The organism is Candidatus Methylacidiphilales bacterium, from assembly GCA_033875315.1.
Classification (GTDB): domain Bacteria; phylum Verrucomicrobiota; class Verrucomicrobiia; order Methylacidiphilales; family CAZTYG01; genus JANRJG01.
This window is the reverse complement of record JANRJG010000007.1, coordinates 1-52,270: the sequence shown is the minus strand read 5'-3', so window position 1 is coordinate 52,270 and position 52,270 is coordinate 1. Positions and strand designations below refer to the sequence as shown.

The following is a 52,270-nucleotide window of genomic DNA, read 5'->3' as shown; positions in this document are numbered from 1 at the left end:
TGTTTCAGTTGCCGTGCAGCCGTGGGAATGAGCCCATAATTGTCCAAGTCCAGCTTTCCATTGCCCACCTCCACGGAAATCCAACAGGAATAGCCCGTCTTGGGATCATAGATCCAACCCGAGGCGGGCAACTTATCCAGGCCCGGTATGGTGCAGAGGACGGGAAAATCTCCGAAGTAACTGCCGTTTTCCTCCACGGAAAACTTGATGAAGTTGATGTAGGCGTATCCTGCTTCTGGGAAGCAGATGATATTGATGAAGTCCGGCCAAGGGCACCAATCCACTGCTTCCTCGTAGAACTCATCCCCAGGAGGGACTTCGGAAGGTTTGGCGGCATCCGACGATTGTGCACACACCAAACCGACAGTCATAGAAAACCCGGCCAACACAATCAGAAGAGTGCCGGACAGTTTTCCCGAATTTCTCATCATGTTCCCGTGACTAAAGCGGATTCCGTTTATTGTCTATACCTAACAGGGGTCTTTGTGAATAACCTGATGTTATTACATCCATTGGTGGACTCCGTGACATTCTTATGACACGGCCATGCGGGTGGCCACCCGTAATACGGGCACCATCCGTTGGCGCGCGCCTCGACCCCTTGAGGGAGGCGGAATGGTCGCAGAGACCGCAGAACGGCCTGCAACTAGCCGGACTGTGGCAAAAAAACGGCGGATTACAAACCCTGTTGTGAAATGAGGGGACGATTTTCTTCAAGCTCTGGGCTGTGGGTGACCGATTCGTCAACGCCGCCGGGCCCAAGATCAGGGCTCTACGAGTCAAGAAGGGCTATGCCAGCCAACAGGCCTTTGTGCTCAAACTGCAACTGGTCGGCCTGGACCTTGACCAGCAAACCCTGGCCGCCATCGAGCTACGGCAACGGTCGCTGAAGGATTACGAACTAAAGGTAATCGCCCAAGTGCTTGGGGTCACCATGGAACAGCTATTTCCCGAACCCCGGGAAATGAAGGCGCACCTGCCGATTTTGCAGAGAGGGGACAAGCGGGGCAATTAACCCCCTCGCTTTACCGCTCCCAAAGGGGCAATGGCCGGGATATACAATTTGTGTGGCAAAGGTCTTGGGACCCTGATAGCAAGGCTCTCAAGCATAACTAGGAGCCGTCACGCAAATGCAACACTCGCCCCTCCTCCAGTTGGCCTCTACCACCCCGGAGCCAGGCCCGGTATCGGCTTGACCTACAATGCTGATCTTGCAACATCCCTCGTCCAAGCTACACTGTTTTGTGCAGGTTGGATAATTTAGCCCAAACCTCAAATGTCTGCCACACACACAGCACCTGCAACACCTTCTCATCCAATCAACATTGGCTCTGTCAAAGTGTGGTACGAACATCACGAGAGCATTGTATCGAATTCGGCGCTGCGCAAGGTCATCAACCAGATGATCGACGAGAAAATCCGGACGGAGTTCGACAATGACTCGTATATGGACGCCTTGATACTCAACGAGATCATGCTGGATCGCTCTAGCAAAACAGTGCGCATGCTCTCAGGGGGATGTACTTACTTCCTTGAAACACTGCAAGATGCCTTCACCAAGGCATTCGAGCGTCTCCATGCTGCAAATGGAAAAATTCGGATCTTGGTTGTCGGAACGGAGATCCCGGCTTTCTTGGCCGCAGCCCAAAAGAAATACGCTGGCACTCTGCAAGTTTCGTCTGCGCAAGCCCGGAACGAAGACCAAGTGGAGCACTTTATTGTCTGTGATTCGATTATGGCCCGGGTCGAAAAACCACACGTGAGGCTACAGCAAAACACACCCATCGACGCAATCAAAGCCAAAGTGTCTTTCAACAATGCGAGCACGGCAAAGTTTTACGAAGATCGCTTTGATGCAGTTTGGAAAGTCCTGCACGAAACAACAGCCACACCTGATAACACAGCCCAGGCGTAAGGGAGAGGGAAGCGGGGATGCCGATTTATTCTTTGGTGGCACTATTGTTAAGCCTCTTTGGCGCAACCTACACCGTTCTCAATGTGCTCCGAACCGCCTCGGAGAAGCGTCTGAAAGATGAGTATGAAAGCGCGGACGTCAAGCTGGCCTCAATCAAAAAGAACTCTGGGACCGGACAAACATCGGCATTAGCGGAAAAATACACGCACAGCATCAAACGAAACTACGCCGCATGGAAATATATACACCTGTTACCGCTAGGCTACTTTTGCCTAGCAATAACGTGTATATCTGTAGTCTCATTTTTCCATTGGCAAGATGTGGTTACGCCAAGCACAGCAAGGGCCGTTGATACAGCCGCTAACTCGGGAACTCCAGCCCCCGCAACGAACAATATGGATATGGGTATTATTTGCGAGCGCGCTCGATGGATGCTCTTGGCCGCGCTGTTGATCAATTTCTTTTCCGCAGGTGCAACCGGTTGGTGTTGGTATCGTGTGCTTTCATGTGGGGGAGCGTTGAAGAATTTAAATAATTCCACAGAAGAAACCATGCAGGCCCAGCAATATGTCGCAGGTTCTTCCGCTCCAAGCAGCCCGGCGTAAGACTTTCCTTGTAAAAGCCGCGCCCAACGTCCCAAAGTCGATTATACCTTGTGGAAGACCGTCCAAGCCCGTCATGGGGAACATTCCTCTGACCCATTCACCAAGGAACCGTCATGAACCAGATATATCTGGGCTAAAAACCAAGTCCTCTCGGAAATACCAATCGGAGAACTCGCACCGCGCTAAAGTCAGCTTGTATCCAGAAAATCAACGGCCCTGATCATCACCTAAATATCTACCTCCACGGCCACTGTTTGGGTGCTTCTTAAGGGCATATCCAGGGACATTTGCCGACAGGGAGGCATTATTTGTCTTATGTGCGGACAATAGGGCCTTAACCCAGTGACATTCAGGCTGACTATTTTGCATCAAAGTAAGCGCATGAGCGGACACTGAACTCCCGACGCTAGAGGCCACACTACTCATGACATCAGGGGCAAGAATTTGACCAAGCCTCAGAGCCACTTCACACTCAACTTCCGGACCTTCTTTGCGAAATGATAGCAAACATGACGCCAGAATGCCCTTGGATGTATAGGGGTGACGAGCGAGGACCTTAAATAGGTATTCCCAATCCGGCGACTCGGCTATCAAGCTACCTAATAAATCTCGAACAACCTTCTCCTCACACATCGTATTGTCTTCTAAAGCTTGGTTGATGAAGGATTCCAAGTTCCCGGAAATGACCGCGCCAGCAACTTTTCCGCCGCTAGGGCAGCCGATCTTTCCCAGCCCCTCTACGACTGCTTTTTTGAATTGAAAAGGGGTGGTAAATAGAAGCCCCACCCTAAAGGTCTTGCCATTATGAGAGACGACGAAACAGCTAGACATATGAAACGAAGCCAAGACATGGGCCACCCTTCTGCCAAGCTTTTTAATGAGGGCTGACCAACGAGCCATTAAACGTCCCCAAGCTGACTGCATGTGTTTCATGACGCTCCATATGTCCTTTCGTTCAAAAGGCGCAAGGAGAGCTTTACAAAACTGCCATCAAAACAGAGGCACCCCTTAACGTAAGCTCCCCCAAAAGTCCCGAAGCGTCGGCCATAGGCGGCGAGAGCAAGCAGTCGAAAATCACGATATCCATGGCCAGACGGGTGAGTACTCATGGCCGAATATCCCCGCCACTTGCTTACTTTGGGTTAGAGCAAGTGGAATCCAAATCGCTGCCTACAAAATTTGACTTGGCAAACCAGACTCTAGTAATACCTTGTTGGTCGTCTCCATGAACTGCCTGCGCACCATTGTCTCCCGGGTCACCATACCCGCTGCTCTCCCGTAAGGGAGAGCTTCCCCGCGCTTGCACCTCCCACCATTACCGGTGGGTTCCACAAAAATGTTCCTAGGAGACTTATGTCCGTCCCCCAGAAAGAGGTTGGCATTTCCACTGCCAGCCAAGCAGCCGCCCTCAATTCGCTTCAGCGAAACTTCGCCGTCAAATGCCTCATGCCCCAGATTGGGAGCGTGAAAGTCCGAACCCACAGCCTAATCGTCGGCCCCACTGGCGTCGGCAAAACTGAAGTTGTCCGCCGCTTTGCCGAAGAGATGGGCCTTGGGATGATCACCATCGCTTGCAATAGCTGGGTTCCCTGGGGGGCAGCCACCCAACCCTCCTCTCTCACCACCATCGCGGCCTTCCTCGGTTCCGAGGCGCGAACGCACAAAATGCTCTACTTGGACGAGATCGACAAAACGGTGCCGATCTCATCGGCCTATGGCTCGTCCTGGGCACTGGGCGTTTTTGGGGAGGTGCTGGCCCTCCTGGATGGTGACGGACGTCTCAAGGGATGCGGCTGGACGGATGAACATATCGCCCGCTTGGCGAATACATTCATTGTCGGAGCGGGTGCCTTCCAACAACTGGCCACCCAGCAAAAGGACGAGGTTGCTGCAGCGAGTCGGCCGCAGGTCGGCTTTGCCATCGGGGATCCAGTCGAGCTGGAGGTCCCCCACTATTCGCGCAAGGTCAACGGTCAGGGGTTGCCCCCGGAGATTGCTTCCAGGTTTGCTGCTGACGTGGTCATGATCGAGCCCCCGACTGAGGAGGAGTATGCGAGAGGGATCATCCAAATCCACTCTGCCTTCAAGGGTAAAGGAAAGAAAATCACCGGTTCGGAGATTCAGCGACTGGCAAAAGCGGCAGGCGCTTCGGACCAAGGCATGCGGTGGTTTGAAAGCTACTGTCTGGGCCTGGCCGCAAGCGCCGTGGAGAAAGACATTCCGCTTTTGAAGCCCTTCAGGCTCACCCGAAGCCCTTCCCCCGCAACCCCCGGTGCGGTGGATGCCCCGGCAGCCACACCCGACAAGAACGGCGCGCCGTGGATCAAAGGTGCGTCCGGATCGAAGTCGCCCTCCCAAAAGCCTGACAGTCTATCTGCGCAATTACTGGCCGCCGCCAACGCTCCGACCCCTTCGCCTGTTCCGCACCCACAAGAAGCTCAACCGCCGAAACCCGCCACACCACCCGTGCACGGTGCGGGCCCAAACACGCCTGCCAAGCCTGCTGGGTGGGCGCCTGCGATTGTGGCCACGCAAAACCCAACCCTGGTGCGTCGTGCCGCCCTGAAAGCATGCAGCAGCCTACGCAGCCTGCTTTGGCATGCGAGGGTGAAAGAAATTCTCCTGGAGAACGGTGAGAATGCGCTTTACGGCAAGCCGACCCAGGCAGCTCCCGATGGGGGGCTGGTTTGCCTGCTCCGCTGCATCGCGTGGTCTCTGGAGGAGTATTGGAATCCAAAGGTCAGCCAGGACGATCTTTTCGGACACGAGAGCAACTTTGGGCTGATTGCCGGCCTCTTGATCCAACTCGAGGTAGAGATCGCCCTATGCCAGAGCGAATATGCCGAAGCAGGGCTGGGTGAACGCATGTTGCACGCAATCGCGTCCCTGCGCGACTTTGCCGTGGAGTGGGCGCTTTGGAATCCGAAGTCTGAAGCACCAGAGGAGTTCGAATGGTGAGGTTGTGTCTGAACCGCTGGAACTGCGCGTTCCAGTCCCCCAAGGTCATCCGCACAATCCGCGCGAAAATTCGGCGCAACTTGGATATGGGGCAGAGCGTGCTGGTGGACCTAGAGAACGTGCGGGGGATGGAGAGGTCAAGCTTCGATGAGATTGTCGCTGATTGGCCATGGGAGAAGGTGCGTATTCTGGCCCCAGGCATGCAGGCGTGGCTGCCCGTGGCTCACGAGGTGCCCGAGCCGAAGGAGATGGAGGGCTTGCGTGAAGATTGAATTCATCGGGTATGAAAGTTTCAACGACGCGGTTGTGGCTTTGTTCAACGAATACCCATACACATTTTTTGTGGTGTACTTCGCGGCACTCACCTTTCTCATTCTTTCGGGACGCCGAAGTAAACAGGACAAGAGTAATGGGGAAAAGAAGCGATGAACAACGAAACGGTAGTCTCTGACTTTTGCCTGGCCGTTGCCAACCGCGAGTTCGATGAAGCCCAGAGGCTGCTGGCCCAGGGACACCCGATTGAGGAGAAGAATGAATATGGGAACACTCCACTGATGTGGGTGACGTACCTTGGTTACGTGGAGTCGGTTCGTTGGCTGCTGGAACAGGGTGCGGATGTGAACGGACGCAACCAACAGCGCCAGACAGCACTTCATGAGGCCGCCTCGTGCCACAAGACCGAATGCCTCAAAGTGCTGGTGGCAGCAGGCGCAAACCTCAATGCAAAAGACATGGCAGGCGACACACCGGCCCACTGGGCCGCACGCCTTGGGGCTGTGGGATGCCTGGCGGCTCTGGCCGAGAGTGGAGCCAACCTGGGACTTCGCAACTACACGGGTGCCGCACCCCTGCATGAGGTCTTTCATTTTGGGGTGCAACTTACGGCCATGGTAGAGGTCTTTGCTAGATGCGGCGCCGACTTGAACCTGCCGGATTCGTATGGGAGAACAGCGCTGCACATTGCCGCACATCGCGCGAACACCGAGGGGGTGACCTGCCTCCTGGATTCGGGTGCCAGTCCATTTGCCGTTGACCGCGAGGGCAATACACCGCTGCACCTGGCTGGGCCACCACACTTGAAGGAATTGCTGCTGTCAGTGCCTGGGGCCCGACAGGGTTACTGCGCCCTGCTTCTGGCCGGAGGCAAGCCCTACGACTTCGAGACGCATGGACTAATCAATAGGACCTGACGATGGCACTTACTTGACCGGGGTCTTCTTAGGGGGCCACCGTAGGTGGCCGAGGTATAACATCCCCTAAATCCTGGGGAAGGAAGTGTTCGCCTGCATCGTTGACGAAAGATTTGAGGACAATAAACAGGGACGCAGACCCAAGCGTTTTTCGCGCTCTTGCGCCTGTTTCAGCGCATTCATGAGAGGTGCAATCGATGGATGTACTGCCCCCAGTAAGCAATCGGTCTCAACAGCAGTTACTGCCTTGAGGGCCGAGGCGAAAGAGGTTTTGAAGCCTCCCTGAGCAGAGAGCGCCTGAACAGTCACGGCAGTTCGCGTGAGATAATCCTGTATGGAGTGTTTTCCATCTTCCATTACCTGAGTATAGTGTTCTCCGTATGGGAAAGCAAGAGTCCACGGGCACGCCATGGAACAAACTTCAGGGGTTGGGCCTGAAGCCGGATATTAAGGATATTGAGGCCTACGAACAGGCTTACCAAGAGGGGATGACCAGAGCGCTTAAGACGCTTGTGACGTCCCAATCCCTGGCCGTCATTCCGGCACTGATCAAATCCATTCATTATGCAATCTTTTACAAAATTCATACGTGGGCCGGGGAATTCAGAAGCAGGGATGAAACTGTTACTTTCGACAAGGGTAGGGTCGGCGCTGATGCATCCAAAATCGAAGGGGCCTTGGAAGAGTGTTGCCAAAAATACGAAGTAGACATCAGTCAGTGTGACCCGCCTGGATACGCGCTTGCACTCGCCACACTGCATGGGTCTATTCGAAGCATTCACCCTTTCCGGGATGGGAATACAAGAACATCAGCGGTGCTTCTGGAAGCACAAATCCAGGCCATTTATGGACCACAGGAGAGATCCCCTCTGATGAGCGAGAGCCTGAAGCCGTTTCTTCAGGCAGCATATGAAGGAAACCCCTACCCCTTGGCAAGTATGATCCTGCGAAGGGGAGGGTTGGAAGTTCCGAACTGGCCCGAGAAGGAATTGAGCCGGAAAGTGACCCCAAAGCTTGACGAGAATTTCGAAACAGAATGGCAAAAGAAGCGTGCAGAAATCCTGCGCCAACAGGAGCAGAAATAAGACTGACGAGGACAAAAAAGACGACAAATTGTTACGCACTAGGTCCTGTCGTCTACTCATCGATCATGACCCCAGCACCACGCTGACCGGCCGTGAACATCTCCACACAGACCTGGCTTTCCACATAGAAGCTGGCCCGGCACAGTCCAAGCGCCCGGCAGGCCGGGGCCTTCCGTCCCCAGCCTTCTTCCACCACCATGCGCACGGCCCTTCGCTTGGTCGAAGGGCTCACCATTTTTTTGCGTTCACCACCTTCAAGATGTCGTTCTGCACGACCAAGTCCGCGATGATTCGTTTGAGCCGGGCGTTCTCTTCGGCCATGGCACGCATCGTCCGCACGTCGGACACTTCCAGGCCCCCATACTGCTTCTTCCACTTGTAGTAGGTCGGCTCGCTGATGTTGTGTTTGGCGCAGACCGCCTTGACGCTCATTCCGGCTCCCTCCCGTAGGATGCCCACCACCTGTTCTTCGCTGAATTTGCTTCTCTTCATTTCGTTCTGTTCCTTCTACAGGACCAGAACTCTCTTTTCAAAATGTCTGTTTTTTAGGGGTCAGGTCAATATAGAGGAATACACTAGAAAGTTTTGTGAAATCGCGTGCCGTCCATTGGAATGTCATCGATCTTCCGAAAATATTATAACCTATATAGCATTGTTTTTGGCAGTTTGCGCAAGTTTGACTACGGTTCTGCCAACATACAGGACTTCGACTTCAGGTCCTTGGATTGCTGTAGCAACCCCTACTGAAATCTCAGGCAAAAAACTTGACCGTCAATGGAGTCTGCGCGTCACTGATGAAAAGGCAGCCCAAACAAAAACCTTTCCAACATTGGACACTGTTGTTTTTGTTATCCTGGCAGTTACAGTAGCCGTTTACGTTGTCTGCGGTTTGGTCATGGCCCGATTGAGAAGCGAGCGGCGGACAGGTGCCTACAGAATAGCCTTGGCATCGGCACTTCTGGAGAGATTCGATAGCAGCGATCAAAACCTCGAAACGCGAATCCAGGGGCTACTGGAAGCTTCAGATCTATGGCCTGCACTGAAAGCCGCCGAATCAGACAAGAATGCGGGCATATCAACCCAAAAGACCTGTTTAGCGCTGACAGCCCTGACCAAGCAATATCTGCTCAGCCAGGGCGACGCAAGCTTGACTACTAGGACAGCACACCAATGTGCGCCAACAGAACCGCAATAATAAGGCAGATGATCGACACGATCAAAATATAGGCAAAGACGTCATCGTTCATGGGGTATCCTTTCTATGCCTAAGATAGAGGGGGGGGCTATGTATCGGCTTGGGCTATCAATACGAATACCTAGAGATGGCAACTGCGGCACCGAGAGCCAACCCGCCATCGTCGCCGTGGCCCCATTTGGTTTTGGCCACGCAAGCGATTTGACTCCGGGAATAACGAAGCCCTTTCCGCATAAACAATTCCGACTGGGGCCATTGCCAAGCCGTGAGGATTTTCTGATATTTGATTTGGGAGGCTTCATCCGGGCCCAGGCAACGAGTGGCAGCCTCCTTTAGCAAAGCCAGGGCCTCTTTCCGCGTGATCCAATCCGAGGGCTCCCGGGCCACAAACGGCCCCACCACCCACTTCCTGGCTTCCTCTACCTGCCCTGCTAGGCGTTCATCGAGGGTGGAGAGGGGACCAAATTCCTGCACAAACCCGGCTGCCGCATTGCGGGCCTGGGCCTCATAGGGGGTTCCAATCAGGTTGGTGATGGCTTCAGCCAGCCGCCAGGAGGCCCCTACTTTGGCCCGGAGGGTGTCCTTGTGCCTCCCCAGGGCCAAACGCAGCTCCTGGGTGTCCTCCAGGGCGTAATAGGCCCTGTTTCCGATCTTTCCCAGACACCGGAGGTAGGGGAAGGGCTCCGGTCTTGGCCGGGCAGCCTTGAGTAGGACCTGCCCCCAACATTGGGCAAAGAAGGGAACCCGCTCTTGGTCCTCCATGGTGTTCAAGTGGCTCCGCAGGTCGTCTGAGCACACCGGCCGCCCCATCTTGGCCACCAGGTCACCCACGGCAGCCAGAAGCTTGGCCTTTTCGCTCGTACGAACCGTGCGGGGTGCAAATTTGCTACGGGGTTTCACGCGGCGCTGAGGTGGGGCAGGACCTTTTCCAGGGTTTCCGGGGAAACGGGAGCCTCCCCGGCGTGGGCGGCGTAGAGCAGGGCAAAGTAGGACAACCGGCGCATGTTCCCCTTGGTGTGGGAATGGATCGTGCGGGCGCACTTTTCGGCCTTTTTTTCGCCTTCGGCCACGGCCTGGGCGAATACCTCAAAGACCGGGTTCCAGGAGCGAAGGACTCCCAGCATCTCACCGGGATCAAGGTCATGAAAGACCTCGACTTTGAGGGTACGGCTGCGAGCCGAGGCCACACGCCCAAGCCAGTTATCCGGATTGGATGCGCCGGCAAGGATGATGACCAGAGGCCAGCCCTTCTCGTGGGCCTTGTCGCGCAAAGCGACCACATTTTCCAGGACTTCGTGGGACCAGAGGTCTGCATCGTCCAGAAAGAGGGCGGTGATGTCTTGGCGTTCCATTTCATGGATGCAGGTGCGGATGGCGAACTGGACTGATCCCGTCGAATTGGATCCGGAGAAGAGCTTGCGCCCCATGGCCTCTGCCAAATCCTTGAGTCCACGGGTGTGGCTCTTGAGCAGGCAGCACCGGAAATACAGGGCCGTTCCCTTGGTCCCAATTTTAGGGTAGCGACCGACCAAGGCCTTGAGGGCCTCGGTTTTTCCGGAACCGTTGGGTCCGGTGAGGACACCGAGGGACCCGGTGGTAACGCAGTCCGAGAGCAGTTGGGTAGCGCGTTCGATGGATTCGGTGGCAATGGAGGGCAGCTTCAAATTCGGGTTCATGATTCCTCCTGGGGAAGGGGTTCACTGGGTTGGATGCGACCCTCAGATACCGAGGGACCATTGTCGTCAGCGGGTGCGGTGGGAATTCGGGATGCCGGGCGCAGGCCCGGGGATTGTTCGCGGAGAACACGCGCCAGATCGTGGATCGCATGGGTGCGGGACAGGCGTTCGGAATTAATGCGGGCGGCGAGGTCACTATCGCCCTCGACCGGGGTGAGCAGGCCGATGAGTGTGCCAGAAAGGGTGTAGCACTCGATGTTCTCGGCGGTGCCTTCCACGGGCAGACGAACAATGACTTTTTCACCCACCAGACCCACCAAGGCTTCCGAGGAGAAGTGACGGCCCCACAGGGCGATGCCGTCCCGCTCGACGGTCATTTCCTTGCGGACCCGGATGGCCAGGGAAATTTCCGAGGCGTCGATGTTCAACCCTTTGGCGTCGCCAAGGTGATTGACCCAGCGTTCGAAGGGGGTGCATCCGATGCTGGAATGGCGTGTGTGGTTGTAGCGGCGGATGTAATCCCAAACCAACTTCTCAAAGTGGGTCGAAGGCAGGGCCGATTCTTTGGCCCGGGACAGGCCCCGGAACTGGTTGGCGTGGCCCTGGAGTGTGGTGATCAGACCATTGGTGAAAGTCTGGAACCAACGCTCAATTTTACCATTGGCCGAGGGGCAGGATTTGGGAGCGGGATCCCAGATGACATCCAGGCGAAGGAGGGTGTCAAGGAAGTCGGTTGATTCATAAACCGAGCCATGGTCAGAGCGCAGGCGTTTGGGAACACCGAAGAAGGGCAACCTTTCGTCACCTTTGGCAGACATGCAGGTATGTAGGCAAATGAGACTCTCGTTCGTATCGGGCGCTTGACGATGGATACGGACCCCCACGCAGGCCCGGGAGAAGGAGTCGATAGCGGCCGTCATAAAGGGCTTGTACAATTCGCCCGTGGCCATATCACGAATCCAGAAAGGGATTTCAGTGAAGTCCATTTGCCACAACTCGTTCGGGTAACCCTGTTCAATGCGTGCGACGAGACTGGCCTGTTCGAAGGCCCTTCTCTCCCCTTCCCGCAGCATGACGCGCATGTCCTGGGGCAGGTTGGACAAGGCACGACAAAGCTGCCTGTAGCCCGGAGAACCCCAGTTTTCCTGGACGCACTTTTCGCAAACCCGAGCATGAATAGCGGTGAGCTTGGCTTCGGGATGGGCCTCGAGGAGGCAGAGAGCCCAGGCAAGAGCGCGTCGATCCATCCGGGACTTTGAGCCCTCACGCCCCTTCTTGCGTTTATCAACAAAAAACTCTGGGTCATTCAAACTGCCGGCCCGGCGATTCCAACGCCATAAGGTAGCAGCGGAAACACCCCGACTTTTTGCAAACGGGACCAATTTCAAGCCCGATTGGCGATACGCTGAAACCAGCGATCGACGGCGGGCGACATGTTCGACTTCATCGGCAGGAATCAGGCAGTTTTTCATTTTGTTGACCCAAAGATAGGTGCCACTAGATCGGTTACGTTCCCACCTCGGTAGGCCACACAACTCCATCCCGCATCCACCGACCCACGAGAGGTGAGATCATTGCCAGGCGAGCCTGCAGTCGCTTGCCCCTCCATCCCATGATCTGGGCGGATGCAAGGGCCGCACGGATAGTGCGGTCCGCCTGTTTTGGGTTGAGTCGCGCACCCCTTACATGCCGCACCCCATCGCCTTCGGTGATCTTCAATCCATTCCCGCATGCGGCCAGGAAGAGAGTTGCCACGGCAGGAGACTTGAGGTCGAAGGACAGAAGGGCCTCGGGACAATCGCTGAACAGGCGGCGGGCCTCTGCGGCCACCCCGGCCCGGGAGAAGAAATGCAGCGGATGGACAGTCCGCAGGATACTGCCGATCCAATAGGGCACAATCTCCGGCAGGGTGGGACAGACCATTCGGTTTTGGGCAAAAGTTCTGAGCAGGCGCTCCAATCCCTCATTAAACTGACAACCCTGTTTGTTTCTGTTGATGCAGGCGTAAACAATCCGATCCGCGCAGGCATCCCCTCCAAAAACGGACAGCCTTTCGATTGTCACCAGTTTCCCCAGATCACCATCTTGGTCGAAAAAGGAAACCCCAGTGGGGAACCCTCTCCACACACGCTCCGGTTTACCCAGCCAGTCTCGGGTCAGCGGCTTCCTATCAAAAAGCCCCGCCCGGGGGCGTCCGAAAGCCAGTGCGTGGGCCATAGCCTCGGCCTGGTCCTCACGTTCGCGCAGAACTGGCAACGCCAAAGAAGGGGTGACCGGCTTAAAGAACCAACTTTTGTCAGACAAGTTCCGATGAGCAATCACAGCACCCGGCAAGGAAGCCCAAACCAGCAACATGGTCTGCTTGTCATCCGGCCTCAGCCCCAGCAGGGCATGGGGACACAGTTCGAATAACCGCTTGGCGTATTGCACCGCCTGTGCGCTGGCTGCGACATGCGCCCGTCCGGGCGCAGAAGTCGGCAACACCACATCGAGGAAGCGGCATAACGAGAGGCCATAGGTCCCAAACATGGCGGCATTGAGGGTGTCCACCAATGGGGTTGGATTAGAGGAATTCCAATCTTTCTGGTTAATGGGGAACGTGAGGTAGGGAATCATGCTTGGGGAGATAACTCCCGCAAGCAGGCCTCAAAACGGTTCGGCGCCCTTAGTAACCAGAGCCAACACCTCCCGATTGGAGAGTGCTACTTTTCCTTCTGCGGCAGGCCCGGCGAGTCGAATGACCCGACCCATGGCACCCTCGGTTGCTTCAATGAGCTTCTGGAGTACCTGCAGGGCATCTGCCTCCTGATGGTCCACACGGGCACAGAAACCCGAAAAATTCCCACTAACGGCACGAAGCACGCTGGCAATTTCGCGCCGTGTTGAGTATTGAGACGAAAACAATGGCGCTCGCAGGAGCGTGTTCCCCGCGTAGCTGTTCGCAAAGGGCATCATACCCTGGCGAATTTGCATGGATGCTACGAGCATTCCCACGGGAACCTGGGCTTGACGAAAACAATCCATCACCTCAAGCAACTCGAATACGGTTGGCTCCATGACCAGACTGTGAAAATCGACTATGATCAACTTGCACCCGCACTTTTGACCGGCAGAAACAATTCTCCTCAACATATCCGACGGATTCATGGACATTCTGTCGGAATCCCGCCCTGAAATGGCTCGGAACAGCTCGTGGAGCATATATATACGTGGAGTATCCGAGCAACCCCGCACCCAGATGACGGGATCCTTGTGTTGGGTCTCCAGCTTTTTCTGCGCATAGAGCATGGCCGTGGTCTTGCCCGCATCGATAGCACCCACCACCTGACCCATACACCCTGAGCCATAGATGCTCCGGGCATACCTTAGGGTGTCCTCGACTAAACTGGTGATTATGATGTCCATGGCGTTAAACCTTTGCCTTTTTGAGTTTGCGTGTTTTGGGTGCCCGCTTCTTGGTCTTGGAGACTTCCGCTGGTTTAGCCGCCGGCTCACTCCTGCCAGGCCTTGTGAAGCCACCCTCGTGGGTTACGGGCAGGTCCCGGCGATGGGCAAAAACGACAAGCCCCTGCCGCTTGCGCCAGTATTTCCAGTCTTCCAAATAGTCAGGCGTGACTTTTTTCAGTTCGGGATCGTCCTGAGATCTGATGTTAACGATTAGAAAGACATGCTGTCCAACAGAAGCCTCAAGGATGGGGCCGAAATGCTGAACGGACTGCCACCATGCGGGTTGGTTTATCGTCACATCGCCGGCAATATGCTTAGGGACCACATATTGCACGGCATTTCCAAGCAAGCCGATTCGGTGGGCCTTGACGGGCACTTGCATCGAGATTAAAGAATTCTGGAGCACACCCAAGAAATTGGCGGAATTTTTCATGATTTGATTTGATTCAAAAGAACCCGTGCCGGAGACACCCCCCCGAATTTGCTTGTTGGTCTCAAATTTAGTTGAAGAATTGTCGCCTCCAATGATTCGAGGATAAGCTGGGTGTGCATCGGTTTATCGCCAAGGACTTCATTGAGGCTGGACTGACGTTGGTCGCGGCTTTCCTTTAATGGGTCATGCGCAAAGTGCAACTGTCCCAGAGTCCTTTTATGGCTTTTCTCTGAGGCAGAGTTGGCACGGGGACAATGGGCCGGCGTCAGGAATGCATAATACCCATCGCGGCTAGTCGAGCCTGGAATTCCCTTGAAGTAAAAACGGAACCCCTATCAGTTCGGAGGGATTTGGGAATCAAGCGGTATTCAAACAAGGGTAAAGGCTCCATGGCCATAAGTAGGGCAAGCACAACAGCCTGCACATTGGGTTCGCCGACAGTGACGACCGCCGAAAGTACACAGAGGCTGCCTATGTCTACTATTTCCGTGACCTTCAGCTCGCCCTGGCCTCCTCGATAATCCAACGCTTTGATGTTTAAAGCGTAGGTGTCCGTGGCCCAGTGTTCCCCCGGGATCATGTTATTACCGGGCAATTTGGGTAATTCCTTTTCGATCTTGTTCTGCAGCAATTGTGCGTATTTAGGGTCCATGAGTATTTTCCGTATTCTTCGTCTTACCGACCTCGCAGACACCATACGTTGACCAGGCTTCAACAGGCCCCTGAGGATCTTTTCTGCAACCGTTCTCATGGTTCCGTTTTTTCGCCGACGCATGGTTTCCGCAATAAGCCATGCTTTCAAAAAAGTCTCGTCCGGGATTCTTTTACCGCCACGGTCATAGGTGCCCCTTTTTTCGATAAAATCCGTGATCAGCGGGGTGCGCCCAGATTTGGCAATAACCTCGATGCGTTTCTGCACGCGATAGACTTTGCTAAAGGAGACTCTGTCAGAAAGGATTGCCAGGCAGTTTCGAAACAACGCTTCCGTTGTAATAGGCTCGCCAGGGCAAAGCTGCTGCAATTGCTCGTGAATCTGGGCAATGCCGTAGTGCAGCCGCGCCTTGGCGCTGGCGCAGGCGGCCTTGAATTTCTGGGCGAGGTCTTCGGGTTGAGATGTATCTCGTTTCACGCAGGGTAAAAGGCTCTCGGGACCTGTCCTGTAAAATTCTTCCAAAATGGCTTACGTTGGCTTATTTATGCCCTCAGATGACTACATACAGGCTTCATAAGACAGCTTTGCCCCTTGCGCGAAAGGCCCTGGGGGAAAACTTAACAAATAGCCGTTTGATCAAGACCTGCGTGGAAAAGACAAACCTATTCCTCGCATCAATCCCTGCCACGCCTCAGGGCAGGTTGGGTGTTATAGCAGCTCATATTCCCAAGCAGGGGGGCGCCCAAGCCATCAACATGCGCACGGATCCGGACTTCTGTTCGCAGTTGGATACACTTGTAAAAACGCTCGGGGTGCCTGGCGCCAAGTGTATCAGTGCTGCGTTGAGTTTTTGTGCTACTCGTCCAGCACGAATAGGGTACGCCGAATGGTTTGGAATTGGATCAGAACTGAATTTGGAAGGAAAGGATCATGCTCCCATAACGGCGCAGACGCAGTATATACCCAGAAAAAGTCAAAGTTATGTGTTTCTGGTAGAATCCAAAATATTGTTGTATGCCCTGCTGACAAAGCCGGTTTCCACTTCAGATGGATGCCGCACCCTTTTGCGAAGGGCTATCGCGTGTGGAGAAATTAAGCTTCTAACACCGGATTACGATCAGTTATTCAGGTCAATCGCAGATCTTAAACAATGTCAGTCGCGGCGATTGGACGATTTGAATTCGGCACTGCAAGCAATGGTGGATATCGTGCCTCCGCCGTTCTCAGCTTATAAGCTGGCTGCCTTTAACAGTTCCCGAAACAGGAAGGGTGCAGACGCCTATGTGTTGTGCGCTTACGCCACGAAACTACCCAAAGGCATCAAACCCATTGTTCTGACTATGGACCAACAATATCTGGACTGTGCGGCCCAAAAGGGGATATCGGCATGGAACCCGTGGGGTTGTGAGCCCGTAATTTCAGCGAATACAAAAGTGCTAAGACACCCGGATACTGGTGCGGTTTATGCCAGACTTACCATCAATAAATCCAACCCCGACGCAGTAAAAATGGAAACTGACTAGGGGTACAGTGAACCCGGCCTTCAGAGGTAAATTATCACTAATCTGACCAAGTTTAGTTCATTTATGCGTCCGACTTGAGTTCACTTATCAGGTCCGCATACAGACGTAGTCCCGCAGGATGCGGGACGAAGTCGGGCTTCTTGGATCCGTCTGTAAGCTTCCGCCTTCACCCGTTACGGCGAGACAAGACGGCTCGGCAAGCCAGTTCTAATATGGGCTATGGCAATTTTTTAAATCGCTGAAGCTTTTGCGAAACCGAAAGCTGCCGCGGCTACTTGGCCGTGCGGCATTCCTCGATGAACGACTGGACCGATTTCTTCACCTCGATGAGGGTGATGTTTTCCGCGGCAATGCGCTCGATGCCCTTGAGGAAATTGATCGAGGGGGTGATGACGAAATCCCCCCGCCAGACCACGCTGTGCGGCACACCGTTGAAGACCGCCGGGCGGACCTCATAGAGGATGAGCGAGGTGTAATACTTCGAACTGACGTAGTACGTCGGCTCCACCACTTGGAAGGAACCATCCTCCAAGCGACGGTTGAAGACGGCGGCCAGGGTGAAGGTCCGGTCGCCTTGGATTCGGGACGTTTCCCAATAATAAGACGGGGTTTCCATGCCGGGGGCCAGTTTGGCGGTCATGGCCGCGCCGATGCTGTCTTTGAAACGCTCCAGGAGGGCGGGCTGGGCCTTGAGCAGACGGACCATTTCCTGGTGCATGTTGAACCCGCGTCCACCGTTGTCGTAGGCCGGGCTGCCGACCCATCCCCGTGATTGGAAGGTCCGCGCCCGTTCGGCGAGCATTTTTCTCCAAGCCCCGGAAAGGGAGGCGGGGTCCGGCGCATCGGCCAGCAGCTTGGCCTCAACCGCATTCAAATTCAGCCCACTCCCACTGGCACTGGCCTTGATCAGGGCCCGGCCGAGACCGTCTTCTGGGGAGATGACCAAGCGGGCAAAATCGGCTTCCTGGGCCGGAACCCGGACGGGGAAATGCCCCTCCAGATCGAGGGTTTCACTGGCCTGGGCCTGGGTGGCGGAATCGCTGTCAACCATGCGACGCACCGCCTGCTCCGGAGTCAGGGGCAGGGCATAAAGGGTTTCGACGGATATGGTCAGATCCGAACCCTCGGCGGGGATACGGGTTCCCACGATTTGGCCCGCCGCCAATTTGGCCGGATCCACATTGCGGATGCCGGAGTAACGCTGGATTTCGTCCAGGGCATCCGCAGCCGCCAGACGACTGGCCCCGGTCGCGGCCAGGATTGCCGACAGCACCAGAAAAATGGGAATGAAACGCATGTCCGATTCTCTTAGGGCAAATGTCCCGAAGGTCAATGTTGCGGTTGTGCTCGCCGGCAAATTCTGGCAGACCGTTCCGCTCCCATTCATGAACGCCACCTTTCTTTCCCGCTCCATCTCATCCTTCTGGCCTGATCCGTCCGACTTCCGCCGCTTCCTTCTTCTGGCCGCGGTGTTGCTGTTCATTCTGGTGGTCGGTTGCTTCCACCCGGTCATCTACGACGAAACCGAGGGCCAGTACGCCGGGGCGGCCCGCGAGATGCTCCAGCGCCAGGACTGGTTGATCCCGACCAACAACGGGGTCCCCCGGTTCCAGAAACCCCCGCTGGTCTACTGGACCATGATGGTTTCCGTGAAGCTCTTCGGGGTCAACGAATTCGCCGCCCGCCTGCCCCAGGCCCTGGCCACCGCGGCCTGGCTCCTGGCTGTCTACCTCCTCGGCAAACGTGTCGGAGGCCCGGACTTCGGCCTTTACTCCAGCATGATGTTGGGAAGCGCCATCGGCTTCATGGTCTTCTCCCACGTCATCATGCCGGAACCGTTCATGGCCTTCTTCGTCACCCTGACGGTCTGGGCCTTCCTCCGGGCCAAATGGCGGCCGGACCAGGCAAGGCATTGGTTTTTGGCCGCCTGGATCTTCATGGGGTTGGGCTGCCTGACCAAGGGCCTGCACGCCGCCCTCTGGCCCCTGGGTGCCGCCGCCGTCATGGCCCTGGTGTCCAAGCCCTCCCGCCCCTTCTGGCGCGGCCTGCTCCATCCCTGGGGCATCACGGTCTTTTTCCTCCTGCTGCTTCCCTGGTATCTGGCCGTCGAAGTCCGCTACCCCGGGTTCCTCCTCGACCATCTGGTCAACGAACAGATCGGCCACGCCATCGACAAACGCTGGCCCCCCAGTTCCAACCAGGTCGACCTCCTGGTCTACATCCTCCAACACTTCTTCATGCTCATGCCCGGCATGATGTTCCTGCCCGCCGCCCTGGCCCTCTGGCAGAAGCACCGCCGGGAATCCAACGAGGCCTTCACCTTCTCTCACCACTACCTTCTCCTCTGGTTTGCCTTCACCTTCGTCACCACCTGCTTTTCCGCCCGGCAGGACTACTACACCATGTCCTCCTGGGGTGCCGTGGCCGTTCTCCTGGCCACGCCCTGGCTGGCCCCCTACCGCATCTCCCGTTGGTATTTCATCCTGCCTTTCAGCCTCATCGCCCTCGCCGGCCTGATCGGGGTGGTCGCCGCCCTCTGGCTGGGCACGGTTCAGGACGACCTCCACGTGAACATCCTGCCCATCGTCGAACGGGACCACCTCTGGACCGCACTCCAGGGATTTTCCCTCGGTGCCTGGAAGGAATTCTTCCCCCTCCTCAAAAACACCGGCCTCAGTCTGGCCGTGGGCGGCACGGTGGCCGCCTTCCTTTCCTTCCGGCGCCAATTGCCAGCCGCGGGCATGGCCCTGGCCGCCACCATGATCGTCCCCTACCTCATGATGGTCCAGGGATTCTCCGTGAAGGAGGAATACTTCTCCCTGGAAAACTCCGCCCGATCGATTCGTGAGCGCGCCGGCCGGGACGCCAAAGTCATCTACGACGGTTACCCCAATCTGGCCTCCAGCCTCTTCTTCTACCTCGACCGGCCCGTCCACTGGGTCAATGTCCCGGTGGAATACGAATACGCCACCCGCAGCCTGAAGATCGGGAGGGAACTCTACCTCGACCGCGCGGGTGTGGCCGAAGCCTGGAAATCGGGCGAGGTCTTTCTCATTGCCGAAGAAACCACACTGGAGGAATGGCGGGCCCTGCTGGGATTCCCGGCGGACATGGAACCCTTCGCCCGCAGCGGCACCCGCGTGGTCCTGCACAACCGCTGACAGCAACCTGGCCGCCAGACCGCTTGATCACCTGATCACTTGTTCAGAGATCGCCTGGCGGCTTTTTGCGATCAAAAGTGAAACATGCGGTAAGGAACGGTCCGGCCCAGCTTCGCCCGGAAAATACGATCGGGGCCGATCGCCTGCAAAAGCTCGATCGACTCGAACCCGGCGGGCCCTCCCGGCCCACCTGACCCACCGATATCCACCAATAAAACTTCCCGGCCGGGCTCGAGTAAAGAACCCGGAATCTCCGTGAGATGCCTTCCTTGCCCGTCGACTTCCCAAAAGTGCAAGGGATCTGGTGAGGCCGTGTGGAAGGCCAAAGCCGAAACGCAATAGCTGGGTAGCTGACCGGCTCCCAAGACCACGACCGGCCAATCCGCCGTGCGAAGCCGGCGGACCGCGCGTCCCAGGTCGGCCGAGCTTTCGGAATGCATCCGGATGCTCCGATTTTTCTCCGGCGGTGCCTCCAAAAATGCCTGACGGCACACACCCGCATAGCCCAAAGCCAACACCACAACCAGGCCCACCCACAGGACCCGGGACAAACGGAAACGTGGTGAGAGGTCGGCCCAAAATCCCGCCGCATGAACGGCTAAAAACGGCATGGCCGCCAGCAGGTACCTGTCCATACCCGGCAGGAACACCAAAACAAAAACAGAACAACCGAAAGCCCATAACGCCGTCGCACTCAAGTCCCGGCCGGCGGCCCTCCCACGCTGCCACCCCCAATAAACCAACGCCGCCAGCGGCAAAACCACCAGCAAAGGTCCGGATTGAAAGAAATGCCAGACCGTCAGGCAGAAACTCTGCCAACGATCGGGCTTCTCCGAGATGATCCGCTCCACCATCTGGGTGGAATAGAAGTAACGGAGAAAGGGCAGGCCATGCCGCAACACTTGGTAGAGCAACCAGGCCAGCGCCAACCCGACCCCCAGCAGTCTGGCCCAGACAAAATGAGGTCCGCGCCGGGGGATTTCCCGCCCGCAAAACCTTTCGACCCCCACAGCCAAAGCCAGATAGAGCAATCCCAGCGGCAGCTTGTGGACAAACCCCAGGGCGATTCCCAGCCAAACCAGCCACCAATACAAGGGATATCGCCGCGCCCCTTCATAACCCACCACGGTCAAGAGCAGGAAAGCTGTCATCCCGGTATCTAACAGCGCAGTAGAAGAAGAATGCAGAAAAACAAAATGCGAGGCCAGCAGGACCACCGCCAGCCAGGCTGCCGTCCTGTTCCCGGGCATGACCTGTCGGGCCAGAACCCACGACAAGAGCAAGACCGCCGCGCCGAAAACCAGCGGCCAAAAAATCAGGGCGGACTCGGGATCGGGAATCCACCCCAGGGCCATGGCCGTCAGCCCATAATGCAGGGGCGGTTTGGCTTGATCGGAATAACCATTCTGACGGATGTCCAAGAGATCCCCCGACACCCCCACTTGTCGGCTGCGCTCCGCGGTGTAGTGACTGTCCCAGGCCGTCCAGACGATCCGACGGCCCAAATCAAAACCCTGTCCCAAAAAGACCAGAACCAGACAAAAAACCAGAACCCCATCGAGGCCGGTCTTTTTGGTCAATGGCCCATCCACGCACAACATCCTCGACATTAAACACGGGCGAAGGCGATGTAAAATCCCAGTTGAAACCCGAAACCCTTTTGCCAGGTCCTTCGCTTTCCGGCCGTGCCAAGCCTGCCAAGCCACCAGGACCGGGGAATATCCCAGGAGCCCTGCGGTTTACCCCATGACGGACATGCCCAAATTCGGGGTTGCGCCCTCGGGCCGGTTTCATTAATCTTTCAGGCTCGATTCGGCACCCGTAGCTCAATTGGATAGAGCATCTGACTACGGATCAGAAGGTTAAAGGTTCGAGTCCTTTCGGGTGCGCAGGCCAAGTTTTCGCGGCGGTCGTTTAATGGTAGGACTCTAGCCTTCCAAGCTAGAAGCGAGGGTTCGATTCCCTCTCGCCGCATTTTTCTATTTTTTTGATCGCGTCGTAGCTACTAGCGAAGACGGATCGCCGCAGGCCTAAAGGTAAAACAACCCTCGCTGATCCGAAGCGAGCCTGCCATTCGCCAAGCGAACGTAAAACGAAGTGGCCATGGTCCGAAGGACCGCTCCGCAGAGCCTTGGGCAAAGCCCAAGAATAATTCGATTCCCTTCCTGTCCCGCCATAGCCTCGGCGACGGCGGATCGCCGCATTTTTCTATTTTTTTGATCGCGTCGTAGCTTCCAGCGAAGACGGATCGCCGCAGGCCTAAAAGAAATACAACCCTCGCTAACCCCGAAGCGAGACTGCTATCCCAGTGGGCAGACCACCTTCGTCACAAGCAAACCAATACAGCCAAGGAAAGCTTGGAAAACTAGTGTAGGGACTTAACCTACAGGCTTCTTGCTCAAGTAAATGTCCACGCCCCCGAACCACTCCAACCTCCGCGACAACCAGACGCGGGGATCTGCCGCAGACTTTCTACGGCAGGCCATCCATCCCGGCTCACGACTTTCCTTCGTCTCCGCGTATTTCACTGTTCACGCCTACTATGCCCTGCGCGATGTGCTCGAGCAGGCCGGCAAGCTCCGTTTTCTCTTTGGTGAACCCTCCTTCGTGTCCTTGGTCGACGCGGACAAGGCCGATTCCAAGCACTTCCGATTGACCGAAAACGGACTGAGCATCGGCAATGCCCTGCAGCAACGCCCCCAAGCCCGCGCCTGCGCGGATTGGATTCGACAGCAGGTCGAAATCCGTTCCGTAGTCCAATCCGGATTCCTGCACGGAAAGATGTACCATGTGCTCCCTGAAAAAGGGAATGAGGCTCAGGCCATACTCGGCAGCAGCAATTTCACCGTCCCGGGCCTCGGCCTTTCCCCCACCCGCAACAACACCGAACTGAACATCATCCTCGACTCCACCTACGACCGGAAGGACCTGCTCGCCTGGTTTGATGCACTTTGGAATGATAGCGCCCAGGTGGCGGACGTGAAGGATGAGGTCCTCAAACATCTGGAACGCCTCTACGGCAACCAATCGCCGCAGTTCATTTACTATCTGACCCTCTACCACGTTTTCCGTCGATTCCTGGACGAAAACACCGACGCCGATCTCCAGTTGGACAAAACCAACCTCTTCGACAGCCAAATCTGGCAGAAACTCTTTTCCTTCCAAAAAGACGGGGTCCGTGGAGCCATCCGCCGCCTGCGCGATTACCGGGGCTGCATCCTCGCCGACAGCGTCGGGCTCGGGAAGACCTTCGAAGCCCTCGCGGTCATCAAGTATTACCAAGATCGCGGCTCCAGCATCCTGGTTCTCTGCCCGAAAAAACTCTGGAACAACTGGAACTGTTGGCTCGCCCATGGTTCCGCCGACAACATCCTCGCCAAGGACCGTTTCAATTACCACATTCTCGCCCACACCGACCTCAGCTTCACCAAGGGCCAGCGAGGACCGATCGATCTCGCCAGTCTCCCCTCCAATTACGATCTCATCGTCATCGACGAATCCCACAACTTCCGCAACAATGCCGTCGGCACGGAAACGCCGGACGGCAGGCCACGCCGCACCCGCTACGAGCGCCTGATGCAGGACATCATCCAGAAGGGCATCCGCAGCCACGTCCTCCTGCTCTCGGCCACCCCGGTCAACAATTACCTCGCCGACCTCCGCAACCAGATCAGCTTCATCGCAGGCGGCGATGTCGCCCGGCGCGAGCGATCAGCCAACGCCGCCGCCGACCGCGCCTTCGAGAAGAACCTCGAAATCCCCAGCATCTTCGAGACCACCCGCAAAGCCCAGGCCGAGTTCACCCGCTGGGCCAAGCTCCCCGCCGACCAGCGCAGCAGCAAGGAACTCCTCCTCAAGCTCGGCGGCGACCTCTTCACCCTCCTGGATGCCCTCAGCATCGCCCGCAGCCGCCGCCAGATCGAGCGTCACTACAAGGCCGAGATGGAGCACCTCGGCGGCTTCCCCCACCGCGAGAAACCGCATTCCGAATACCCCGAGATCGATACCCTCGGCAGGTTCCCCACCTTCCAGCAGCTCGATGCGGAGATTTCCAAGCTGAACCTCGCACTCTACCACCCGAGCGCCCACCTCCGCAAAGACCTGCCCGCCGAAACCCACGCCGCCTATGAGCGCAAGATCGGCAACTTCAACCAGGAAGGCCGCGAACGCATCCTCATCGCCATGATGAAGGTGAACTTCCTCAAGCGCCTCGAGTCCTCCATCGATTCCTTCCGCCTCACCCTCCAGCGCACGCTCGATAAAATCACCAAGCTGGAAACCAAACTGGCCGCATTTGAGGAGCACCGTGATGCCCATCCCGAGATCGATTTCGACGTGGTCGAACCCGAGGTCGACGATGTGGACGACGGGGAAACCGATCCCGAAGCCTTCAAGATCGGCGGACGCCACCGCATTCACCTCGGCCATATCGACATCCCCAAGTGGCGCAAAGCGCTCAACGAGGACCGCACCCAGCTCCAGTACCTTTGCGACGAAGCCAAGCCGATCAAGCCGGCGCGCGACCAGAAACTCCAGACCGTCAAGACGCTCCTCACCGCGCACTTCACCAACCCGGATCTCAACAAGGAAGGAGAGCCGATCCGGAAGGTCATCCTCTTCACTGCCTTTGCCGACACCGCCCGCTACCTCCACGGCGAACTCGCGGCCTGGGCCAAGGACACCTTCGGCGTGGAAACCGCCCTCGTCGCCGGCACCGAAACCCGCACCTCCACCGGGCTGAACGACTTCGAGTCCATCCTCCGGAACTTCTCCCCCCGTTCCAAGTCCCGCGCCCAGGGTGCCGGGCCGGAGATTGACCTCCTCATCGCCACCGATTGCATCAGCGAGGGCCAGAACCTCCAGGACTGCAATTTCCTCATCAACTACGACATCCATTGGAATCCCGTCCGCATCATCCAGCGCTTCGGCCGCATCGACCGCATCGGCTCCCGCCACCACCGCGTCCGGCTGGTCAATTTCTGGCCCACCAAGGACCTCAACGCCTACCTCAAGGTCAAGGAACGCGTCGAGTCCCGCATGGCCCTTGTCGATCTCACCGCCTCGGCCGAAGACAACCTTCTCAACACCGAGCAAGTGGACGAACTCATTTCTGCCGACCTCAACTATCGCAACAAGCAACTCAAACGCCTCCAGGAAGAAGTGTTCGATCTGGAAGACCTCAATGACGAAGGCGTCACCCTGGCCGACTTCTCCCTCGATGATTTCCGTCTGGACCTGCTCGATTACCTCAAGGCCAATGAGGATGCCCTCCAGCGTGCCGAGTCCGGCCTTTACGCCGTCGTGCCGGTCGATTCGTCACTTCCTAAATGCCACCCCGGCGTGATCTTCTGCTTCCGGCATTGCGGGAAAGGCGGGAAAGCCGAAGACTCCGAGAAGATCAACCCACTCCACCCCTACTTCCTCGTCTATGTCCTGGAGAGCGGGGACATCCAGTATTCCTTTGCTGCCCCCAAAGCCATCCTCCAGCTTTTCCGGGAACTCGCCGCGGGCCAGACTTCCGCCCACGACCAACTTTGCGAACTTTTCGACACCCGCACAAAAAACGGGACCGACATGGGCCTCTACTCCGATCTCGCCAAAAAAGCCGTCGCTGGCATCACGCGCACCTTCCAAAAACGCGCCGCCACCAGTCTCCTTTCCAGCCGAGGGGCCGTCCTGCCCACGGCCTCTGAAACCCCCGGCGCCGATGGCGACGACCTCGAACTCGTCACTTGGCTGGTGATCCAGAACCCATGAAATCCTTCCGCAATCAACGCCTGCTTCGTCTTGCCCTGCCCATGGGCTGCATTTGGCATTTATGTCAGGGAAAAGACCTCGGTGCCCGCTGGACCTACCGGGGGAATAAGGGTAGTAACTCGGAATAAGGGTATGAATGAGGGTATTGACGCACCCCAAGGGCCGAACTTGACCCGTCAGGCCCTTGAACTTAGGCTAAAGGGACGTTATGCAGGCCACCCCGTCGAAAAAATCATCGAAGCTTTCCTTCGTGCTGGCCTCGAATCACCCACGGATCTCCAAGAAAGCCACGGTGGCCTCAATTTCAACACAGCGGACCACCACTACCGCTCAGGCGCTCAAGGGCTACCGTTTTCTGAAATCCCAAAGCTCCCGGAATCTCTTGTCTCATTGAGCCGCCTCCGCCCGGTGGACCGGGCCGGACGTAAAGCCCTCCGTATATGGGCGGAGTCTCAGGGTTTTATCTGGGACCATGATGACTTCACCGCACGCTGGTCTGCCCAGGAACAACTGGGGGGCGCCGAACACCACGTTTACTTTGACGAAACCACCAACCGTTGGTTCAAGCGCCTCTACCATGGGGTCAATGACAGCCTGCTGGGCGAATACCTCGTCCGCATGCGCCTGCACAACCTACTCTTCCCGGAAACCGCCTACCGCCTTGAAGGTTTTTCCATCCATCCTAAATCCAAGGACCTGGCCCCGGTCCTTTCCCAACCCCATGTCCGCATCGACATGGAAAAACCACCCGTCACCAAGGAAGAAATCAACGACTTGATGGCGGCAATCGGCTTTGCCCCGGTTCAACTCAAATACGGCGACACCATCGATGATGGCTACTTCGCCTACTACGAACCCCACACCGGAGTCTTGTCCCACGACCTCCACGATGAGAACGTGGTGCGCATGGAAGAAACCGGCGAATTGGCGGTGATCGATCCCTACATCTCCCTGGCCCGCAGGGGCAGTTGGGCCGCCCTGAAACTCGCCGAAGTCGGCATCGAATTCCCTGAAGACGACCCCCTCTGAAATTAGCCCAACATAAACCTTAATTCTTTAGACTTAAAACTTCTTCCCCCCCCATGCCCTCCACCGACCTCCGCCCCCAAATCGAAGCCGCCCTCCGGGATTTCGCGTCGGTGCCCCTGGCCGACGCCGCCCGCCGCTTCTTTGGCGTCCTTGGCTACGCCTCCGAGCGCACGCTTCCCCTGGCATCAGTGGAAACATTCCGCGCACAGTTGGACCCCGGCAATCGCTTGACCGATCGAGACAACGAAGCCCTCGCTACACTCAGTGGCTTCCATCTCCTCTTCCAGCTCACCGAAACGGAATTGACCCGTCAGCAGGAGATGCACGACGACCCACGGAAGGTCCAGGACACGCGCATCGAGTCATATTTGTTTTTCGCCGCCGAGTTGCCTCCGGGGGATTACACCCGCACGGCCCTCTCTACCCTGGTCCGCGCCATCAACAAGCCTCTGCCCATGCCCGCCTTGGTCTTGCTCCGGCACGGAGAACGGATCTCCCTTGGCATCATCCACCGCCGCCTCCACAAGCGCGACACATCCAAGGACGTCCTCGAAAAAGTCACCCTCATCAAGGACATCGCCTTCAACGACCCCATCCGCGCCCATCTGGAAATCCTCCAGGATTTTTCCATTCCCCATCTCGCAGAAGACTTCTGTTTCCACAGCTTCGTTTCCCTGCATGAAGCCTGGCAGAAGCGCCTCGGCTCCTACGCGCTTTCGAATAAGTTCTACCAAGAGATCGCTGACTGGTATTTCTGGGCCCACCACCAAGTCGAAGACGGCACCATTCGCCTCCCGCTCCACTGTGACACCGAGCAGGAGAAATCCCTCTTCCTCATCCGCCTCCTCACCCGCGTCATCTTCACGTGGTTCCTCGTTGAGAAACGCCTTATCCCCTCCGATCTCTTCCGCGAGCACTGCCTTCAAGACCTGCTCAAAGATTTCCATCCCTCCCGCGATCCCAAGAAACCCGACTCCTCGCCCGCCTACTACCACGCCATCCTGCAAAACCTCTTCTTTGGCACCCTCAATATGCCGCCTGAACAACGCGGATTCCGGGAGAAAAAAAAGGAAGGCGAGCGCTACGACCCCAACTTCGGAATCACCAACCTTTGGCGTTATGAGGATGCATTCAAAAAGGTATCCGACTGGACCGCGCTATCCACACGGGTTCCTTTCCTCAATGGAGGTCTTTTTGACTGCCTTGATGACAAAACTGGCAAGAAGACCGACAACACCATCCTCGACGGCTTCTCCGATAATCCCAAGCTGACCTGTCATCTACCCAACGACCTCTTCTTCGGACCCCCGCGTCCGGTGAATCTTTCCAAGGACTACGGCGAGGAGGACAAAAAGTCGGCCCGCTCGAAAAAAGCGACTGTCCGAGGCCTCATCGAAATCCTCTCCCGCTACAAGTTCACCATCGAGGAAAACACCCCGCTGGAGGAGGAAATCGCCCTCGATCCCGAATTGCTCGGCAAGGTCTTCGAAAACCTTCTCGCCTCCTATAACGAGGACACCCGCACCACCGCGAGGAAAGCCTTCGGCGCTTTCTACACCCCGCGCGAGATCGTCAGCTACATGGTGGATGAGGCCCTCAAGTCCTACCTAGCCACTCAGGTGCCCCGCTGCAAGGGCGCCCTGGACGACCTCTTCTCCAACAAGGCCACCCTCAAGGAAATCAAGCCCGATACCCGCGATGCCCTCATCGCCGCCATCGGTCGGGTCAAAATCCTCGACCCTGCCTGCGGCTCTGGGGCCTTTCCCATGGGCGCCCTCCACCGCCTCGTCGATCTACTCCAGAAACTAGACCCCAACAACGAATCCTGGAAACGCGACCGCCTCACTGAGGCCCGCCGCTACCAGGGACTCCTGCAAGAGGCCGGGGCCAAGGCCGAGGAGATTGCCGCATGCGACGCCCGTATCGCCGACATCGAGAAATCCTTCGACACTCGCTACCACGCCCTAGATTTCGCTAGGAAACTCTACCTCATCGAGAACTGCATCTATGGCGTGGACATCCAGCCCGTCGCCACCCAGATCGCGAAACTTCGTTTCTTTATTTCCCTTGTCGTGGACCAGAAGGTCGAGCCCTCGGCCTCTAACCTTGGCGTCCGCCCACTACCTAACCTAGAGACCCGCTTGGTTGCTGCAGATACACTGACACCCTTGCCCAAACCCAAAGAGCGGCAGGGTGGCTTGTTCGATGATGCCCGCCCTGAGGACTATGCGGAGCACAACCGCCTGAAGGTGGAATTGACCCGTGTGCGGCATGAGCATTTCAATGCTCGTGACCCTCGCAATAAACGCCGCCTCCGGGATGAGGATGCGGCAATACGTCGAGAACTTCATGATTTGCTCAAGCGAGTGGGACTCCCCGGAGACGCAGCAAAAATGATGGCTGCTTGGGACCCCTACGATCAAAACAGGTTTGCCCCCTTTTTTGATTCAGAGTGGATGTTTGGCCTTCCTGTTGGCAGGGTGAAGTTCGACGGGAAGGCTCTGGCTACTTTACTCGGCAACATCACCCTAATCAACGAAGCAGGAGGCCAGGGCGAACTCACCGCCAGCGCCCCCCGAGAAATCGATAGCGGCTTCGATGTCGTCATCGGCAACCCACCGTATGTTCTGATTCAAGATGGGATGCGCGACGACAAACTCTTGAGATTGTATCGCGACACCTACGAAGTCGCCTCCTACAAAATTGATCTCTACCACTTGTTCATAGAGCGAAGCGTTAAACTGCTAAAGGGCGGTGGCTCCCTTGCGTTCATTACGCCATCCAATTTCGCCACAAACAACTACTGCTCCACCCTTCGGCAGTTTCTATTCAGAGAAACGCAACTCAGAGAGTTTTTGAGTTTCGAGGAAAACGTCTTCCAAGCGAGTGTGAACAACTGGGTGTTCGTCCTTTCACGAGGGGCAATGGAGAGCGGGAAGGTTGCGTTCTACAAAGGAGCGATTTCGTCGGGAGACCTAAGTTTGGAACTGATTTCAGCCATCGAGCAGCGTTCGCTCCGCGAGGGGCACGGGCTGCTTGTGCCGCCAAGCGATAGCAATGCTGGGGCTGTTCTCGAAAAAATTCAGGGTGGACGAAAGGTTCTTGGGGACTTTGCCACCGTAAACTTTGGGATGCAGCTTCGGGATCGGAAGCATTTCCCCGGAGACGTGATCGATGGGGAGGCCCAGAAGAAGCACATGACTCGTTTTCACCGCCCATGCGTAACTGGACGCGACATTCGGAGATTCGCAGTCACCCACGGCGGGCTGTATTGTTACTTCAATCGCACGGCCAAGCGCGGAGGGTGCTGGGACGAGGCCGTTCACTCCGCGAAGGACAAAGTGCTTGTCCGACAGATTGGCGAATACCCGGAAGGTGGACTCGACCGGCACGGACACGCTGTCCTCAACACAGCGTTCATGATTTACCCACTCCAACAGCAGGAAGCACAAAGAACATCACGCCTTCTTCTCGCCATCATCAATTCCCCGTGCGTGCGGTTTTTCTGGACCAATCGATTTAGAGATGACCGCAAGACGTTCCCGAAGATTAAGGGCGAATATCTCAAACTTATCCCAATCGCTTCGGCCACCGACCGCGAAGCGGACGTAGTAATAGTTTTGGTCGATGTGCTGACACTCCTGAACGGGCACTTCGCCGCCAACCCCTCTGCGCAAACGACGCGGGACCCGTTGATGTTGGCGTATTGGGAGCGGGTGTTGAACGGGTTGGTGTATGAGCTGTATTTCCCGGAGGAGCTGCACGCCGCCAGCCTGCGCCTTTTTGACCTCGTCGCCCAAGCCGACCTCCCCGATGTCACCCAAATCCCGGAGCAGGACCGCCTCCCCAAGCTCCGCCAGAAATTCGAAGAACTCCACGACGGAGCCCACCCCATCCGTATCGCCCTCGATAAACTCCAAACCTTGGACACCGTCCGGATCATCGAAGGCAAGGCATGAGACTGACTGAACAACGGACGGACGGAACGCCAATGACCGTGCATGGGGCGCGTGTTCCGTTCTGTCTCTTCCCCACCGACTACGCGGGTCAGAACTCGGTCCCGCTGCAAGAACCGTGGAGCTACGCCGAGTTCTACATCAAGAACGAGTTCCCCGACAACAAGAGCCGGTATGCGCTCGCCTACTTGGAACAGGCCCGGAGCTTTTACGAGACAGCGCGAAAAGCGAACCGGGATGCGGCCCCGCTGCTCTGGTATTACTGTTTCCTGAATCTCACCAAGACGCTACTTGTGAGAGACGACGCCGTGGACAATCTCGCCGGCGGGATGCATGGGATTAGCGACCCGGCGGAGAACAAGGAAGGCTATCTGTCATTGAACAAGCAGACAATCTCGGCCTGGGGTGCTTTGACCAGCGGTTCCGGGCGCTACCAAATCTTTCCGAACCTGTGCAAAGCCGTAGGCCAGCCTCTCGCGGCGGGCGAGAACAAGATGTCGGTCAAATCGTTGCTGCGGCAGGTGCTTGGAATTCATCGCGCCTTCATGAAGGCCTTTGAAGAGGACTCCCATTTCATCAAGCTGCGCGAGCCGCAGTTTCTTGAGCACAACGCCACTGGCGGCAAAGGCGGCGAATTGTGGCTGCGATTCTTTCTGCTCAAAGAGGACTTCAACGACACGGTCAAGTTCGACGAATTGAGGAAGCAGTTGGATCCTGTCTTCAAGGCTGTCACCCCCGGCGATACGGGTGAGGAGATGGCCGGGCATTGCTTCGAGAGCACTCACCGGCCATTTACCCGGTGGAGTTCAGACGAGCTGCCTGCACTCCAGAAGGAAGTGGGGCCGAAGATTCGCACGCTCGTTCTGCCGCGCGGCAGCCTGCACTACGTTATGTTCGAGCGTGAGAACACCCTGCCGCAGGTTGCTGTGCTTTACGCGATCATGTTCTACCTCGGTTCCATCGTCCGCTACCGTCCCTACGATTTCGACAAGCTGGTCACCAAGAAATACCGGTGGGTTATCGATGAGTTTCTCCAGATCGCCCCGAAACAGTTTGTCATTCTCATGATCAGCCAGATCACCCGGAGCGAAATCTCCTACTTCGAGACGTAAGAGGAGCTCGGCATGAAGATCACGAGGATCAGTCTTCAGGGATTTCGGGCCTTCGATGAACCTTTCGAGCTCGACCTCGATGGCGGCAAGAATCTTTTGCTCCACGGTGAGAACGGCTCCGGCAAATCCTCCATTTTTTTCGCCCTGAAGCGCTTCTTCGAAGAGCGGGGCGACGACATCACCCAACACCGCAACCACTTCTCGCCGGAGACGCGCACTCCGAGCGTGCTGCTTCAGATCCAGGGCACGGATGCCGCCGGCGCTGCGCACGATCACGCCTTCCACTGGGATGTGGCGGACGGCCATCCCCTTCCGGTACCCAAGGACCCGGCAACGGCACCGATCTCCAAGGAACTACGCGCCCTGCTCGTGGACGCAGCCCGCCGTGCCGGACTGGTCGATTACCGCGCGATGCTGCGGACACATCTCCTCACCAGTCCGCTTTCTCGCTCAGCGCGTGGCCCGGCAGTCCATGCCACAATTTACGGCAACGAATCGAAGGGTTTGGACGCCCAGCTCTTTGACCTTGTTTCTCTCGTTGTCCTAGCGGGCGCACGTGTGACGGTAGCTGGAGGCGGAGAGACGACGCTCGGCGAGCTGATGCGGCGAGTCTGGGAAACCCGACCAACATCGCGCTACAAGAACTCGCTTCGCCGAGCCAACGCTGCCACTCAAGCCTTCAATCAGGCCTTCAACGCCAAACTCCCCGAGCTCCAAACCAAACTCACCGAGTTCTTGAATTACTTCGAGAATCACAGCCTCGAAATCACCTTTAACCCCATCTCTTTGGCTTGGGAGAAAAGCTCGTTGGAACTTCAAGGCGCGGAGCTACGGCCCGAGATCAAGTTTCGCGGCAAGTCGTTAACGAACCATCATCAGTTCCTCAACGAGGCCCGCCTATCAGCCTTGGCGACCTGCCTGTTTCTCGCCGGCGTCTGGCTATCGGACAACGACTATACTAATCCCGCATATCCACGCTTCCTCGTCCTCGACGATGCCCTAATTGGCCTCGAACTCCAAAACCGAGTGCCCGTCTTGAAGATCCTGACGAGCAGTGCATTCAAACACTACCAGATCATCCTGCTCACCCACGATCGTGTCTGGTTCGATTTGGCGCGCGGCCATTTGCGGGAAAAGGACGGCTGGTTGCACAGAGAACTCTTTGCCGACGAAGACACCGGGCACCTCATCCCCAAGCTACGAGCTGCGGAGTCGGACTTGAGTCGCGCGAAGACTCACCTAGCCAACAACGACCTAAAAGCGGCCGCAGTTTACGCCCGGTCGGCTTTCGAGTGGAAACTTCGACTAATATGCGAAAATCACGGCATCCCCGTCCCCTTTAAATCGGATGCGGACAAAATCGCTGCGGGTGTGTTATGGGACGGTATTTTGCATCGTCAACGTGAACGTGAGGCGCAACGCGCTAAGGGGAGCGTGGTTCCTGACTTGGTGCCCGCTGGATTGGAGAAGGAGGTCGATGTGATGAGATCCACTGTTCTTAACAAACTGAGCCACGCTGGTTCGTCAGGTTTAGTCGCATCGGAAGTCGCCGGGGCGCTCACTACTGTAAAAAAAGTCCACGACCACCAATTTCCTAAAATTACAAAAACACCTTGAGTCAGAATTATGCCAGAGCCAACAACTTCCAAACTGGATTTAAAGGAAATCAAAGACGCCATAGAGTCGTTTCCGAACGCTGGTAAATGGAAGATATTTACGTGCTCGGAATTACGGCCACGCGGATCTTCCAATCGCAAATGGGAAAAGACTGAAATTTCCGAGCTATGGGAGGTGGGTGGAAACTATGCTTTTCTGCTTCCCGCCAAGTATTTCAAGAGGTCGAGAACAATAGACGTGGATGGACCTTCCATACTAAACGTCCCCAGAAAGATCCTTTTCAAATTTTGTCCCAATCCGATCGAGTTGAATGGAAGACAGTGGGCCGTTCTCTATGTGGGAAAAACGAGCAATCTGTCGCAACGCTTTCAGTGGCATTTTTCTGGTGCCAAGAAAAACACGGGCGGGCAAGTGCAGCACAACCTTAAGAAATGCGGCGTTTGTAACTCCCGCGAAGAAGCGGTCCGCCTCATGGAACAAGAGGCTTTGATCTGCTATCGAATCTTGGACAAAGACGAAGAATTTGCCAATCGCGAGATGATCGAGGTCAACCTCTGGGCAAAATACAACCCGCCGTTCAACATCAAATCTGAAAGATGAAACCCGACCCCATCCCCTCCCATTTCCTGCATGAGATTATCCGTGCTTCCAAGTGCGTGCCGACGGGGCCGTCGCTGGATTTCCAGAAGACAGGCACTAAAAGCCCAGCCCGAATCGCTTTCAATGAATATCAGACCTTAGACACCGTCTGTATGATCGCCGACCCAGCATGAGCACTTCCCTATTCTCCTCGCTTTCCTCGACGAGGATCGCCGCACACATTGCCCGTGCAAGAACGCGCATATGCTACGCCGCACCCGGTATTCATGATGCTCCCGCCGCCGCGCTCGCTGCCGTCAAGTCCAGATCACCCGGCATCACACTTTCCGTCAGCCTGGATTTCAGCGAACACACTCTGCGGATGGGCTACGGCACTCTGGAAGCCGTTGAGACCCTGCGCAAGGCCGGTATCCAACCCATCCTCTCGCCCGGGTTTCGCTGCGCCGTACTCATCGTGGATGACGGAGGCTGGGTCTACACGCCCACCGCACTCTACTTGGAAGCGGAGCCTCAAAGCGAGGAAACGCCCAATGCCATCCGTCTCATCGAGGCGCAAGTCCACGACATGCTGCTGCGGCTTTCACCCGCTGCCCGGCAGGAAGCGATCACCTCTGCGACCACAGCTGAGGAAGTCTCCCGGATCCACTCCATACCTCTGGAAATCAGTGAGCAGCCCGTGACCGCTGAGCACGTTGACCAGGTGAAGAAGGCCATCTCCACCGCGCCTCCAGTGAAGTTTGATCTCGTCCGCCAGGTCCGTGTCTTTGAGCCCTATTTGCAATACGTCGAACTCTCGCTCACCGGGGCCGCCGTGCAACGCCACCGTGTGCGGATTCCGAAAGAACTCCAGAACTTGGGTGCGTCCAAAGACCTCGAAGGCAAGCTCAAGACCACCTTCGATCTCATTGAAAAAGACAGTTCCATGTCTTCCAAGGCTCTGGAGGATGAACTGAACGAGATTCGCAAAAACTTCACCCCCTCACTCGGGAAGGACCATGGCCGCGTCGTCCTGAAGTCGGCCAAACCGCACCTCACAAAGCGAATCGGCGAATTGCGCACCAAGCTGGCTGCCCACCAGAAGAAAGTGGAAACCGAACTTCAGGCCAAGCTCGACGAATCGAAGAAACAGGTGGTGGACTACTACCTCCCGCTGGCTAAAGCGAACCCGCCTGACGCCCTGCTCGGCAGTCTGCTCCAGCCAAACACGGACGAAACCTCCATCCGTGAGTGGATCGAGGAAGTCATGGATAAAGTCTTCCCCTCCGCGAAGGACTTGGTCCGCAGCATGGTCCTCGAAGAACGCTACAAAGATGTGACCTTCGAGACCCTGAACCACCCAGACTTCCTCGGATCGGTGAAAGCAGCCTTTCCGAGGATCGACTGGGACCAACCCTTCCATGACTTCAAAGCCGCCGGCGAATCCAAAGAATCAGAATAGATCCACGCCCTTCATGAAGATGAGCCACTTGTTCCGGATTTCAGTTAATCCGCATCGACGGACCACCTAGCCGGACGCCCTTGGAACACATCGCGCAACCTCATCTGTCTGCATCTTCAAAAAATCTCCACCAACTAGAGATTCAAACCTATGAGCATCAGTGCGAAGATTCTATTCGAAGAGCCGCAGCATGAGATTGCGTCGCTCATCCGCGATCGACTTGAGCAATGTGTTTCAGCTTCGATTGTCTCAGGTTTTATCACTGTCGAAGGTGTAAACGCGATCTGTGAGCCCATCAAAAAATCTCCGCACAAGCTCGGGATGCTTATTGTAGGCTCGGGAACTCACCAAGCTTTCTCTGCTTTGGACGATCTCCTATCGATTGGAGTTAGCCCCAATAATCTCTACGTGCATTTGGGCCACACCTGCCCATCTTCCGGCAAAAAAAATCCTTTTCACCGGTACCGTCCGATGCTGCACAGCAAGATTTACCTCATGGATATGGCCAACGGAACGTCATGTGCGTTTGTGGGCTCAAACAACGTCACTGGCTTTGCCCTTCTGGGACTGAACGGGGAGGCTTCCGTTTTACTGGATGGCCACTCCAATGATCCTGAATTTCAATCCATTCGAAATCATATCCATTCCGCCAAATCTCAGTCTGCCATTTACTCGCCACATATGAAGGATGCGCTGAGCTGGTGGACGCTCCAGTTTGTCGAGGGCCTGAGAACGAAGGTCAAAGATATGCCCTCGGATGGAGAAGCCCGCAAGACCATTGTAGTTCTTTCTGCTAAAACAGACAGTGTCTTGCCAAGAGTGGGCGAGATTATCTATTTCGAGGTGCCTGCGAATTTGGGGGAGGTGAGCACCCTTTCGGCCGAAGTGCATTTTTATGTTTTTGACTCCAAAACAGCGACTCCGGATGCGGGACTCCTTCAACTGGATCAGGCGAGAGCCTCGCTGATGTGCAAAGTGGTGGGCCTTGAGTTACGACAAGGAGGACGGGAGCTAGAAGCGGATTGGCATGTCGTCAGTAAAACAGATCCCAAGTTACTCCGTGCACCTAATCCATTCAGGCCCATAGCTCAACCAGGCATGCAGCAAGTGCGAGTGCAAGTGCTTTCGCCCATGAAGCAAAAGTACAGATACTCCTTCGATTCGGAACGTGATTCATGGGATCCCGTTTATTCGGATGAGGAGCCATTGCGGCTTGCGGCAGAGGACAAAAGCTTTCTACCTAGGAATCCAACCAATCAGTCTGAGGACCAACCTTGGCGGTTGGTCACGGATTTGCAGCCAAGGCAGGAGCGTCCGATGAGTAATTTCGAGAAAGCGGTCAAGGAATCATCACCCACATCCGGCAGCTACATCATGATCTCTCCGCGTCGATACAAAGCATAATGCCTGCGTTCATCATGATCAAAACCAAATCCGTTTATTCGCCGATTGAGACGAAGAAGGACGGCCTCCGCATCCTGGCCACCCGCATCCGCGGCCGCGGCCTGCCCTCCCGCCGTTACCACGCCTGGATGGCCAATCTGGGGCCGAGCGAATCCCTCCTCCGCAGTTTCCAGGCAGGCCAACTCACCTGGGCCGCGTTTAGCCGTCGTTACCGCAGAGAGCTCTTTGAAGGGGGCTCCATCGATCGACGGAACCCGTTGATCAAGAACCACGGTCAGAAGTTCACTCTCCGACTACTCCAAGCACTCGCTAAACGGGGTCCGGTTACCCTCATGTGCCATTGTCCTCCTGACCAACCCCACTGCCACCGCCACGTCCTTAAGAAGATTCTGGATGGCAAATTATGAAACGCCGAAGCATGTATTCCGAACTGAGTTGGAAGGAACGCGACTTCGAACAATGGTTTATTAAGAATCCGATCCTTCCTTCTCGTGAGCGCCTTTTCGTCGTCCGACAAGAGTCCGCCATCCAGCGCGTGGCCGATCTGGTCTGCTTGGATCGTAAAGGAGGTCTGGTCATTCTGGAGATCAAAAATGAACCCACCCCGCGTTCGATCATCGGACAAGCCCTGGAGTATCTTTCCCAGTTTGAGGGGGTTACAGCCGATGTTCTGGCTGAGGATTTTCCCGGGGGCCTGCTTGAATTCTACCGGTCATTCAAACGATTATTCAAAACCAGTCTCAGGGGAATTTCCAATTACCGGCGCATCCTGCTGGTCGCTCCGAAGTTTGACCCCCATTCCTGTCATGGCATTGAGTTTCTCAACCGAAAGTTCGCGGCCTATAAAATTCAATTTTCCCTCCTGCAAGCGACCCGCACATCGGACGGCTTTATCCTACAAAATGTTGAACCCACACCCCTGGTTCATTCCAGTCAAATGGTCGGACAGTGGGGCTGCACTCCCTATGGGCGATTGGTCTATGTGCTGGAAGGCGGGAGGCCGCAGATTCTCTGGCATCTCGGAAAATGGAAAGACGGCCAACTTCGCTTCTCCCAAGCCGACGCAGTCACCCGCCGGGGTCTTCGCTTCGGCACCCGCCTTCTGGGACCCCAGGCTTTTGACGCCATCGATTTTGCTTGGCGCGATTCATCCTGGGATTGGCACAAGCCCGGGACCCACCGCTGGGCTGCAAAGGTCATTGGAATCGTGGATGCCGAAGCCTGTGGTGCAGGCAAGGGGAAACACGTTTTTTACGCTATGCGCAACGGCGACCGCTGGGGCTACCGGCGACGGGAGTTATCCCTGTTCGAAAAGCGCTGGAAGCGCAGCAACGAAACCTTGCCGTCTTGGTCTGAGATAGTTTCATCGGGACTGACGATCAGAGACCAAGTCCACAGCCCCTGAGCTTGAAGCTGTGGGTCTGGCCGAGGGGGACATCCACTGCGTTCGGAAAAATAAAAACCCGAAGGCACCGGATGGGGCCTTCGGGTTTTTCGGGTAAGAAGACGTGACTTATTTCAGGTGCTTCGAAACGAGCTTGGTCATTTCGAACATCGAAACGGACTTCTTGCCACCGAAGACGGCCTTGAGCTTGTCGTCGGCGTTGATCTGGGTTCTGACCTTCTTGTCCTGGAGTCCGTTCTTCTTGATGTAGTCCCAGAGCTTCTTGGTGAGCTCGGTGCGGGGGAGCGGCTTGGCGCCGACCACGGCCGAAAGGACATCGTCGGGTTGAACGGGCTTCATGAAAGCGGCGTTAGGTTTGCGTGCGGATTTCTTTTTTGCGGTTTTTTTAGCTGCCATGGTGTTTGTTTATGGCATGTCCCCGGGGGAGCACAAGCCCGGATTGAAGGATTTTTACCTATGAAATCCTCTCACGCCACCGGGCCGCGGTCGATGCGCCGGGCCAGATCGATCTTCTCCGGACGCGACAATTCCTCGGTCAGCAGATCGGTGGAGGTACGGAAGCGCTTGACGATGGTTTCGGCCAGTTGGAAGGTGAAGTCCGCCGCCAGCTCCGGCTTGTGGGTCATGAAACTGCGGAATTTGTCGTTGGAAATCTCCAGGGTGCGCACCGGCGTCAGGGCCACGACGCTGGCCGTGGCCACCCCGGGGTCGAAGAGGTTCATCTCGCCGAAGTACTGTCCGGCGGGCAGGATGTCCAACTGGACGTCGGCCCCGTTGACCTGGCGGTTGACGGCCACTTCCCCCGCGACCAGCATGTAGAAATGCCGCTGCAGTTGACCCTCCTGCACCAGAACCGCACCCGCCTTGTAATTGGCCTCGCGGAAGAAAAGGTCGAGCAACTGGATGAAGTTTTCATTGAACCCGCGGAACAGGCTCATGCGGGAGATGTCGCTGAAGTGGATGGCCATGCCGAGGAATGTACTTGAGAATCGGAAAATGTGCATCGAGATTTTCACCATGGAGAAAGCCCAGCGTTTGTTCTACACCGGCCGGGTCCAAGGGGTCGGATTCCGCTACTCCGTCAAGCAGCTCAGTGCGGGCTTCGAGGTCACAGGCACGGTGCGCAACCTCCCCGACGGCCGGGTCGAGCTCCAGGTCCAGGGCGAGGAGTCGGAAATGGCCGCCCTGCTCGAGGCGGTGCGCAAAAGCCACCTCAAGGGTTTCATCCGCGAAATCGAGGGATATGACATCCCGGTCGATCCAAGTTTGCGCGGCTTCTCCATCCTGAATGGGAGCGGATCTTGAATATGGACCCCACCCCCCTGCCCCCCATCCCCGCCGTCCGGGTCGAGAAGCTGACCAAGATCTACCCGCTGCACTGGCGCAGGGGCAACCTCCTCGCCCTGGAGGACCTGGACCTCGATATCCGCCAAGGGGAAATCTTCGGCCTTCTCGGTCCGAACGGCTCGGGCAAAAGCACGACCATGAAACTCCTCCTCGGCCTGGCACGACCCTCGCGCGGCGCGGCCACGGTTTTCGGCCACCGTGCGGGCTCGATGGCTGCGCGCCGGCGGCTCGGCTTCCTGCCGGAAAACCCCTACTTCCCCCAGTTCCTTTCCGGACGCGAAGTCCTGGCCTACTACGGGCGACTGTGTGGTATGGGGGGAGACCCGTTGCGAGGGAGAATCGCGGAGTTGATCGAACTGGTCGGGCTCGGCCAGGCGGGCGAACGCCGGTTGCGCACGTATTCCAAGGGCATGCTCCAGCGCATCGGACTGGCCCAGGCCCTGTTGCACGATCCCGACCTCCTGCTGCTCGATGAACCCACCGCGGGCGTCGACCCGGTGGGCTCGCGCGAAATCCGCGACCTCATGCTCCTGCTCAAGCGTCGCGGGAAAACCGTCATCTTTTCCTCCCACCTCCTGGAGCAGGTGGAGGAGGTGGCCGACCGCGTGGCCATCCTGCACCAAGGCCGGAAGCTGCGCGAGGGCCGCCTGGACGAACTGCTGGTGGTGCCCGAGGAAACCACCCTGCGGGTGCGGGGCCTCCGACCGGAAACCCAGGCCCGGGTGCTGGAGTTGCTCCGCCAGGAAGGCCACCCGGAGGTCAGCGTCTCCCGCCCGCGCATGTCCCTGGAGGATTTTTTCATCCGGGTCCTGCCCGGCAAGGACCAGGAGCCCGTATGAACCGTTCCCTCAATGCCATCGGCGCCATCGCCCGCATCACCCTCACCGAAGCCCTGCGCCAAAAAACGCTCAACATCGTCCTTCTTTTCAGCCTGGTCCTCCTGGGCGGAAGCGACTTCTTCACCCAGTTTTCGTTCCAGGAGGAATTCAAATTCCTCAAGGATCTGGCCTACGCCGTCATCAGCATCAGCGGCTTGTTGGTCGCCCTCATGGGCGCGGCCCAGCTGATTCCGGCCGAAATCGAACGCCGCACGCTCTACACCACGCTGAGCAAACCGGTGCACCGCTTCGAATTCGTTCTGGGCAAATACCTCGGCCTGCTCCTGTTGCTGACCCTGATTGTCGGCATCATGTCGGCGGTATTCTGCGGGGTGTTGTTCTGGAAGGAGGCCCGGGTCACCGGCGACATCCTGGCCGGGGCCTCCGGACCGCTGGATGAGGGGCAACAACGCATGATCGATGCCGTGCGGGCCCAGTCGCGCGACCCCGGGATGATCCAGGCGGTCGCCCTGGTCTGGTGCAAGTTGGCCGTGACGGCGGCCATCTCGGTCTTTTTTTCCACCATCGCCACCTCGACCATCTTCATTGTCTCCACCACGTTGATGATCTACTTTGCCGGCCATCTGCAGGCCGTGGCCCGGCAGTTGTGGCTGCACGAGGAGGCTTCCTCCGGCTTTCTGAAACAGGGGGTCTTGGTGGTGGTTTCCTGGTTGGTGCCCGACTTCCAGGCCTACAACCTCATTGATGAGATCATCGCGGGCAACCCGGTCCACTGGGCCGACTCCGCGCCCATCCTGCTCTATTCCTTCTTTTACGTGGTGGTGATCATGGCCGTGGCCGGACTGGTCTTTGAGGAGCGCGAACTGTGAATTGGATGGGGATGTGGCCGGGGCGGTGGCCGTGGGGGTGGAACCGGACCAGGACCGGAATCGCCATCCTCCTGCTCCTGGCCTGGGGCGCGGTCAAGCTGCCCTGGGAGGAGCAAATGGGCCTGCGCCGCCGCCAGATCATGTATGGGGACACGCCGCCGATCTCGTTTGAACTCCGGGACAGTCTGGGCCAGGGACTGACCCTGGCCGCGCTGGGCGGCTTCCGGGGGCTGGCGGCCAATTTTGTCTGGATTTCCCTAACGGGAGCATGGGAAGAACAACAATGGACCCGCGTCCGCACCCTGGCGGAATTCGCCGTCCTGCTCCAACCCCGGGTGCTTTTCTTCTGGGAGAACGGGGCCTGGCATCTGGCCTGGAATGCCAGCGTCGCGGCGGAAAAATACGCGGCCGCGGGCCAAAGCGACGGCCAGCGCAACCGCGAGTCCCGTCGTTGGATCGAGGCAGGAAGGGTCATGCTGGAACGGGGCCTGTTGGCCATCCCGGAAAAACCCCAGCTCTACATGCGCCTGGGGGAATTGTACCAACAACGGCTGCAGGACTACGAGGCGGCCGCCCGCTGCTACCGCCTGGCGGCCGAGCGCCCGGGCGCCCCGAGCTTTGCCGAACGCTTCGTCGGCTACATGCTCGAGAAAGCCGGACGCAAACAGGAAGCCTACGACTACTGGCTCACCCTCTGGCACAGCTCCGCCGAACACCCGCCGGGCACTCCGCGGCAATGGCCAAAAATCGAACAACAAATGCGCGCCCTCGAGCGCGAGTTGAATATCCCGGCTGACAAACGGGTTTTTAACCCGTAGTTTCCACCCACGCATGCGCTACGGGATCTTCGCCGATATCCACAGCAACCAGGAAGCCCTGGAAGCGGTGCTGGACGACATGCAGGTTCAGAAGCTCAACCAGCTCGTGTGCTTGGGCGACATCGTGGGCTACAACGCCAACCCGGCCGAATGCCTCGAGATGGTCCGTTCCCTGGGCTGTCCGGTGGTCAAGGGCAACCACGATGAAGAAGCCTCCGAGGACCGGAACATCGAGCACTTCAGCGAACTGGCCTATATCTCGATGAAGCACACCCGCGACAGCCTGAATGAGGAGCAGAAACGCTACCTGCGCACCCTGCCCATGCAGCGCAATGTCGGCGATTTCGCCATCGTCCATTCCTCTCTCGACGGCCCGGCCCGCTGGATCTACGTCTTCAGCTCGCAGGAAGCCGAGGAAAGCTTCGTTTACCAGCGCACCCACCTCTGCTTTTTCGGCCACACGCATGTGCCCAACGCCTTCATCCACGATGGCACGACCCACGAGTGTTTCTACCGCAAGCTCAGTCTCCAGGAGGACAAGAAGTATTTCATCAACTGCGGGTCCGTCGGCCAGCCCCGCGACGGAGACTGGCGCGCGGCCTACGCCATCTACGACTCCGAGACCCATACCATTGACCTGCGGCGGGTGCCGTATGACTTGGCGCGCGCGCAGGAAAAAATCCTCAAGGCCGGCCTGCCCGAACGGCTGGCCGAGCGGCTGGCCAATGCCGTCTGACCGTCGGACGGGCGGACCATCCCGCTCGCGCAGGGCATGAAGATCCTTGTCATCAAACCAACCGCCCTGGGTGATGTCGCCCAGGCCTTGAAGGTGGTCCCTTGGTTGAAACGCAGCGGGGTCGCCCATCAATTGGACTGGGTTGTCGACACGGACTACCTGCCCGTGCTGGAGGTTTGTCCGGATATCGACCGGCGGATCCCCTTTCCCCGCAGAGCCTGGCGCGGTGGATTCCGGCCCTTGGAAATGCTGGCCTGGGCCCGGGGTCTGAGGGGGGATCGCTATGATGTGGTGCTCGACCTTCAAGGGCTGGCCCGCAGTGCACTCATGACCCGGGTGGCCCGGGCGGGAATCCGGGTCGGACTGGCCTCGGCACGCGAAGGGGCAAAATGGGTTTATGATCGGCGGGTGCCCGACGTTCAGACGCACGCGGTGGATCGCTACGCGGCAGCGGTTGCTTCGATCATCGGTCCGGGAACGGCCGTGACTCCGCTGACATTTTCCCGCCCCGAAAAGGCCCTGCCCATGGGCTTGGAGGCCGGAGGGTACACCGTCTTCCATCCCTACTCCCTCTGGCAGACCAAACTCTGGCCATGGGAATCCTTCCGCAAACTGGAACAGGCCCTGGAGGGCGAGACCGTGGTGTGGGTCGGTTCCGGGCCTTTTTTTCCGACCGCTTCGGCCCGCTCGGTGGATATGCGTGGAAAGACCCCGTTGCCGGATTTGCTCGCCCTCCTGGCCGGAGCCCGGGCCGTCATCGGCACCGATTCCGGACCGGCCCACTTGGCCGCACTTTTCGATGTTCCCGTCATCACCCTTTTTGGTGCGACCGATCCGGATCTGACCGGACCGGTGGCGGCCAAAGGGGAGTGCTTGGTGACCGAAGGGCCGCCCTGCCGCCCCTGCCGATCCCGGACCTGCAACTGGGAAACCCCGATGGCCTGTCTCTCCGACCTGTCCGTCGAGCGGGTCCACAGTATATGGAAGCGCTGGACCCGTTTGTAAGCCGGAACGATGTCGTAGAAATGGCGCAGAGTCGCCGGGTATGATTCAGCAGACGGGGGAGAAAAGGGATCCAGCGAGGGGCGCGCAAAAGAATAAGCCGCCCAACACCCTTTCTTCCTCTGCGTCCGATGTGCTCATCCGCCTTCCCGTAAGGCGCCCTTGATGGAAGAAACCCTTGAAAAAAGGCTGAATCGCCTGAATCCACCCCTCATCCGACGCGTCAGAATATTACTTTTTGATGCCTTCACTCAAAAAAAGAACCCTTAATATTTCCATATTAGAGAAAAGAATATACGTAAGTGCCTGCAAATCATAGTCTTGAATTTTAATTATGGGGATTGGCATTAAAGTTGCATGCCTGTCGCCTGTATGGCACGTTGGAAGGATTCACTCAAACCATGCACAACAGCCAACCAAGGACACCAAACATGAAAACACGTACACGTAAAAACCGCAAATGGTCCGCCACCCTCGTGATGGACGAAATCAAAGCCTGGCACGCCGCCGACAAGCCGCTTTACTCGCACTTCGTCCGCCAGAATTTCCAAGAATTGCTGGCCGCCGGCATCCGTTACTACGGCAACTGGCAGGCTGCCGTCGCCGCCGCTGGAATCGCCTACGAAGATGTCCGCAAATACCAGAACTGGTCCAAGCCGGTCATCGTCCAGAAGATCCAGGAACTTTACCAACAGGGCGTCGATCTCTCCTTCCGCTCCATGATGCTGAGCAAATACAACTCCATGGTCTATGCCGCCATCCGCCCGAACCACTTCGGTTCCTGGAAGTCGGCCCTGACCGCGGCCGGCCTGGCTCCGGAGGATATTTATCGTTACCGCTCCTGGGATGAGAGCACGATCATCGACGAGATCCGCAAACTCAAAAACCAAGGCGCGGACCTCAGCTCCAAGACCATGGACGAAACCGCCAACCCGCTCATCGCCACCGCCCGCCGCCGCTTCGGCAATTGGGGCACGGCCGTGGAAAAAGCCGGGATCGACTACGATTCCGTCCGCCGCCGCCGCCGCTGGAGCCGGGAGCAAATCGTCGAGGGCATCCAAGAGCTGCGCCAGCAGGGCGTCCGCCTTCAGAGCGGGGAAGTCCGCCAGAAGGCCCCGGCACTCTTCGCCGCCGCCTGCAAGCCGCGCTTCTTCGGCTCCTGGAGAAAAGCCCTTCAGGCCGCCGCGGTCTGAACCGACCAATTCCGGATAGACAAAACCCCGGCGGGTCAATCCGCCGGGGTTTTTTGTTTTCCCACCCCATGCCTTGGGTAGGAACTCCGGGGAAATGATTCCCCGGCTACAATCGGAGTCTCCAAGATCTGCTACGGCAGAAGGCGATTCCCATCCCTGTGGGCCAGGTCATGGACTGGGCTGGTAAAGACTATCTTCATACCCAATCCTTTTGAGTGAGCGATAAATTAACCTACGGGAGGGCGAAGCTCCCGCTGAGCCGCCCAGCCGCCCAAGGGAGAAAGACCTCAAATCGGCTCGGCAGGAGCCTCGCCCTCCCGTTGAACGTGTCGCTCAGTCCATGCGATTGGATATCAGGGCGCCTTTCAATCAACCATCCGTCAAACCGGCCAGCCAGCGCTCGCAGTCGATTGCGGCCATGCAGCCCATGCCCGCCGCCGTCACCGCCTGGCGGTAGACCGAGTCCGCGCAATCGCCGCCGACAAAGACCCCTTCCACACTGGTTCGGCTCCCGCCGTGCAACCGCACGTATCCGGCCTCGTCCAGATCCAGTTGTCCCTGGAAGATCCGGGTGTTGGGTGTATGGCCGACCGCGACAAAAACCCCGGCGCATTCCAGGAGGGAGATCTCGCCCGACTTCAGATTCTTCAATTTGACCCCGGTGACCCGGTCCTGGGCCGGATCGAGAATGCCCTCGACCACCGAATCCCAAACCGGCCGTATCTTCGGATTGGCCAGGGTGCGTTCGGCCATGATGCGCGACGCCCGCAGGGTGTCGCGACGGTGGATCAAATAGACAACAGAGCCAAAACGGGTCAGGTACATCGCTTCTTCACAGGCAGAATCGCCGCCGCCCACCACGACCAGCGGCTGGTTGCGGAACATCGGGAGGGCTCCGTCGCAGGTGGCACAATAGGTCACGCCCTTGTTTTCCAGAAGCTGCTCCCCGGGAATGCCGAGGTGTCGGTGGCCGGCCCCGACGGCGATGATGATCGAGCGGGTTTGGATTTGTTTATTGTCGACGGTGAGGGTGAACGGCCGTTTGGAAAGGTCGACCGAATCGACCGTGCTCATGTATTGGACGCGCGTTCCGAAACGTGTGGCCTGTTCCTGCATCTCGACCATGAGCTGGTTGCCGTCAATGCCCTTGGAGAAGCCGGGGAAATTTTCGACGATGGTGGTGGTGGTGAGGAGGCCGCCGGGTTGGATGCCGGTGATGAGGAGGGGTTGGAGATTGGCCCGTGCGGTGTAAACGGCGGCGGTCCAACCCGCACAGCCCGACCCAATGATGACGACATTTTCCATAGGTATTGAAGGGGCAATGTAGTCACCGGCGGGGCCATGCCAAGGGGAAAGCAAGACCCCCTGCCGTGCTTTTCCACCTGTACAAAGCGGGGACGGATCTGTAAACAACAGGGATGCAACCGGACAAACTCGAGGAAATCTTCCGTCTCCAGGACCAGCTCAACCAACGCATCGGCATGCACGCCGACCGCCTGACCGAAGAAGAAAAAGTCAAGTGGGTGCTCAACTACACCCGGGCCATGAACCAGGAGCTGGCTGAACTCGTCGACTCCGTGCCGTGGAAGTGGTGGGCCAAGTACCAACAGTTCGACCAGCAAAACGCCCGGGTCGAGGTGGTCGATCTTTTCCATTTCCTCATCTCCATCGCCCAGGTGCTGGGCATGAGCGCGGAGGATGTCTACCAGGCCTACCTGAAGAAAAACCAGGTCAACCACCAGCGCCAGGACAGTGGTTACACCGCCAAAGACGAGACCGATTCCAAACACATTTGAGGCCCGGGCCCTTGCTGCGTCTTTTGTAGCCGGGGAATCCTTTCCCCGGACTCCCTCCCACCTTCACCTTCAGCTCTTGGAGCTCAGGGCTTGGGCGTATCCAACATCACCGGCGCGGTCTCGGGGGCGGGAAGGGCCTTGAGTTTCTGGGAAACTTCCGCGGCATAAGCCCCGGCACGACCCGTGGCCAGATAATCGGAAAGTACCGTGCGCGCCGCCGTGGTTTCTTTTTTGGCCAGATGAATCCGCGCCATGCCGAGGACCGCACCACCGAGCAACGGGTGGGTCGGTTTTGCGTTGTGGACAAGCTCGTAGGCCTGCAGGGCTTCGTCCAGCCGGCCGGCCGCTTCGAGCGTCTCGGCACGGGAAAGCTGCATCAGGGGATAGAAGGAATGACTGCGGTAATCGCGCAGGAATTGGTCGGTGTAGGCCAGGGCCTCGTTCCAATCCGATTTTTCCCGGGCGGCGCCAGCCAGGCGCATCAAAGCCAAGGGGGCGGCCGGAGTGTCGGCATGGGTTTGGAGGATTTTTTTCCAAGCGGTGGGTTCGCTGGCATGCACGAGCTGGTTGCAGGCTTCCTCGGCGGCGGCTTGGCGCCCCTGCCACCACCAAACGCCGGCGGCGACGGCCAGAAAAACCAGAACGGCGATGGCACCGACGGTGCTTTGGTTTTTTTCAAGCCATGAAGCGGGCTCATCGATGACGCGGGGATCGTCGTGGGCGAATTCAGATTCGGGAACCATAAGAGCCCGTCATGGTGGGCAAGGAGAATGCTCTCGGCAAGGGCAAAAGACGGCACTTGCCGTGTGACCGAAGCCCCGGCAGTGTCTGCCCTCATGTCCCGAACCCAGTTCCTGATTTTGAATGTGTTGGCCGGCTTGTTTGCCCTGTTGGTGGCCGTCAAAATCATCCTCGTCATCGAAACCAGCAGCCGACAGGGCAAGATGTTGGCCGCGCAGGCCACCATCACCCAGGCCCAGCGGGCCGAACCGCTCCTGCGCGAATTGGTGCTCCGACTGGCCCAAGAAGCCCAGCGGGAACCGGACCTCAACGATCTGCTCCGGCAACACAACCTGAAGGTCAACCTGCCCAAGAAAAGCCCGTCCTCGGGCACGCCCCAGACCGCGGCCCCCGCCTCCGCCACCCCTACCTCCACCCCCTCCCCTTCCAGATAGGCTGATTATGGACAAAAACTATTCCCCCTTCACGCCCTTGGTCATCGTACTGGCCGCCCTTGTGCTGTTTTCCTCCTTCGATCTTTTCGTGACCCTGCGTCAGCGCAGCGCCCTTGGCGCCCAGTGGTCGCAGATGGTGAAAGTCCTCCCGGAAGCGCAACGGATCAACCAGACCATGATCAGCATCAGCCGCGACCTCATCGCCCTGGCCCCCCGCAGCCCCGGCGCCAAGCGCCTGGTGGAAGACTTCAAGATCCAGGCCGTACGCCCGTCCGCTCCCGACAAAAAAGAGAAGTAGTCCTCCGCCTCAGGGCTGGGGCTTGGTGGCCCGGACCAGGTAGGTCACCCGGTGGACGCCTTGGAGGTAACCGAAATCTTCCGCGTTGAGATTTTCCCTCGCCCGCAGGGCCGAGGTGTTCTGGTTGAGCTGCGGAATGAGCGACATGGCCACGCTCATGGTCAGACTGTTGGCCTCGGCATTGGCCACCGGTTCCGGAGTCTGGGGATAGCGGATGATTTTCAAGGCCCCGGCTTCCTCGGCCGACACCGTGCCGACCGACTTGCCTGTTGTATCCATCAATTCCACCGTGCCCTCGGCGATCCACACATCGGTCACCGTGGGCAGGGCCACGGCCACAAAATCCGTGCCCCGGGCCGCGGCGATGGCCTGGGGGGTTTGGACCTGGTAGTCGACATTCTTGTTGAACGAACGGATCTTGTTGAAAACCGCGCCCGACTTGAGGTTGATGCGCACCTTCTCCACCCCTGTTCCGGCGGGTGCTTCCAAACTGAGCGTGCCCACGCTGCCGGCGATGAAACGCGCTGCGGAACGCTCGCCGATCGTGACCCCGGCCTGGCTATCCGGGCCACAACGAAGGGTACTGCCGGCAGGCAAAACCGTGCCAACGGTAACCGGAGAAAACTTTGCCGGGTCTGTGGGTGGAGCCGCTTCCACCGTTCCGGCCACCAAGGCCACCCGGATTTCCCCGGGATTCTGGGGGGCCCGGACCGGTTCGATCCATTCCGCCACCACTTCCAGGAACAATTCCGCCTTGTCCCGGGCGGCATCCTTGCGCACCAGATAGCGGTCCCCCACCCGCACGAAATCCCCCGGACGGACAATCACCGCCCCCGGCGAAACCACCCGCACGTCGGGTTCCAGGAAGGCCTTGAACGGTGTGGCGGCCTGATAAGCGACGAGATCGTCCGCCGTTTGCGCATGGGAATGGGAAATGGGGAGGGAGGCCGCAAGCAAGCCAAGGAAAAGGAAGAGGGGCCAATGAACGGAAGTGGATGTTCTCATATGCTCTAGGATGCACCAGATTGAAAAATAATCCAATGAACCAGAAATAAATCACTCCGCCGGGACGTCCGGGACCGTGGCCGGGCGACCGTTGTCGCGTGGGCCAAGCTTGAGGATGAATGGCCCGGCCGCGAGCACCCAATCCTCAGGCCCGGGATAGGCCGCGGCCCCGTCCTCGAAACACGACCGCAACATGTCGGTATCAATGATCCCCGGGTTCAGGGCCACTGCGGCCATGCCAGCCGGCAATTCCTGGGCCAGGGCCGCGGTCAATCCCTCCACCGCCCACTTGCTGGCACAATAAGGCGCCACCTGGGGCGCGGCGGACCGACCCCAGCCGGAACTGAAATTGACCACCACCCCGCGACCCCGGGCCACCATCGCCGGTAGAAAATGGCGGAGCACGCGGGCCATGCCGTTGACATTGATGTCAATGAGGGCTTCAAATTCCGGGCCCGGCACCTGCCACAGGGGGGCGGAAGTGTTGATGACGGCGGCGTTGTTGATCAGGAGATCCGGGGGGCCATAGTTTTCCAGCACCTGCCCGGCCCATCGGGTGATCGAGGATTCCTCCCGGAGGTCCACCGCCATGAAGTCGTGGGGGGTCGGATGGGCCTCGCTCAAAGCGGCCAGCGCCCGTGCATCGCGGCCGCACCCCAGAACCGTGTGGCCTTCCCCCGCAAAAAAATCGACCAGTGCACGTCCGCAGCCGCGGGTGGCCCCGGTGAGGGCGATGACTTTTTTGGCCATGGCCCCATCTTCTCCCGTCCCCACCCGCATGTCCAGTGGACGATCGCCCGGCTTTCCCGGAAGTCCCCCCGTTTATTGGAAAGTGACAAGGCCTCGCCTCCGGGTTTATGCTCAACACCTTACACACGCATGAAACAGTCCCTCCGTAGCCTGCTGGCCGTCGGTTTTATGGTCCTCGTCGGTGCCTGTGCCCATCAACAGATCCCGCCTACGGAAGGCCAGGCGGGTTCCACCCAGAATGGCACCTCGGACACCCAAGCCGCTCCCCCTCTTTCCACTGCCGCTCCCCTTCCTTCCGCTCCAACTGTCGCCGATCCCTCGGGCAAACCGGCTTTGCTCTTGCAGCTTTCCGCGCCGGAATCCGCCGAACGTGGCTCCGACATCCCCCTGACCTTGACGGCAACCAACCCGGGCGGGGTCGCCCTGAACCATGTCCGGATCGAAGCGGGCAAGGGCAACGACGCCGTCCTGCCGGGCAACGGAAAAGGGGAACCCCTCCACGTGGGCCCTCTGGCCCCGGGCGAAACACGCGTGATCTCCTGCACCATCCGGAGTGCCAAACTGGGTCCGCTCGCCCTGGCCGTTCGTGCCCTCAGCAATGAATGCCGCTCGGAAGACGTGCGCACCCAAATCCGCGTGGTCGGGCCCGCACTCAAGGCCCGCATCACCGCGCCCGCCTCCACCACCCGGGGCGGCCCCCTCAGTTACGAGATCACGGTCACCAACGAGGGCGAGGGCAAGGCTGTCGGCGTCGTCCTGACCAGTCCGCTCACTTCCGGGTGCACCTTCGTCTCCGCCTCCCATGGCGGGAAGTTGGTGAAAAACCTCATCACCTGGCCCGCCGTGGACATGGGACCCAACACCACCACTTCCGTGCGGGTCGAGGTCCGCCCGGCCAACACCCGGACCGTCCGCACCGAGGCTTCCGTGCGCGATGCCGCATCGGTCACCGCCAGCGCCTCGGCCCAAACTGCGGTCACCGGCCTGTCCGCCCTCTTGCTCGAAGTCACCGACGCCCCGGATCCCATCGAGGTCGGGGGCACCACCGCCTACACCATCCGCGCCACCAACCAGGGCTCGGCCCCGGACCAAAACATCACCCTCGTCTGCACCCTCGAGGACAACGAAATGTTTGTCTCGGCCGGCGGGGCCACCACAGCCACGAGCAATGGCGGGGTCATCACGTTTTCCCCCTTGCCCACCCTGGAAGCCGGGGCCACCGCCATTTGGAAAGTCACGGTCAAGGGAGCCAAGGCCAGCGACAGCCGTTTCAAGGTCTCGCTGACCTCCACCGCCCTTGTCCGTCCGGTTGAAGAAACCGAGTCGACCAAAATCTACTGATCCCGGTTGTCTCCGGCGCCCGCCCCGTTATGCTCGCGGACGCATGAAGAAATACCTCGCAGAATTCATCGGAACCTTCTTCCTCGTCTCCACCGTCGGACACACCGTGATCCACGGAGGAGAAGGGGTCATCCCTCCCCTTGCCATCGGCTCGATCCTGATGGTGATGATCTTCGCGCTCGGCCACGTCTCGGGCGCGCACTTCAATCCGGCTGTCACCCTGGCCGTTTGGATGCGGGGCAAATGTCCGGCTTCCGATGTCCCCGGCTACCTGGCCGGGCAGTTCCTCGGCGCCCTGGCCGCGGCTTTTGTCGTGGGCTACATGAAAGGCTGCCCCGGCGATATCGAACCGATCGTCTTTGCCAATGGCCCGTTCATCCCCCTGCTGGCGGAATTTTTCGGGGCTTTCGCCATCGCCTTCGTGGTCCTGAATGTGGCCACGACCAAGGCCAATGCGGGCAATTCCTTCTACGGACTGGCCATCGGCTTCACCGTCGTGGCCTGCGCCTTCGCCCTCGGCGGCTATTCCGGCGGCGCCTTCAATCCGGCCGTGGCCCTCGGCATCACCACCCTGGGACTGAACAGCTTCGCCAACATCTGGATCCATCTGGTGGGCGGGTTTGCCGGTGGCGCGGTCGCCGCCCTGGCCTTCGGCTTCCTCAGCCCCGGGGACAAGGCTTCCTGATCCGAAACCCATCAAAGCCCGTCCAATCAAAAGCCCCGGTCCTCCGGGGCTTTTTGTTGAGCGGCTCTCCAATTCAATCAGCAACGCGTTTTCGTGCTGACGGGAACGGAGGCACGCGCGCTAGAGCAATTCCGGATTAGATAGGCACAATAGACTGTACAATCCCTGTCCGATGCCGTACCAAACTGGGGATGAACCCATTGAGTGCAGATTTAAGGAAGCGGATCATTGCAGCGCGTAAAAAAGGCCACCGTATCG

The 52,270-nt window shown here is 57.9% G+C and carries 52 protein-coding genes and 2 tRNA genes; 34 read left to right on the top strand and 20 right to left on the bottom strand.

The features are described 5' to 3' along the window. Nucleotides 1-371, bottom strand: a 371-nt coding sequence (locus SFU85_02420) for a hypothetical protein (GenBank protein ID MDX6765623.1), incomplete at its 3' end; no start/stop codon positions are given. A 356-nt stretch (nucleotides 372-727) separates the two neighbouring features. Here SFU85_02420 and SFU85_02415 point away from each other — a divergent pair. The 3 genes from SFU85_02415 to SFU85_02405 all read left to right on the top strand — a co-directional run bounded on the left by SFU85_02415 (nucleotide 728) and on the right by SFU85_02405 (nucleotide 2,520). Further along, the gene (locus SFU85_02415) at nucleotides 728-1,015 is read left to right on the top strand and encodes a helix-turn-helix transcriptional regulator (protein ID MDX6765622.1); all 288 of its coding nucleotides are present in this window, start codon (nucleotides 728-730) and stop codon (nucleotides 1,013-1,015) included. Between the two features lie 261 nt (nucleotides 1,016-1,276). Continuing rightward, on the top strand, nucleotides 1,277-1,915 hold the full coding sequence (locus SFU85_02410; GenBank protein MDX6765621.1) for a hypothetical protein: 639 nt from the start codon (nucleotides 1,277-1,279) through the stop codon (nucleotides 1,913-1,915). Between the two features lie 17 nt (nucleotides 1,916-1,932). Beyond that, complete coding sequence (locus SFU85_02405) at nucleotides 1,933-2,520, top strand: hypothetical protein (GenBank protein ID MDX6765620.1); 588 nt, start codon at nucleotides 1,933-1,935, stop codon at nucleotides 2,518-2,520. A gap of 207 nt (nucleotides 2,521-2,727) precedes the next feature. On the opposite strand, the gene SFU85_02400 is transcribed toward SFU85_02405, so the two are convergent. Continuing rightward, entirely contained in the window at nucleotides 2,728-3,453 is a 726-nt protein-coding gene (locus SFU85_02400) for a hypothetical protein (protein MDX6765619.1), read from the bottom strand. Nucleotides 3,454-3,984: 531 nt separating this feature from the next. Between SFU85_02400 and SFU85_02395 the strand changes: the two genes are divergently transcribed. The 3 genes from SFU85_02395 (at nucleotide 3,985) to SFU85_02385 (ending at nucleotide 6,668) form a co-directional block, all read left to right on the top strand. After that, nucleotides 3,985-5,478, top strand: coding sequence for an AAA family ATPase (locus tag SFU85_02395; protein ID MDX6765618.1), 1,494 nt, complete (start codon nucleotides 3,985-3,987; stop codon nucleotides 5,476-5,478). Nucleotides 5,479-5,480: 2 nt separating this feature from the next. After that, nucleotides 5,481-5,750 carry a hypothetical protein gene (locus SFU85_02390; protein MDX6765617.1) on the top strand — a complete coding sequence of 90 codons (270 nt, stop codon included), beginning with the start codon at nucleotides 5,481-5,483 and terminating at the stop codon, nucleotides 5,748-5,750. A gap of 153 nt (nucleotides 5,751-5,903) precedes the next feature. After that, a complete protein-coding gene (locus SFU85_02385; GenBank protein MDX6765616.1) occupies nucleotides 5,904-6,668 on the top strand; it encodes an ankyrin repeat domain-containing protein in 765 nt (254 codons plus the stop codon). 66 nt (nucleotides 6,669-6,734) lie between these two features. On the opposite strand, the gene SFU85_02380 is transcribed toward SFU85_02385, so the two are convergent. Further along, nucleotides 6,735-7,025, bottom strand: a complete 291-nt coding sequence (locus SFU85_02380) for a hypothetical protein (protein MDX6765615.1) — start codon at nucleotides 7,023-7,025, stop codon at nucleotides 6,735-6,737. Nucleotides 7,026-7,048: 23 nt separating this feature from the next. Between SFU85_02380 and SFU85_02375 the strand changes: the two genes are divergently transcribed. Beyond that, on the top strand, nucleotides 7,049-7,753 hold the full coding sequence (locus SFU85_02375) for a Fic family protein (protein ID MDX6765614.1): 705 nt from the start codon (nucleotides 7,049-7,051) through the stop codon (nucleotides 7,751-7,753). Between the two features lie 52 nt (nucleotides 7,754-7,805). Here SFU85_02375 and SFU85_02370 read toward each other — a convergent pair whose 3' ends face one another. Continuing rightward, the gene (locus SFU85_02370) at nucleotides 7,806-7,988 is read right to left on the bottom strand and encodes a hypothetical protein (GenBank protein ID MDX6765613.1); all 183 of its coding nucleotides are present in this window, start codon (nucleotides 7,986-7,988) and stop codon (nucleotides 7,806-7,808) included. Then, complete coding sequence (locus SFU85_02365) at nucleotides 7,982-8,245, bottom strand: transposase (GenBank protein ID MDX6765612.1); 264 nt, start codon at nucleotides 8,243-8,245, stop codon at nucleotides 7,982-7,984. Before SFU85_02365 ends, SFU85_02370 begins: the two co-directional genes overlap by 7 nt. Nucleotides 8,246-8,429: 184 nt before the next feature. On the opposite strand from SFU85_02365, the gene SFU85_02360 reads away from it, so the two are divergent. Beyond that, nucleotides 8,430-8,948, top strand: a complete 519-nt coding sequence (locus SFU85_02360) for a hypothetical protein (GenBank protein MDX6765611.1) — start codon at nucleotides 8,430-8,432, stop codon at nucleotides 8,946-8,948. A 108-nt stretch (nucleotides 8,949-9,056) separates the two neighbouring features. Here SFU85_02360 and SFU85_02355 read toward each other — a convergent pair whose 3' ends face one another. From SFU85_02355 to SFU85_02325, 7 genes are all read right to left on the bottom strand, one after another. Further along, entirely contained in the window at nucleotides 9,057-9,848 is a 792-nt protein-coding gene (locus SFU85_02355) for a hypothetical protein (protein ID MDX6765610.1), read from the bottom strand. Beyond that, nucleotides 9,845-10,624 (bottom strand): ATP-binding protein, encoded by a 780-nt coding sequence (locus tag SFU85_02350; GenBank protein ID MDX6765609.1) that lies wholly within the window; start codon nucleotides 10,622-10,624, stop codon nucleotides 9,845-9,847. The genes SFU85_02355 and SFU85_02350 overlap by 4 nt, the downstream gene beginning before the upstream one ends. Further along, nucleotides 10,621-11,871 (bottom strand): DDE-type integrase/transposase/recombinase, encoded by a 1,251-nt coding sequence (locus SFU85_02345; GenBank protein MDX6765608.1) that lies wholly within the window; start codon nucleotides 11,869-11,871, stop codon nucleotides 10,621-10,623. Before SFU85_02345 ends, SFU85_02350 begins: the two co-directional genes overlap by 4 nt. Nucleotides 11,872-12,130: 259 nt before the next feature. After that, nucleotides 12,131-13,240 carry a hypothetical protein gene (locus SFU85_02340; GenBank protein ID MDX6765607.1) on the bottom strand — a complete coding sequence of 370 codons (1,110 nt, stop codon included), beginning with the start codon at nucleotides 13,238-13,240 and terminating at the stop codon, nucleotides 12,131-12,133. Nucleotides 13,241-13,270: 30 nt separating this feature from the next. After that, the gene (locus tag SFU85_02335) at nucleotides 13,271-14,029 is read right to left on the bottom strand and encodes a hypothetical protein (GenBank protein ID MDX6765606.1); all 759 of its coding nucleotides are present in this window, start codon (nucleotides 14,027-14,029) and stop codon (nucleotides 13,271-13,273) included. A gap of 4 nt (nucleotides 14,030-14,033) precedes the next feature. Then, nucleotides 14,034-14,504 (bottom strand): hypothetical protein, encoded by a 471-nt coding sequence (locus SFU85_02330; GenBank protein MDX6765605.1) that lies wholly within the window; start codon nucleotides 14,502-14,504, stop codon nucleotides 14,034-14,036. Between the two features lie 265 nt (nucleotides 14,505-14,769). Beyond that, complete coding sequence (locus SFU85_02325) at nucleotides 14,770-15,633, bottom strand: transposase family protein (GenBank protein MDX6765604.1); 864 nt, start codon at nucleotides 15,631-15,633, stop codon at nucleotides 14,770-14,772. A gap of 155 nt (nucleotides 15,634-15,788) precedes the next feature. On the opposite strand from SFU85_02325, the gene SFU85_02320 reads away from it, so the two are divergent. Continuing rightward, the gene (locus SFU85_02320) at nucleotides 15,789-16,679 is read left to right on the top strand and encodes a hypothetical protein (GenBank protein MDX6765603.1); all 891 of its coding nucleotides are present in this window, start codon (nucleotides 15,789-15,791) and stop codon (nucleotides 16,677-16,679) included. A 271-nt stretch (nucleotides 16,680-16,950) separates the two neighbouring features. Here SFU85_02320 and SFU85_02315 read toward each other — a convergent pair whose 3' ends face one another. Continuing rightward, nucleotides 16,951-17,976: a hypothetical protein gene (locus SFU85_02315; protein MDX6765602.1), complete on the bottom strand. Its 1,026-nt coding sequence runs from the start codon at nucleotides 17,974-17,976 to the stop codon at nucleotides 16,951-16,953. Between SFU85_02315 and SFU85_02310 the strand changes: the two genes are divergently transcribed. Then, nucleotides 17,975-19,840, top strand: a complete 1,866-nt coding sequence (locus SFU85_02310) for a glycosyltransferase family 39 protein (GenBank protein ID MDX6765601.1) — start codon at nucleotides 17,975-17,977, stop codon at nucleotides 19,838-19,840. The two genes, SFU85_02315 and SFU85_02310, sit on opposite strands and share 2 nt — an antisense overlap. A gap of 71 nt (nucleotides 19,841-19,911) precedes the next feature. On the opposite strand, the gene SFU85_02305 is transcribed toward SFU85_02310, so the two are convergent. Then, entirely contained in the window at nucleotides 19,912-21,441 is a 1,530-nt protein-coding gene (locus tag SFU85_02305) for a glycosyltransferase family 39 protein (GenBank protein ID MDX6765600.1), read from the bottom strand. A gap of 214 nt (nucleotides 21,442-21,655) precedes the next feature. Here SFU85_02305 and SFU85_02300 point away from each other — a divergent pair. From SFU85_02300 to SFU85_02245, 12 genes are all read left to right on the top strand, one after another. Then, nucleotides 21,656-21,729: transfer RNA gene (locus SFU85_02300), tRNA-Arg, on the top strand. Nucleotides 21,730-21,743: 14 nt separating this feature from the next. Then, nucleotides 21,744-21,814: transfer RNA gene (locus tag SFU85_02295), tRNA-Gly, on the top strand. Between the two features lie 432 nt (nucleotides 21,815-22,246). Then, entirely contained in the window at nucleotides 22,247-25,597 is a 3,351-nt protein-coding gene (locus SFU85_02290) for a helicase-related protein (protein ID MDX6765599.1), read from the top strand. A gap of 390 nt (nucleotides 25,598-25,987) precedes the next feature. After that, nucleotides 25,988-26,626, top strand: coding sequence for a hypothetical protein (locus tag SFU85_02285; GenBank protein MDX6765598.1), 639 nt, complete (start codon nucleotides 25,988-25,990; stop codon nucleotides 26,624-26,626). Nucleotides 26,627-26,679: 53 nt separating this feature from the next. Further along, nucleotides 26,680-30,585: a TaqI-like C-terminal specificity domain-containing protein gene (locus tag SFU85_02280; protein ID MDX6765597.1), complete on the top strand. Its 3,906-nt coding sequence runs from the start codon at nucleotides 26,680-26,682 to the stop codon at nucleotides 30,583-30,585. After that, a complete protein-coding gene (locus SFU85_02275) occupies nucleotides 30,582-31,694 on the top strand; it encodes a YaaC family protein (GenBank protein ID MDX6765596.1) in 1,113 nt (370 codons plus the stop codon). Before SFU85_02280 ends, SFU85_02275 begins: the two co-directional genes overlap by 4 nt. A gap of 12 nt (nucleotides 31,695-31,706) precedes the next feature. Further along, nucleotides 31,707-33,311, top strand: coding sequence for an AAA family ATPase (locus tag SFU85_02270; GenBank protein ID MDX6765595.1), 1,605 nt, complete (start codon nucleotides 31,707-31,709; stop codon nucleotides 33,309-33,311). A gap of 9 nt (nucleotides 33,312-33,320) precedes the next feature. After that, a complete protein-coding gene (locus SFU85_02265; protein ID MDX6765594.1) occupies nucleotides 33,321-33,911 on the top strand; it encodes a GIY-YIG nuclease family protein in 591 nt (196 codons plus the stop codon). Nucleotides 33,912-34,080: 169 nt separating this feature from the next. Then, the gene (locus tag SFU85_02260) at nucleotides 34,081-35,349 is read left to right on the top strand and encodes a hypothetical protein (protein MDX6765593.1); all 1,269 of its coding nucleotides are present in this window, start codon (nucleotides 34,081-34,083) and stop codon (nucleotides 35,347-35,349) included. Nucleotides 35,350-35,499: 150 nt separating this feature from the next. Beyond that, nucleotides 35,500-36,753 (top strand): phospholipase D family protein, encoded by a 1,254-nt coding sequence (locus tag SFU85_02255; protein ID MDX6765592.1) that lies wholly within the window; start codon nucleotides 35,500-35,502, stop codon nucleotides 36,751-36,753. 14 nt (nucleotides 36,754-36,767) lie between these two features. Further along, nucleotides 36,768-37,160: a DUF488 family protein gene (locus SFU85_02250; GenBank protein MDX6765591.1), complete on the top strand. Its 393-nt coding sequence runs from the start codon at nucleotides 36,768-36,770 to the stop codon at nucleotides 37,158-37,160. After that, nucleotides 37,157-38,158, top strand: a complete 1,002-nt coding sequence (locus SFU85_02245; protein MDX6765590.1) for a hypothetical protein — start codon at nucleotides 37,157-37,159, stop codon at nucleotides 38,156-38,158. Before SFU85_02250 ends, SFU85_02245 begins: the two co-directional genes overlap by 4 nt. 108 nt (nucleotides 38,159-38,266) lie before the next feature. On the opposite strand, the gene SFU85_02240 is transcribed toward SFU85_02245, so the two are convergent. Both SFU85_02240 and SFU85_02235 read right to left on the bottom strand, forming a co-directional pair. Further along, complete coding sequence (locus tag SFU85_02240) at nucleotides 38,267-38,497, bottom strand: SWIB/MDM2 domain-containing protein (protein MDX6765589.1); 231 nt, start codon at nucleotides 38,495-38,497, stop codon at nucleotides 38,267-38,269. A gap of 128 nt (nucleotides 38,498-38,625) precedes the next feature. After that, nucleotides 38,626-39,126, bottom strand: coding sequence for a cyclic nucleotide-binding domain-containing protein (locus SFU85_02235; GenBank protein MDX6765588.1), 501 nt, complete (start codon nucleotides 39,124-39,126; stop codon nucleotides 38,626-38,628). A gap of 28 nt (nucleotides 39,127-39,154) precedes the next feature. Here SFU85_02235 and SFU85_02230 point away from each other — a divergent pair, with 28 nt between their 5' ends. The 7 genes from SFU85_02230 to SFU85_02200 all read left to right on the top strand — a co-directional run bounded on the left by SFU85_02230 (nucleotide 39,155) and on the right by SFU85_02200 (nucleotide 44,962). Continuing rightward, entirely contained in the window at nucleotides 39,155-39,463 is a 309-nt protein-coding gene (locus tag SFU85_02230) for an acylphosphatase (GenBank protein MDX6765587.1), read from the top strand. A 2-nt stretch (nucleotides 39,464-39,465) separates the two neighbouring features. Next, nucleotides 39,466-40,344 (top strand): ABC transporter ATP-binding protein, encoded by an 879-nt coding sequence (locus SFU85_02225; GenBank protein MDX6765586.1) that lies wholly within the window; start codon nucleotides 39,466-39,468, stop codon nucleotides 40,342-40,344. Then, nucleotides 40,341-41,213: an ABC transporter permease subunit gene (locus SFU85_02220; GenBank protein MDX6765585.1), complete on the top strand. Its 873-nt coding sequence runs from the start codon at nucleotides 40,341-40,343 to the stop codon at nucleotides 41,211-41,213. The genes SFU85_02225 and SFU85_02220 overlap by 4 nt, the downstream gene beginning before the upstream one ends. Nucleotides 41,214-41,224: 11 nt before the next feature. After that, entirely contained in the window at nucleotides 41,225-42,031 is an 807-nt protein-coding gene (locus tag SFU85_02215; protein MDX6765584.1) for a hypothetical protein, read from the top strand. Between the two features lie 13 nt (nucleotides 42,032-42,044). Then, the gene (locus SFU85_02210; protein MDX6765583.1) at nucleotides 42,045-42,767 is read left to right on the top strand and encodes a metallophosphoesterase family protein; all 723 of its coding nucleotides are present in this window, start codon (nucleotides 42,045-42,047) and stop codon (nucleotides 42,765-42,767) included. 36 nt (nucleotides 42,768-42,803) lie between these two features. Then, on the top strand, nucleotides 42,804-43,772 hold the full coding sequence (locus SFU85_02205; protein ID MDX6765582.1) for a glycosyltransferase family 9 protein: 969 nt from the start codon (nucleotides 42,804-42,806) through the stop codon (nucleotides 43,770-43,772). 428 nt (nucleotides 43,773-44,200) lie between these two features. Next, on the top strand, nucleotides 44,201-44,962 hold the full coding sequence (locus tag SFU85_02200; GenBank protein MDX6765581.1) for a hypothetical protein: 762 nt from the start codon (nucleotides 44,201-44,203) through the stop codon (nucleotides 44,960-44,962). 369 nt (nucleotides 44,963-45,331) lie between these two features. Here SFU85_02200 and trxB read toward each other — a convergent pair whose 3' ends face one another. Next, entirely contained in the window at nucleotides 45,332-46,267 is a 936-nt protein-coding gene (gene trxB, locus SFU85_02195) for a thioredoxin-disulfide reductase (GenBank protein ID MDX6765580.1), read from the bottom strand. Nucleotides 46,268-46,380: 113 nt separating this feature from the next. Between trxB and SFU85_02190 the strand changes: the two genes are divergently transcribed. Further along, nucleotides 46,381-46,758 (top strand): dUTPase, encoded by a 378-nt coding sequence (locus tag SFU85_02190; GenBank protein MDX6765579.1) that lies wholly within the window; start codon nucleotides 46,381-46,383, stop codon nucleotides 46,756-46,758. A gap of 83 nt (nucleotides 46,759-46,841) precedes the next feature. On the opposite strand, the gene SFU85_02185 is transcribed toward SFU85_02190, so the two are convergent. Continuing rightward, complete coding sequence (locus SFU85_02185) at nucleotides 46,842-47,501, bottom strand: hypothetical protein (protein ID MDX6765578.1); 660 nt, start codon at nucleotides 47,499-47,501, stop codon at nucleotides 46,842-46,844. A gap of 93 nt (nucleotides 47,502-47,594) precedes the next feature. Between SFU85_02185 and SFU85_02180 the strand changes: the two genes are divergently transcribed. Beyond that, the gene (locus SFU85_02180) at nucleotides 47,595-47,933 is read left to right on the top strand and encodes a hypothetical protein (GenBank protein MDX6765577.1); all 339 of its coding nucleotides are present in this window, start codon (nucleotides 47,595-47,597) and stop codon (nucleotides 47,931-47,933) included. A 7-nt stretch (nucleotides 47,934-47,940) separates the two neighbouring features. Further along, the gene (locus SFU85_02175; GenBank protein MDX6765576.1) at nucleotides 47,941-48,231 is read left to right on the top strand and encodes a hypothetical protein; all 291 of its coding nucleotides are present in this window, start codon (nucleotides 47,941-47,943) and stop codon (nucleotides 48,229-48,231) included. A gap of 9 nt (nucleotides 48,232-48,240) precedes the next feature. Here the strand turns inward: SFU85_02175 and SFU85_02170 are convergent, their stop codons facing one another. Both SFU85_02170 and SFU85_02165 read right to left on the bottom strand, forming a co-directional pair. Beyond that, nucleotides 48,241-49,236 (bottom strand): FecR family protein, encoded by a 996-nt coding sequence (locus SFU85_02170; protein ID MDX6765575.1) that lies wholly within the window; start codon nucleotides 49,234-49,236, stop codon nucleotides 48,241-48,243. Between the two features lie 51 nt (nucleotides 49,237-49,287). After that, on the bottom strand, nucleotides 49,288-49,986 hold the full coding sequence (locus SFU85_02165; protein ID MDX6765574.1) for an SDR family NAD(P)-dependent oxidoreductase: 699 nt from the start codon (nucleotides 49,984-49,986) through the stop codon (nucleotides 49,288-49,290). A gap of 129 nt (nucleotides 49,987-50,115) precedes the next feature. Between SFU85_02165 and SFU85_02160 the strand changes: the two genes are divergently transcribed. Continuing rightward, nucleotides 50,116-51,327: a hypothetical protein gene (locus SFU85_02160; protein MDX6765573.1), complete on the top strand. Its 1,212-nt coding sequence runs from the start codon at nucleotides 50,116-50,118 to the stop codon at nucleotides 51,325-51,327. 43 nt (nucleotides 51,328-51,370) lie between these two features. Then, nucleotides 51,371-52,012, top strand: a complete 642-nt coding sequence (locus SFU85_02155; protein MDX6765572.1) for an aquaporin — start codon at nucleotides 51,371-51,373, stop codon at nucleotides 52,010-52,012. The last annotated feature ends 258 nt before the right edge of the window (nucleotides 52,013-52,270 follow it).

Coding starts and splice junctions, on each gene's coding strand:
- SFU85_02410 (MDX6765621.1), top strand. CDS start 1,277: ATGTCTGCCACACACACAGCACCTGCAACACCTTCTCATCCAATCAAC.
- SFU85_02405 (MDX6765620.1), top strand. CDS start 1,933: ATGCCGATTTATTCTTTGGTGGCACTATTGTTAAGCCTCTTTGGCGCA.
- SFU85_02400 (MDX6765619.1), bottom strand. CDS start 3,453: ATGAAACACATGCAGTCAGCTTGGGGACGTTTAATGGCTCGTTGGTCA.
- SFU85_02385 (MDX6765616.1), top strand. CDS start 5,904: ATGAACAACGAAACGGTAGTCTCTGACTTTTGCCTGGCCGTTGCCAAC.
- SFU85_02380 (MDX6765615.1), bottom strand. CDS start 7,025: ATGGAAGATGGAAAACACTCCATACAGGATTATCTCACGCGAACTGCC.
- SFU85_02375 (MDX6765614.1), top strand. CDS start 7,049: ATGGGAAAGCAAGAGTCCACGGGCACGCCATGGAACAAACTTCAGGGG.
- SFU85_02370 (MDX6765613.1), bottom strand. CDS start 7,988: ATGGTGAGCCCTTCGACCAAGCGAAGGGCCGTGCGCATGGTGGTGGAA.
- SFU85_02365 (MDX6765612.1), bottom strand. CDS start 8,245: ATGAAGAGAAGCAAATTCAGCGAAGAACAGGTGGTGGGCATCCTACGG.
- SFU85_02350 (MDX6765609.1), bottom strand. CDS start 10,624: ATGAACCCGAATTTGAAGCTGCCCTCCATTGCCACCGAATCCATCGAA.
- SFU85_02345 (MDX6765608.1), bottom strand. CDS start 11,871: ATGGATCGACGCGCTCTTGCCTGGGCTCTCTGCCTCCTCGAGGCCCAT.
- SFU85_02340 (MDX6765607.1), bottom strand. CDS start 13,240: ATGATTCCCTACCTCACGTTCCCCATTAACCAGAAAGATTGGAATTCC.
- SFU85_02335 (MDX6765606.1), bottom strand. CDS start 14,029: ATGGACATCATAATCACCAGTTTAGTCGAGGACACCCTAAGGTATGCC.
- SFU85_02330 (MDX6765605.1), bottom strand. CDS start 14,504: ATGAAAAATTCCGCCAATTTCTTGGGTGTGCTCCAGAATTCTTTAATC.
- SFU85_02310 (MDX6765601.1), top strand. CDS start 17,975: ATGTCCGATTCTCTTAGGGCAAATGTCCCGAAGGTCAATGTTGCGGTT.
- SFU85_02315 (MDX6765602.1), bottom strand. CDS start 17,976: ATGCGTTTCATTCCCATTTTTCTGGTGCTGTCGGCAATCCTGGCCGCG.
- SFU85_02305 (MDX6765600.1), bottom strand. CDS start 21,441: ATGTTGTGCGTGGATGGGCCATTGACCAAAAAGACCGGCCTCGATGGG.
- SFU85_02290 (MDX6765599.1), top strand. CDS start 22,247: ATGTCCACGCCCCCGAACCACTCCAACCTCCGCGACAACCAGACGCGG.
- SFU85_02280 (MDX6765597.1), top strand. CDS start 26,680: ATGCCCTCCACCGACCTCCGCCCCCAAATCGAAGCCGCCCTCCGGGAT.
- SFU85_02275 (MDX6765596.1), top strand. CDS start 30,582: ATGAGACTGACTGAACAACGGACGGACGGAACGCCAATGACCGTGCAT.
- SFU85_02270 (MDX6765595.1), top strand. CDS start 31,707: ATGAAGATCACGAGGATCAGTCTTCAGGGATTTCGGGCCTTCGATGAA.
- SFU85_02265 (MDX6765594.1), top strand. CDS start 33,321: ATGCCAGAGCCAACAACTTCCAAACTGGATTTAAAGGAAATCAAAGAC.
- SFU85_02260 (MDX6765593.1), top strand. CDS start 34,081: ATGAGCACTTCCCTATTCTCCTCGCTTTCCTCGACGAGGATCGCCGCA.
- SFU85_02255 (MDX6765592.1), top strand. CDS start 35,500: ATGAGCATCAGTGCGAAGATTCTATTCGAAGAGCCGCAGCATGAGATT.
- SFU85_02250 (MDX6765591.1), top strand. CDS start 36,768: ATGATCAAAACCAAATCCGTTTATTCGCCGATTGAGACGAAGAAGGAC.
- SFU85_02245 (MDX6765590.1), top strand. CDS start 37,157: ATGAAACGCCGAAGCATGTATTCCGAACTGAGTTGGAAGGAACGCGAC.
- SFU85_02240 (MDX6765589.1), bottom strand. CDS start 38,497: ATGAAGCCCGTTCAACCCGACGATGTCCTTTCGGCCGTGGTCGGCGCC.
- SFU85_02235 (MDX6765588.1), bottom strand. CDS start 39,126: ATGGCCATCCACTTCAGCGACATCTCCCGCATGAGCCTGTTCCGCGGG.
- SFU85_02230 (MDX6765587.1), top strand. CDS start 39,155: ATGTGCATCGAGATTTTCACCATGGAGAAAGCCCAGCGTTTGTTCTAC.
- SFU85_02225 (MDX6765586.1), top strand. CDS start 39,466: ATGGACCCCACCCCCCTGCCCCCCATCCCCGCCGTCCGGGTCGAGAAG.
- SFU85_02220 (MDX6765585.1), top strand. CDS start 40,341: ATGAACCGTTCCCTCAATGCCATCGGCGCCATCGCCCGCATCACCCTC.
- SFU85_02215 (MDX6765584.1), top strand. CDS start 41,225: ATGTGGCCGGGGCGGTGGCCGTGGGGGTGGAACCGGACCAGGACCGGA.
- SFU85_02210 (MDX6765583.1), top strand. CDS start 42,045: ATGCGCTACGGGATCTTCGCCGATATCCACAGCAACCAGGAAGCCCTG.
- SFU85_02205 (MDX6765582.1), top strand. CDS start 42,804: ATGAAGATCCTTGTCATCAAACCAACCGCCCTGGGTGATGTCGCCCAG.
- SFU85_02200 (MDX6765581.1), top strand. CDS start 44,201: ATGAAAACACGTACACGTAAAAACCGCAAATGGTCCGCCACCCTCGTG.
- trxB (MDX6765580.1), bottom strand. CDS start 46,267: ATGGAAAATGTCGTCATCATTGGGTCGGGCTGTGCGGGTTGGACCGCC.
- SFU85_02190 (MDX6765579.1), top strand. CDS start 46,381: ATGCAACCGGACAAACTCGAGGAAATCTTCCGTCTCCAGGACCAGCTC.
- SFU85_02185 (MDX6765578.1), bottom strand. CDS start 47,501: ATGGTTCCCGAATCTGAATTCGCCCACGACGATCCCCGCGTCATCGAT.
- SFU85_02180 (MDX6765577.1), top strand. CDS start 47,595: ATGTCCCGAACCCAGTTCCTGATTTTGAATGTGTTGGCCGGCTTGTTT.
- SFU85_02175 (MDX6765576.1), top strand. CDS start 47,941: ATGGACAAAAACTATTCCCCCTTCACGCCCTTGGTCATCGTACTGGCC.
- SFU85_02170 (MDX6765575.1), bottom strand. CDS start 49,236: ATGAGAACATCCACTTCCGTTCATTGGCCCCTCTTCCTTTTCCTTGGC.
- SFU85_02165 (MDX6765574.1), bottom strand. CDS start 49,986: ATGGCCAAAAAAGTCATCGCCCTCACCGGGGCCACCCGCGGCTGCGGA.
- SFU85_02160 (MDX6765573.1), top strand. CDS start 50,116: ATGAAACAGTCCCTCCGTAGCCTGCTGGCCGTCGGTTTTATGGTCCTC.
- SFU85_02155 (MDX6765572.1), top strand. CDS start 51,371: ATGAAGAAATACCTCGCAGAATTCATCGGAACCTTCTTCCTCGTCTCC.